The sequence below is a fragment of the Ramlibacter agri genome, assembly GCF_012927085.1.
Lineage (GTDB): Bacteria > Pseudomonadota > Gammaproteobacteria > Burkholderiales > Burkholderiaceae_C > Ramlibacter > Ramlibacter agri.
Map to the genome: position 1 here is coordinate 436,824 of NZ_JABBFX010000003.1, position 57,671 is coordinate 494,494.

At 69.4% G+C, this 57,671-nt stretch carries 24 protein-coding genes (2 of these 24 cut by a window edge); 9 read left to right on the forward strand and 15 right to left on the reverse strand.

Translation table 11 applies throughout. The annotated features are described in order from the left end of the window. Together HHL11_RS26725 and HHL11_RS26730 are read left to right on the forward strand one after the other, a co-directional pair. Positions 1-903: the 3' portion of an MBL fold metallo-hydrolase gene (locus HHL11_RS26725; RefSeq protein WP_169421654.1), read on the forward strand. Its footprint begins 87 nt before the window's first position; the window shows 903 of its 990 coding nt (coding positions 88-990); the start codon falls outside the window, past its left edge; the stop codon is at positions 901-903. Between the two features lie 86 nt (positions 904-989). Beyond that, positions 990-1,292, forward strand: a complete 303-nt coding sequence (locus tag HHL11_RS26730; protein WP_169421655.1) for a hypothetical protein — start codon at positions 990-992, stop codon at positions 1,290-1,292. A 29-nt stretch (positions 1,293-1,321) separates the two neighbouring features. On the opposite strand, the gene HHL11_RS26735 is transcribed toward HHL11_RS26730, so the two are convergent. Together HHL11_RS26735 and HHL11_RS26740 are read right to left on the reverse strand one after the other, a co-directional pair. Continuing rightward, on the reverse strand, positions 1,322-2,491 hold the full coding sequence (locus HHL11_RS26735) for an MFS transporter (RefSeq protein ID WP_169421656.1): 1,170 nt from the start codon (positions 2,489-2,491) through the stop codon (positions 1,322-1,324). Next, positions 2,488-3,327, reverse strand: coding sequence for a DUF6279 family lipoprotein (locus HHL11_RS26740; RefSeq protein WP_342593286.1), 840 nt, complete (start codon positions 3,325-3,327; stop codon positions 2,488-2,490). The genes HHL11_RS26735 and HHL11_RS26740 overlap by 4 nt, the downstream gene beginning before the upstream one ends. A gap of 60 nt (positions 3,328-3,387) precedes the next feature. Here HHL11_RS26740 and glmU point away from each other — a divergent pair, with 60 nt between their 5' ends. Beyond that, complete coding sequence (gene glmU / locus HHL11_RS26745) at positions 3,388-4,770, forward strand: bifunctional UDP-N-acetylglucosamine diphosphorylase/glucosamine-1-phosphate N-acetyltransferase GlmU (RefSeq protein WP_169422296.1); 1,383 nt, start codon at positions 3,388-3,390, stop codon at positions 4,768-4,770. 3 nt (positions 4,771-4,773) lie between these two features. On the opposite strand, the gene HHL11_RS26750 is transcribed toward glmU, so the two are convergent. Next, entirely contained in the window at positions 4,774-5,274 is a 501-nt protein-coding gene (locus tag HHL11_RS26750) for an Lrp/AsnC family transcriptional regulator (RefSeq protein ID WP_169421658.1), read from the reverse strand. A 126-nt stretch (positions 5,275-5,400) separates the two neighbouring features. Here HHL11_RS26750 and glmS point away from each other — a divergent pair, with 126 nt between their 5' ends. The 3 genes from glmS to HHL11_RS26765 are packed head-to-tail and all read left to right on the forward strand — an operon-like array spanning position 5,401 to position 8,690. Further along, positions 5,401-7,245, forward strand: coding sequence for a glutamine--fructose-6-phosphate transaminase (isomerizing) (gene glmS, locus HHL11_RS26755; RefSeq protein WP_169421659.1), 1,845 nt, complete (start codon positions 5,401-5,403; stop codon positions 7,243-7,245). Next, positions 7,242-7,850, forward strand: a complete 609-nt coding sequence (locus HHL11_RS26760; RefSeq protein ID WP_169421660.1) for a hypothetical protein — start codon at positions 7,242-7,244, stop codon at positions 7,848-7,850. Before glmS ends, HHL11_RS26760 begins: the two co-directional genes overlap by 4 nt. Before the next feature lie 9 nt (positions 7,851-7,859). Continuing rightward, positions 7,860-8,690, forward strand: coding sequence for a hypothetical protein (locus HHL11_RS26765; protein WP_169421661.1), 831 nt, complete (start codon positions 7,860-7,862; stop codon positions 8,688-8,690). A 3-nt stretch (positions 8,691-8,693) separates the two neighbouring features. Here the strand turns inward: HHL11_RS26765 and HHL11_RS26770 are convergent, their stop codons facing one another. Next, the gene (locus tag HHL11_RS26770; RefSeq protein ID WP_205964660.1) at positions 8,694-9,653 is read right to left on the reverse strand and encodes a Gfo/Idh/MocA family protein; all 960 of its coding nucleotides are present in this window, start codon (positions 9,651-9,653) and stop codon (positions 8,694-8,696) included. Between the two features lie 209 nt (positions 9,654-9,862). On the opposite strand from HHL11_RS26770, the gene HHL11_RS26775 reads away from it, so the two are divergent. After that, a complete protein-coding gene (locus tag HHL11_RS26775) occupies positions 9,863-10,366 on the forward strand; it encodes a hypothetical protein (RefSeq protein ID WP_169421662.1) in 504 nt (167 codons plus the stop codon). Here the strand turns inward: HHL11_RS26775 and HHL11_RS26780 are convergent, their stop codons facing one another. The 6 genes from HHL11_RS26780 to HHL11_RS26805 are packed head-to-tail and all read right to left on the reverse strand — an operon-like array spanning position 10,367 to position 50,480. Then, on the reverse strand, positions 10,367-11,185 hold the full coding sequence (locus HHL11_RS26780) for an efflux RND transporter periplasmic adaptor subunit (protein WP_169421663.1): 819 nt from the start codon (positions 11,183-11,185) through the stop codon (positions 10,367-10,369). Continuing rightward, positions 11,182-13,197 (reverse strand): preprotein translocase subunit SecA, encoded by a 2,016-nt coding sequence (locus HHL11_RS26785; protein WP_205964661.1) that lies wholly within the window; start codon positions 13,195-13,197, stop codon positions 11,182-11,184. Before HHL11_RS26785 ends, HHL11_RS26780 begins: the two co-directional genes overlap by 4 nt. Further along, positions 13,187-15,331 carry an efflux RND transporter periplasmic adaptor subunit gene (locus tag HHL11_RS26790; RefSeq protein ID WP_169421665.1) on the reverse strand — a complete coding sequence of 715 codons (2,145 nt, stop codon included), beginning with the start codon at positions 15,329-15,331 and terminating at the stop codon, positions 13,187-13,189. The genes HHL11_RS26785 and HHL11_RS26790 overlap by 11 nt, the downstream gene beginning before the upstream one ends. Before the next feature lie 10 nt (positions 15,332-15,341). Further along, entirely contained in the window at positions 15,342-17,204 is a 1,863-nt protein-coding gene (locus tag HHL11_RS26795) for a GAF domain-containing protein (protein ID WP_169421666.1), read from the reverse strand. 5 nt (positions 17,205-17,209) lie between these two features. After that, entirely contained in the window at positions 17,210-17,983 is a 774-nt protein-coding gene (locus HHL11_RS26800) for a SapC family protein (protein WP_169421667.1), read from the reverse strand. 46 nt (positions 17,984-18,029) lie between these two features. Then, positions 18,030-50,480 carry a PA14 domain-containing protein gene (locus HHL11_RS26805; RefSeq protein ID WP_169421668.1) on the reverse strand — a complete coding sequence of 10,817 codons (32,451 nt, stop codon included), beginning with the start codon at positions 50,478-50,480 and terminating at the stop codon, positions 18,030-18,032. A 717-nt stretch (positions 50,481-51,197) separates the two neighbouring features. Between HHL11_RS26805 and HHL11_RS34755 the strand changes: the two genes are divergently transcribed. Continuing rightward, positions 51,198-51,332: a hypothetical protein gene (locus HHL11_RS34755; protein WP_281068741.1), complete on the forward strand. Its 135-nt coding sequence runs from the start codon at positions 51,198-51,200 to the stop codon at positions 51,330-51,332. A 6-nt stretch (positions 51,333-51,338) separates the two neighbouring features. Here the strand turns inward: HHL11_RS34755 and HHL11_RS26810 are convergent, their stop codons facing one another. Beyond that, positions 51,339-52,445 (reverse strand): calcium:cation antiporter, encoded by a 1,107-nt coding sequence (locus HHL11_RS26810; protein ID WP_169421669.1) that lies wholly within the window; start codon positions 52,443-52,445, stop codon positions 51,339-51,341. An 86-nt stretch (positions 52,446-52,531) separates the two neighbouring features. Here HHL11_RS26810 and HHL11_RS34760 point away from each other — a divergent pair, with 86 nt between their 5' ends. Next, positions 52,532-54,172, forward strand: coding sequence for a methyl-accepting chemotaxis protein (locus tag HHL11_RS34760; RefSeq protein ID WP_169421670.1), 1,641 nt, complete (start codon positions 52,532-52,534; stop codon positions 54,170-54,172). Here HHL11_RS34760 and HHL11_RS26820 read toward each other — a convergent pair. The 4 genes in view from HHL11_RS26820 to HHL11_RS26835 are tightly spaced (at most 19 nt apart) and all read right to left on the reverse strand, a layout consistent with a single transcriptional unit that may run on beyond the window. Then, entirely contained in the window at positions 54,169-55,047 is an 879-nt protein-coding gene (locus tag HHL11_RS26820) for a phosphonopyruvate hydrolase (RefSeq protein WP_169421671.1), read from the reverse strand. The genes HHL11_RS34760 and HHL11_RS26820 overlap by 4 nt on opposite strands. Before the next feature lie 19 nt (positions 55,048-55,066). Then, entirely contained in the window at positions 55,067-56,416 is a 1,350-nt protein-coding gene (locus HHL11_RS26825) for an amidase (RefSeq protein ID WP_169421672.1), read from the reverse strand. Next, a complete protein-coding gene (locus tag HHL11_RS26830) occupies positions 56,413-57,396 on the reverse strand; it encodes a Bug family tripartite tricarboxylate transporter substrate binding protein (protein ID WP_169421673.1) in 984 nt (327 codons plus the stop codon). Before HHL11_RS26830 ends, HHL11_RS26825 begins: the two co-directional genes overlap by 4 nt. Then, positions 57,393-57,671, reverse strand: partial view of an alpha/beta fold hydrolase gene (locus tag HHL11_RS26835; protein WP_169421674.1) — the final stretch only. Its footprint extends 636 nt past the window's final position; only the last 279 of its 915 coding nucleotides appear in the window; its start codon lies off the right edge, out of view — the gene reads right to left on this strand; its stop codon occupies positions 57,393-57,395. Before HHL11_RS26835 ends, HHL11_RS26830 begins: the two co-directional genes overlap by 4 nt.

Below are 57,671 nucleotides of genomic sequence, written 5' to 3' on the forward strand. Positions count from 1 at the left end.
GCGGAAGGCGACCCCAATTCCGGCGTCATCATCGGCGACAAGTACGTGCTGGTGAGCGATGCCACCGCCACGCCTTCGCTGGCGCGCGACCTGATCAAGCGCATCCGCGCCGTCACCGACAAGCCGATCAAGTACGTGCTGCTGACCCACTACCACGCGGTGCGCGTGCTGGGCGCGAGCGCTTTCGTGGCCGAAGGCGCCACCGAAGTGATCGCCAGCCAGGGCACCTACGAGCTGATCGGCGAACGTGGCGCCGAGGACATGCAGTCCGAGATGGACCGCTTCCCGCGCCTGTTCCGCGGTTCCGAGGAGATTCCCGGCCTGACCTGGCCGACGCTCGTCATCGGCGGCGGCGTGCCCGGCAAGGGCGAAGTGCCCGGCCGCCTGGTGGTGGACCTGGGCGGCGTGCGCGTGCAGATCTGGTCGCCCGGCAACGGCCATACCCGCGGCGACACGGTGGCGTGGGTCGAGGAAGAAGGCGTGCTGTTCTCCGGCGACCTGGTCGAATACAACGCCGGCGTCTACACCGGCGACGCCCACCTGCAGGAATGGCCGGCGACGCTGGAAGCGCTGAAGGGCCTGAAGGCCAAGGCGCTGGTGCCGGGCCGCGGCGAGGCGCTGAAGGGCGAAGCCGAAGTGGCCGAAGGCATCGCCTACACCCAGCGCTGGGTGGAGACCCTGTTCGGCTGCGCCCGCGAAGCTGCGGCGCAGGACATGGACCTGAAGCAGGCCATGGCGCACACCCGCAAGTCCATGGACCCGATCTTCGGCCATGTGTTCATCTACGAGCACTGCCTGCCCTTCGACGTGAGCCGGGCCTACGACGAGGCCAAGGGTGTGAAAGTGCCGCGGGTGTGGACGGCGGAGCGCGACAAGGAGATGTGGGCGGCGCTGCAGGCGTAGGCGCCCACTGACACGACCGGCACCAGGCAACCGACAGCGTTGCCTGGCCCGTCTTCCTAAGCTGGGCCGGCATCCAAGGAGCCCCCATGCCCAACGAAGAGAAGCCGGTCCCGCGCATCCTGCAGCAGCAGCCGGCGCGCGAGAGCGACCCGCAGCAGCAGCAATCCGGCGCGACCGACTTCCAGTCGCATGCCCAGCAGGGCAGCGAAGTCGAGGGCGAAGGCAGCTACTCCGCCACGCGCAACTACCAGAAGAACGTCCAGGACTACCTGGACAAGGCGGACGTGCAGGCCGACGCCGAGAAGGCGAAGCCGCGCTCGGAGTCCGAAGCGCGCGAGTTGGATGAAGCCGAACGCGAAGGCCGCTCGCATTCGAAGGGGGAACGCTAGCGCCTCGAACGCTGGCTCGCGCTACGCGTCTACGTAGGGTGCGCAGCTCGCTGCGCACCGCGCACGGTGCCGGCCTTCCCCGCAGCCACCAGCGTCGCAACCGCCAACACCGTCAACACCCCTGCAAACGCCGGCAACCCACCCGCCTGCAACGCCACCCCGCTCACCAGCGGCCCCAAGGTGCCGCCCCACGTGTACCCGGTGATCACCGCGGCCGCGCCGCCCGCGGTGGCGCGCCCGGCATACGCGTGCGCCACCTGCACGATCGCCACCGTGTAAAGCGCCCCACCCGCGCCGCCAAAAACCAGGCCGCAAGCCCATAGCAGCCAATGCGCGCTGCCGGCAAAGCCGACGGCGACGCTCGCCAGCGCAAGCGCCACCGCCGCGCCCCCGAACACGCGCCGCACCGGCATGTGGTCCGCCGACCAGCCCGCTGGGTACTGCACCAGGAAACTGCCGACGCCGATCGCCCCTGCCACGGTGGCCGCGCTGCGCAGGTCGAGCCCCAGCGATGAGGCATGTGCCGCTTCGATGGCGCTCAGCCCTGCTTCGAACACGCCGCCGGCAAAGGCCAGCGCCGTCAGCCAGGGCACGGCGCGCAGCGCTTCCCAGGCGCTGGCGTGGGCCTGGGCCGCGGGTGGCGTCGACTTGCTGCGCACCAGCAGCGCGATCACCAGGCAGACGGCCACGGCGGCCGCGGCCAGCCACAGCGCCGCGCGCGCCTGCAGGCGCAGCAGCACCGGCAGGAAAGGACCGAGCGCCAGCGCCGCGCCCAGCGCGGTCTGGTACAGGCCCATGACGCGGCCGCGCATCTTCGGCGGCGCCTCCTGCGCGAGCAGCGCCTCGGTGGCGTTCCACAGCAAGGCGGCGCCGATCCCCACCAGCACTTCGGCGGCGCTCCAGGCCGCCAGGCTGTCACCGAGCGCATAGCCCACGACACCTACCAGCTCCAGCGCGGCGCCGGTGCGGTAGGTGCGCACCACGCCCAGCCGGCCGATCACGCGTGGTACCACCGGGATCAGCACGCCGATCAGCAGGAAGGCCAGCATGGAAAAGGCGCCGATGACGGTGGTGCCGTAGCCGCGCTGCTGCAACAGCACGGCGAGCACCGGGCTCACCATGGCGAAGGACATCACCGTGAGCGTCGTGGCGGTGCCCAGGCGCCAGACCAGGCCCAGGCCCGCGCGTTCCGGCGTCAAGAAGCCTGCCCCGCAAGCTCGCGCAGGTCGCGCTCGTAGCCGCGCAGCCGGCGCACCGCTTCCTGCCGCTGCGCAGTCGTCGTGCTCTCCTGCACCGCGCTGAAGGTGCGGCAGCCTTCCTGCAGCAGCTGGTCCTGCCAGGCGCGGTAGGCGAGGTCCGGCGAATGCTGGACGCGATCGAGGTAGCCGCGCAGCGCCGTGCGTGCGGCGTCCGGCGTCGTGCCCGGCTCCTGCATGCGGCGCAAGGTCTGCAGCAGGTCCTGCTGGCGCCGCTTGCGCTCGGCCAGCACCCGCTGCGGGTCGTAGATGGACTGCGCGATGCCCTGGCGCAGCACCGCGCGCTGCGGAGCGTCCAGCGAGCCGTAGATCATCTCCAGCTTGTCCAGCATCTGCTCATAGCGCTTCTCGCGCACCTCCTCGGGGCCGGGCTGGATCCACTCGCGGGTGAACTTCTCGTTGTTGCCGCGGTACTTGCGCTCGATGTGCCGCAGCTGCGCCGGGCCGAGCGATGCCGCGAGCTTGAGGATGGCCGGCTCCGCGTGCTCGGCGGCGAAGCCCAGGCGGGACTGCACCTCGGTCACGACGCCGCAGGCCTGCTGCGGGCTGATGCTGGCCGGCGCCAGCTGCTGCATGCGCACCAGCAGGTCGGCGAATTTCGGCACCTCTTCGCGCCGGTGCCAGGCGTGCAGGCTGGCGAGTTCCTGCTTGGCGGCCGGGGCCTGCTGCTCGTTGAAGTCGATGTAGCTGTCGAGCCACCAGTAGGAGACGTCGGTCAGCGTGTTGTAGCCGAGCTTGATCGCGCTGCAGGCGGCCAGCGCCAGACCGATGGCCAGCACAAGGATAATCCGGGGCAGACGCAAACCGATCAATCTCATGGGCAGGAAGGTACACGAATGATGGCAGTCGATGTGGTGGTGATGGCCGCGGGTAAGGGGACGCGGATGAAAAGCCGCATCCCGAAGGTGCTGCATCGCGTCGGCGGCCGCCCGATGATCGAGCACGTGATCGCCACGGCGCAGGCCCTGGGCGCGCGCCGCACCATCGTCATCACCGGCCATGGCGCCGAGGAGGTGGAAGGCTTCCTGCGCGCTTCGGCCCAGGGCGCCGCACCCGCCTTCGTGCGCCAGGAACCCCAGCTGGGCACCGGCCACGCCGTGCAGCAGGTGGTGCCGGTGCTGCCCGATGACGGCATCGCGCTGATCCTGAACGGCGACGTGCCCCTGATCCGCCCGCAGACCCTGCAGGCCCTGGTGGAAAAGTGCGGCGGCCAGCGCCTGGCGCTGCTGACGGTGGACATGGCCGACCCCACCGGCTACGGCCGCATCGTGCGCAGCGGCGACGCCGTGCAGGCGATCGTGGAGCACAAGGACGCCACCCACGCCCAGCGCGACATCCGCGAGGTCTACACCGGCTTCATGGCCGTGCCCGAGCGCAAGCTGAAGGACTGGCTGGCGCGGCTGAAGAACGACAACGCCCAAGGCGAGTACTACCTGACGGACATCGTGGCCTTCGCCGTCGCCGACGGCTGCGAAGTGGTGGCTGCCAAGGCCGGCGAACAGGTGGAGGTGGATGGCGTGAACAGCCCGCTGCAACTGGCCGACCTGGAACGCGCCTTCCAGCTGCGGCAGGCCCGTGCCTTGATGGAGCAGGGCGTGCGCCTGGCCGACCCGGCGCGCTTCGACCTGCGCGGCGAGCTGCAATGCGCCCAGGACGTGGAGATCGACGTCAACTGCGTGTTCGAAGGCAAGGTGTCGCTGGGCGACGGCGTGCGCATCGGCCCCAACTGCGTGATCGCCAATGCCAGCATCGCCGCCGGCGCCGTGATCCACGCCTTCACGCACATCGACGGCGAGAAGCTGGGCGTGCAGGTGGGCGAGGGCGCGCTGGTCGGCCCGTTCGCGCGGCTGCGCCCCGGCGCCAAGCTGGGCGCGGAAGTGCACATCGGCAACTTCGTCGAGGTGAAGAACTCCACGATGGCCAAGGGCGCCAAGGCCAACCACCTGGCTTACCTGGGCGATGCGCAGGTCGGCGAACGCGTGAACTACGGCGCGGGCAGCATCACGGCCAACTACGACGGCGCCAACAAGCACAAGACCATCATCGAGGCGGACGTGCACGTGGGCAGCAACTGCGTGCTCGTGGCCCCGGTGACCATTGCCGCGGGCGGCACGGTCGGCGCAGGCTCGGTGGTGAACAAGGACACGAAGACCGGCGCGCTGACGGTGGCGCGGGCGAAGCAGGCGAGCATCGAGGGGTGGAACCGGCCGAAGAAAAAATAGGCGTTACTTGCGGGGCAGGCCGACCCTCGGCCTGAACTTTGCCCGCTTCACGCTGAAGAACGCCTTCACGTTCCGCACGTTCGCGTCGCTGGTGAACAGCCTCTGCGCCAGCGCCAGGTAGTCCTGCATGTCCCGGGCGTGCACCACCAGCACGAAGTCCGGCCCAGGCGAGACGCGGTAGCACTGCTGCACCGCGTCGTCCTCGATCACGCGCCGCTCGAAGGCCTCCTGCTCCTCGTTGCCCTGCCGGTCCAGCGAGACCTCCACCACCGCCTCCAGCCCTTGCCCCAAGGTGCGGGCCAGCAGCTCGGGGCTGAGGATGGCGATCTCGCGCTCGATCAGCCCGGCGTCGCGCAGCCGCTTGACCCGCCGCAGGCAGGTGGGTGGCGACAGGTGCACCCGCGCCGCCAGTTCCTGGTTGGTCAGGGAGCTGTCCGCCTGCAGCTGGTCCAGCAGCGCCAGGTCGGTCGCATCCAGCTCCAATGATTTCAATTCTTCCGGCATTGAGAAATCTTATTTCGTCACTATATTGTTGAGCAATAATATTTCCAAATACAGGAAAAGTAGCAAGCAAATTGCAACAGGAGGGGCCTACAGTCCCGTCATCCCAAAGCAAAAGGTCTGAACAACATGTGCGGCATCGTCGGCGCGGTCTCCACCCGCAACATCGTCCCCATCCTGGTCCAGGGGCTGCAGCGCCTGGAATACCGTGGCTATGACTCCTGCGGCGTGGCCGTCTATGCCGACGGCCTGAAGCGCGCCCGCAGCGTGTCGCGCGTCGCCGAACTGATGGAGCAGGTGGACGCCGAGAAGATCGCCGGCGGCACCGGCATCGCCCACACGCGCTGGGCCACGCACGGCGCGCCCGCCGTGCACAACGCGCACCCGCACTTCAGCCATGGCCCCGGCGCCGACGCCGCCACCGGCGCGGGCCGCATCGCGCTGGTCCACAACGGCATCATCGAGAACCACGACGAACTGCGCGCGGCCTTGCAAGCCAAGGGCTACAAGTTCAACAGCCAGACCGACACCGAGGTCATCGCGCACCTGGTGGACAGCCTCTATGAAGGCGACCTGTTCGAGGCCGTGAAGGCCGCCATCGTGCAACTGCATGGCGCGTATGCGATCGCCGTGTTCTGCAAGGACGAACCGCACCGCGTCGTCGGCGCGCGCGCCGGTTCGCCGCTGGTGCTGGGCGTGGGCAAGGACGAGAACTTCCTGGCCAGCGACGCGATGGCGCTGGCCGGCGTCACCGACCAGATCGTCTACCTGGAAGAAGGCGACGTGGTGGACCTGCAATTGGGCCGCTATTGGATCGTCGACAGGAATCACAAGCCGGTGCAGCGCCCGGTGAAGACGGTGCAGGCGCACAGCGGCGCGGCCGAACTGGGCCCGTACCGCCACTACATGCAGAAGGAAATCTTCGAACAGCCGCGCGCCATCGCCGACACGCTGCAGGGCGTGGAAAGCGTGATGCCGGAACTGTTCGGCGACGGCGCCTACAAGGTCTTCAAGGAGATCGATTCCGTGCTGATCCTGGCCTGCGGCACCAGCTACTACGCGGGCTGCACCGCCAAGTACTGGCTGGAGTCCATCGCCAAGATTCCGACGCAGGTGGAGATCGCCAGCGAATACCGCTACCGCGACAGCGTGCCCAACCCGAAGTCGCTGGTGGTCACCATCAGCCAGAGCGGCGAGACGGCCGACACCATCGCGGCGCTGAAGCACGCGCGCGAGCAGGGCATGGAGCACACGCTGACGGTGTGCAACGTGAGCACGTCGGCGATGGTGCGCGAGTGCAAGCTCGCTTACCTCACGCACGCCGGCGTCGAGATCGGCGTCGCTTCCACCAAGGCTTTCACCACGCAACTGGCCGGCCTGTTCCTGCTGACGCTGGCGCTGGCGCAGGTGAAGGGCCGCCTCACCGAAAGCCAGGAAGCGCAGCACCTGAAGGCGATGCGCCACCTGCCCAACGCGCTGCAGGCGGTGCTGGCGCTGGAGCCGCAGGTCATCAGCTGGGCCGAGGACTTCGCGAACAAGGAGAACGCGCTGTTCCTGGGCCGCGGCCTGCACTACCCGATCGCGCTGGAAGGCGCGTTGAAGCTCAAGGAGATCACCTACATCCACGCCGAGGCCTATGCGGCCGGCGAACTGAAGCACGGCCCGCTGGCGCTGGTGACCAGCGAGATGCCGGTGGTGACGGTGGCGCCCAACGATGCGCTGCTGGAAAAGCTGAAGTCCAACATGCAGGAAGTGCGCGCCCGCGGCGGCGTGCTCTACGTGCTGGCCGACGCCGACTCGCACATCGAGAGCAGCGAAGGCATCCACGTCATCCGCATGCCGGAGCACTATGGACCGCTGAGCCCGCTGCTGCACGTGGTGCCGCTGCAGTTGCTGGCGTATCACACGGCGCTGGCCAGGGGGACCGACGTCGATAAACCCCGAAACCTGGCGAAGAGCGTAACAGTGGAGTGAACCTCCGCTCTCGCTTCTGGAAAAAGCAGCCGCCACCGGCGGTACCCGCCTACCGCCTGGACGACGTCCCGGAGGATCGCGACCCGGTCGACGAGCGCGACCTCGTCGCGCACACCAACCAGGTCGCCGACGAACTGGAGCAGCTCAAGTCCGCCTGCCACGCAAAGGGCAGGGCGGACCTGGCCGCCCGGTTGGAATGGGAGATCAACGGCTACGCGGCCAACGTGCCGACTCCCACCTATCGTTGCATCGAAGCGCAGCTGCGCGGGGACATCTGTGGCGGCCGGCACCATCGGCCCTTGCCGCGCCCGTTCGCGCACGACGACTCCGCCATCTCGACCCGGCTCGGGCTGCGCCAGATCCGGCAGATCCCGGGCCTCGCCGACGCCCTGCGTGAGGGCAAGACCTTCTTCACCCGTCCGCATGAAGGCATCGACTACAGCATGGCGCTGGAGTTCTGCAGGGCGTTCCCGGGGACGAACTACCTGGTCGTCAGCACCCACACGCGTGTGCCGGTCGCCAATGTGCACAAGATGGTCGACGAGGTCGCGAAGTACTGCCGCGCGATGGCTGCGGCCGCCGGCAACAAGCCGGCCTGGTGGTAGAACGCGGGCATGGCCCTCGCAGACATCCTTGCCCACGTCCGGCGCCTCTTGCGCGCCGACGCGCAGCTGCGGCCGCCGGCGCAGGCCCCGCGACTGGACGACGTTCCGCCCGATTGGCCGCAGGACGATCCGCTCGACCCGCGGGATCCCTTCGAATACGCGGCGCAGGTGGCCGCCGAACTGGAGCGGCTGAAGGCCCTGTGCCTGCAGGAAGGCAGGCCGGAGTTCGCCGAGCGCCTGGACTGCGAGATCCACGGCTACCCGGACTACTTCTCGCCGAGGTCGGCTGCAGTGTCGCGGCCGGAAACCCAGGAGGAGCTGGACGCGATCCTCGCAGCGTTCGACCAGGCCGACATGCGACGTGCCGGCTTGCCGGACGCTCCGCAGGACGAGCCGGCTGGCGAAAAGCTCACCGGGCTCGAAGCAACCGTCCCTCCTGCCAAGGAACGCCCGCCCGCGCAGATCGCGACCCCCAGCTACCGCACCGTCGACGGGCAACTGCGCGGAGAGATCAGCGATGAGGTAGAGACCCGGCCGCTGCCGGCGTCCTTCGCGGGCCCACACTACTGGCACACGCCGCTGGGCCTGCTGCGTTTGCGGGAGATCCCAGGCCTGGTCGAAGCCTTGCAGGAGGGCCAGGCCTACTTCGTCATCCCGCTGGACGACAACAACTACGTCCTGAACCGCGAGTTCGCGACGACGTTCCCGGATTCGGGATACGCCATCACCCAGACCTGGCTGCGCGTCCCGGTGGCCAGCGTGCACAAGTTCATCGACAAGGTGGCCGGGTACGCGCGGACCCTGGCCGCCTCCGCGGGCAACAAGCCGCCCTGGATGTAGCGCTCACCGCGCGCTGGCAAACGCCGCATCCATCATCACCTGCGTCCCGCGCGAGAACTCCAGCGGGCACGCATAGCCCCCGCCTTCCTGCACCGCGCGGTTGAAGGCAGCGGCCTGCAGTTCGTAGTGGTTCGCGGCAGGCCAGCGCTCGATGATGGTCTCGTTGCCGCGGTGCAGCTCCAGCCGCGCTTCGCCGAAGACGCGGGCGTTGAACGGCACGGGCAGCCGCAGCACGCCTTCTTCGCCATGGAAAGTCATCTCCTGGCGCGGATGCATGCGGATCGAAGTGAAGTTGACGTAGTCCGCCTCGCCGAAGCGCGCGGTGATGTCGGCGTAGACGTCGATGCCGTTGTCCCACTCGATGCGGGCCCGCACGTCCGTCGCCTCCAGGCCGGTGGCGAAGCGGGCGCTGCCCATGACGTAGCAGCCGATGTCGCGCAGGCCGCCGCCGCCCATGGCGGCCTGGTTGCGGATGTTGCCCGTGTCGCGGTTGTTGTACGTGAACGCGCCGTCGATGCGCCGCAGCCGACCCACGGCCCCATCGGCCAGCAGCTTGCGCACGCGCTGCCATTGCGGATGGTGCACGATCATGAAGGCTTCGGCCGCCAGCACGCCCGCGGCATCGCGCGCGGCGATCAGCTGGTCGAACTCACCGGCCTGCATGGTCATCGGCTTTTCGCACAGCACGTGCTTGCCGGCCTGCATCGCCTTCAGGCTCCATTCCACGTGCATCCGGTTCGGCAGCGGGATGAAGACCGCGTCGATGGCCGGATCGGCGAGCAGCGCTTCGTAGCTCTCATGCACGCGCAGGCCGGGGGCGAAGACGCGGAACGGAGCCGCCTTTGCCGCGTCCGACGTCGCCAGCGCGGCGACGTGGCCGCCAGGCGCCAGCGTCAGCGCCGGACCCATGAACTCCCGCGCGAACTTCGCGGCTCCGAGAATGCCCCATCGAACTTCCGCCATGATCCGTTTCCTCCGTGCGTGACGACTGGCGGCCAGCATACTCCCGGAGCGTGCGCTCACCCTTCACAACCGAATACAAGTGTGCGCGACGGCCGGTGCGCGGCGGCTGACGGGTGCTCGCGCCGCGCCGGCTGCCAGCTGCTCTACTTCCCGGCGAGGGGGACTGCCACATGGCTGCATGCGCGCGATCCTGCAAACTGCTCCTGGCCGTGAGCCTGGCCTGCGCCTGGTGCGGGCCGCGGGCGCAAGAAGCCGAGGCGCAAGCCCGCTTCGGCGCCGTCGCAGACGGCGTGGCCGGTTTCGTCGGCGTCGCCGCCGGCCTGCCGCTCAATCCGCTGCTGCCCGGCGTCGGCCTGGCTTTCAAGGCGGCGACCTTCCAGCATGCCGAGAGCCTGCCGGAGACCGAGCGCCCGCGCGCCTACGCGCTTGCGGCCGCCAGCTGGCAGGGCAGTGCGGCCGGCAATGCGTGCGCCGCGGCGTCCGTGCTTTCGGGCGGCTCCTTCGTGCCGACCTGCATCGCGGTCGGCGCGGCCTGGGGCTGGAAGACCTGGAGCGACAGCGAACGCGAGCGCCGCGATTCCGAACGCTGCGAGGTGTTGCGCGCCTTCGTCGGCAAGCCGAAGCTGCCTTGCGCCTTCATGCCGCGCGGAATCGAGCAGGCGGCCGCGCCGGCGCAGGCGGTGGTGGCCGCGCAGGACCTGGTCGCACCGTGATTACTTGTCCAGGGCCTTCAGTTGCGGAAACTCCACCTGGCAGCGCAGCCCGCCCGGCACGTTGCCCTGGCGGTTCGGCAGGTCCAGGCGCACGCGGAAGGTCGCACTGGCCGCATCGAAGACGCGGTCGATCACTTTCACCTCCGCCTGGTACTCGCCGCCCAGCGTCTCCGGCACCACGCGCCCCGTCATGCCGGGACGCAGCTTGCCGTAGTACATCAAGGGCAGCACCACTTCCACCCGCATCGGGTCGATGCGCGCCAGCTTCAGGATGGCCTTGCTGTCGGTGCCGTACTGGGTCAGCTCGCCGGGATTGAGCAGCCGGTCCATCACGACGCCGTCGAAGGGGCTGCGCAGGATGCGCTGGCTGACGAGATCCGCCGCGTGCCGGTAATCCAGCTTGGCCAGTTCCTGGTTCTCGCGCGCATCCTCGAGGTCGGCCTCGGCCACACGCGCTTCGGCCAGCGCGTCGTCGCGCGCCTGTGCAGCGACGAAGCTTTGCTTGACCAGCTGCTGGGCGCGATCGAGCTTGTTGGAAGCGTTCTCGGACCGCTGCGCGGCGGCCTTCAGCCGGCCCGCCATCCTCATGCGGTATTCCGACATCGCCATCGCCGAGCGCTCGACGCTGGATTCGAGTTCGACCAGCACGTCGCCCTTCCTCACGCTGTCGCCGCGCTGCACGGTGATCTTCTCGATCAGGCCGATGACGGGACTGCGCAGCTCGATCACTTCGGCCGGCTGGATCAGGCACTCGAAGGGCTTGGACCAGGCCGCGAGCGGCAAGGCCACAATCCCGAACGCAACTGCTGCACGAATCATTCGCCTCTCCCGGAAAAAGCCAAAAGCTGCTCGAGTTGCCGGTCGGTCTTCAGGTTCTGCAAGCGGATGGTGGCGCTGCGCCGCTCCGCCGCGCGCTGCGCCAGCTTGCGCAAGCCGCCGTATGCGGCGCCGGGCAGGCTGGAGCCGCCATCGCGCAGGCGCCGCAGCAGCCCGGCCGGGCCCGGCGCATAGACCGAAAAGATCTCGTCCTCCAGCGACACGATGGCCTCGCAGGTGCCCGGGTCGCCCTGGCGGCCGCAGCGGCCGAACAGCTGGCGGTCGATGCGCCGCGACTCGTGGTATTCGGTCAGGATCACGTGCAGGCCGCCTTTTTCCGCTACGCCTTCGGCCAGCCGGATGTCGGTGCCGCGCCCGGCCATGTTGGTGGCCACCGTCACTCGCCCCGGCTCGCCGGCGCGCGCGATCACCTCGGCCTCCTCCTTGTCCTGCTTGGCATTGAGCAGGGCGTGGGCGATGCCGCGGGCGGTGAGCACGGCGCTCAGTTCCTCCGAGGCCCGCACCGAGCGGGTTCCGATCAGCACCGGCCGCTGCGCGACCAGCGCGCGCTGCTCCACGCTGTCGGCGACCGCATCCCATTTCGCCGCCAGCGTGTCGTGCACGCGCACGCCCAGGTCGGCGCGGCGCGAGGGCTTGTGCAGCGGCACGCGCACAACCGCCAGCCCGTACACCGAATCGATTTCCCGCACCGCCTCGCTGGCGGTGCCGGTCATGCCGGCCAGGCGGATGTAGCGGCGGAACAGCCGCTGGTACGTGAGCCTGGCCAAGGTCTTGCGCTGCGCGGTCAGCTCGCAGCCTTCCTTGGCTTCGATCAGCTGGTGCAGGCCGTGCTCCCAGGAGCGGTCCGGCATCACGCGGCCGGTCGACTCGTCGACGATCTGCACCTTGCCTTCGCTCACCACGTAATGCTGGTCGCGGTGGAACAGCATCAGCGCCGTCAGCGCCTGTGCCACCAGTTCTTCGCGGGCCCGCACCGAGGCCCAGACGCCACCCAGGCCCTCGGCCTGTTCCGCCAGCAAGTCCTTGCCGTCGGCGGTGAGCGTGATGCTGCGCTCGGCCAGGTCCACGCTGAAGTCATCGTCCGCCGCCAGCGCCGCGGCGATGCGCAGCGCCGTGTCGTACTTCTCCTGTTCGCCGCCCGCGCCGCCGGACGAGGACAGGATCAGCGGCGTGCGCGCCTCGTCGATGAACACGCTGTCGGCCTCGTCGACGATGCAGAAGTACAGGCCGCGCAGCACCAGGCCGCCGTCGCGCGCGGGTCCGCCGCGCAGCCGGTCCAGCGCCAGGTGCAACTCGCTGCTGCGGCGCGCCAGCGCCGAGCGGTCGCGCAGGTAGTCGAAGGCGAGTTCCTTGTTGCTGCAGTAGGTGACGGACTGCGCGTAGGCGGCGCGGCGGTCCGGCTGCGCCATGCCCTGGATCACCACGCCCACGCCCAGGTCCAGGAAGCGGAACAGCGGCCCCATTTCTTCGGCGTCGCGGCTGGCCAGGTAGTCGTTGACGGTGACGACGTGCACCGGGTAGCCCGCAAGCGCCACGGTGCAGGCGGGCAGGGTGGCGGCGAAGGTTTTGCCTTCGCCCGTTTCCATTTCGACCAGGCGACCTTGCAGCAGCGCCCAGCCGCCCATCAACTGCGAAGCGTAGTGCCGCTTTCCCAGCACGCGTTGCGCCGCTTCGCGCACAAGGGCGAAACATTCGCCCACGAGTGCCGGCTCGAAGCCGTCGCGCCGCAGGCGCACGCGCATCCGGCGCGCGACCACCGCGAGTTCCTCGTCGCTGGACTCGCGCATCTCGCGTCCGTGCCGGTCCGTCAGTTCGACGATGCGCTGCAGGCGCCGCGCCGGGTCGACCAGCCGGTCGCGCAGCGGCCGCGCCGCGGACAGCAGGAAGCCCGCGGCCTGGTCGTGCAGCCCGGGTTGTGTCTCGGCGCGCTCGATGTAAGGCCGCCCGGTGGCGAGCTCGTCGTGTTCGGCCAGCAGGACGGTACTAGACGCCAAAGCGGGACAGGAACAAGAGGCGGATACCGCGATACCACTGGTAAGCCAGCGGCTCCATGTCGTGGTCGAAGCGCACATAGACCCGCTCCCCATAGACCGCGGGCCGCGGGATGCCTGACAACACGACGTCGAACTGGAACATGCGCTGCAAGGTCTTGGGGCCCTTGGAATCGCGCGGGTCGGTGGCAATGGCGCCACCGCCTTCCAGGGCCAGCGCGCGGCTGGGCAGGTATTCCTCGCCCGCCGGGACCTGGCGCACGACCTGGCCCTTGGCCACCCAGTCGGGATGGTTCACCAGCCGCACGCCCACGTCCACCGTCGCCTGGCGCACGAGGTCCGCTGCTTCCTGCGGCACGACGACGCGCGCCAGGGGCTCCACGTCGCCGATGACGTAGCCGAGCAAGGCACCTTTGCGGTAGTAGCGGCCGACCAGGTCGGGGCCTTCGGGCACGACGAACACGCCGTCGCTCGGCGCCTTGACGAGGAGTTCTGCCGCCTTCTGGCTCACCACGGCCAGCGCGCTGCGCTCGGCCTCGAGGCCTTGCCGCACCAGTTCGGCCTTTGCCTGGTCCGCCGCGAAAGCGGCGGCGTATTGGGCCTCCTGCTCCGCCACCTTGGCCTGGTGCAGGCGAACCTGGGCGACCAGTGCGGGGTCGCGGACGCGGATCAACAGGTCGCCGCGGGCGACGCGCTGGCCCGGCGTCGCCAGCAACTCGCCGACGAAGCCATCGGCGCCGGGACGCACCATCGCCTGCTCGGGCAACCACACCACGCCCTCGACCTGCGAGTGCTGCGGCATCGGCACGGCGAACAGCAGCACGGCCAGCACGCCGATGCTCCCCAGGGCCACCGCCAGCGCGCGTCCGCGCCGCTGGCGCAGGCGCGGGCCGGTCAGGTGGCGGACGCCGCGCACCAGCGGCACCACTGCCATGGTGAACATCGCCCAGCCGGCGAGCAGCACGCCGACGATGAAGAAACGGCTGGCGATGAACAGCGCGATGGCCACCGTCACGAGCACGCGGTACATGGACGACGCAGCGCCGTAGAACACGAACCAGGCCTTCTCCGACCGGGACGCTTCCGGCTGCTGCGCATCACGCACGCCGAAGGCATAGCGCTCGACCAGGTAGCCCCAGTAGCGCAGCGAGCGGGCCGACAGGTTCGGGATCTCGATCAGGTCCAGCAGGATGTAATAGGCGTCGTAGCGCAGCAGCGGGTTGCCGTTGAACAGCAGCGTGGAGACGCTGGCGATCACCATCACGTTGAACAGAATGGCGCGCACGATGCCCGGTTCGACCAGCAGCCACAGGTAGAAGGCCAGGGCGGCGAGGAACAGTTCCGCCGCCATGCCGGCCGCGCCGACGGTGGCGCGCTCGTACTTGGAGCGGAAGGCTGTGGACGCCGAAGCCTCCACATAGGGCACGGGCAGCAACACCAGCAGGATGAGCCCGACGTCGTGCACTTCGCCGCCGCCGGCCTTGGTGGCAGTGGCATGCCCCATTTCATGCAGCGCCTTGATGACCGGGAACACCAGGTACAGCACGAGCAGGTTGTTCAGCGCGAGGATGCGGTCCGAGAAGTTGTTGGTCAGCGCCGACCAGTGCGGCGGCACCAGGAACAAGGCGGGCAGCACCACGGCCAGCCAGATGAGGCCTCCCCAGCGGCTCCAGATGAAGCGGATCGGCCGCTGCCAGCGATCGAGGAAGGCATCCGGGTCCCACAGCGGGATGCGCAGCGCCATCGGGTTGGCGAAGGAGCGCCGCATGCGCGCGCGCTGCTCGCGCTCGCCGCGGGTGAACAGCTCCGCGGCGTCGGGCGTGACGTCGCTTTGCAGCAGGTCGGCCGCATGCAGCTGCCCGAGCAGCCGGATCATCTCGTCCTGCGTCGGCGCCTCTTCGCCGAGGCGCTCGTTGGCGATCGTCCAGAGCTCGTCGACGGTGCGCTGGCCGTCCATGGCTGCGATCAGCACCCGCGCCGCCGGCGTGAAGCGATGCACGCGGCCCGAAGCCGGGTCCTGCAGCAGGTACCAGACCGCGCCGCGATAGATGTGGCGGTGCAGCCTGGCGTGCGAGCGCAGCCGAGGCCGCAGGGCGGCGACCCGGTACCAGGCGTTGCTGAGAAGCGGTGCGCTCATGGTGGCACCGTCAGGGGATCCACTTCCACGCCCACAGGCGTGCCCAGTCCACCAGCCCGTGGGTCCAGATCCAGATGATCTTGCGGTCGCCCACCGTGATCTTGCCGACGCCTTCCATGCCCGGGCGCAATTGCGCAGAGGGGCTGTCCAGGCGTGCTTCGACGCGGAAGAAGTTGTGGCCTTCCTGCGGCGTCGAAACCGGCGTCACCTGCTTGACGGAAATGGGCAGGGGCCGGCCCGGGTTGCCGGAGAGCGCAAGCTCCCCGTGCTGGCCACTCGACACTTCGTCGATGTCGGCCTCGTCCACTTCCAGGATGACCCGGTAGGCATCCAGCGGCGCGACCTGGAACAGCATCTTGCCCTGTTCCACGGGCGTGCCGAGCAGCTGGCTCAGGTCGCCGGACACCACCACGCCGTCGAAAGGCGCGACCAGCGTCGCCCGCGAGAGCTTGTCCTCGACCAAGGCCAGCTGCGCTTCGGACTGGTCGACCTGGGCCGCGGTCACGGCCATCGCTGCGCGGTCCTCGGAAGCCATCGCCTGGCGGCGCTTGCCCTGCATCTGCTCGCGTTCGGAGCTGAGGCGCGTGCGTTCCAGCTTCAGGTCCTTGTCGTCCAGGCGGGCCAGGACGTCGCCCTGCTTCACCGCGTCGCCGGCCCGCACCATGCTTTGCGCGAGGAAGCCGTCGAACGGGGCTACCGCCGCGCGTTGCACCGAGCCCTCGATCACGGTCTTGGCGGAAACGCGGTAGGTGGCGGTCGCGAAGCTGCAGAAGGCGACGAATGCGACGACCAGCACGGCGACCAGCTTGATCCCCGGATGGCGCGGCCCGAACAGTGCCGCCGCCCACCAGCCCGTCGTATCGCGTAGGCGGGCCACCGCACCGCGTTCCGCCTTGCGCTTGAGCGCGAGGATCGGCCCGAGCAGCATGCCGGCGGTCCGGCACACTTCGACCGCCGTGGCGTCGAAGGGCTCGCCCCTGCTGCGCTCCAGCGTGATCACGCCGAAGGTGTGGCCGTCCTGCCGCAGCGGCACCGAGCAGATCGCCGCATCCTTGAATTCGCGCGCCAGTTCGGCGTGGGCAATGCCGCCCAGCTCGTTGGCGTCGCGCGGCGGGTGGACGACGGCGCCATCGAGGTCGATCACTTCGTCCATGGCCTCGCCGATCAGGCGCACCAGGCTGGTCTTGCGGTCGAAGCTGGCCGTGTGGGAGATCGCCTCCACGCGCACGCTGTGCTGGTCGGCGATGCCGACGCTGACGCGGTCGCATTGCAGCTGGCTCGCCAGTTCGTTGGCGACGGCCAGCGCCGATTGCGTGAAGCGGTCCTCTTGCAGTGCCGTGGCCGCCAGGTCGTTGGCGAGGCCCAGGCGCGCCACGGTGGCGTCGCGCCGGCGCAATGCCTCGTCGCGGAAATGCGCGACCAGCCAGGCGCTGGCCCAGTGCAGCAGCCGCAGCGCGCGTTGCAGGGCCACCTCGGGCCCGGGCGCGAGGTCCAGGACGACCGCGCCATGCAGTTCGCCCGAGACTTCGATGGGATAGCCGACATAGGCCGGCCTGTCGGGCGCGGGCGGCGCGCTGTCCGGCCCCACCACGATGCCGCGCCGCTCGGTCAAGGCGAGCTTGCCGGCCGCGGCCAGGTGCTGCACGTCACGCGTGGGGTCGGGCCACACGGCCGCGGCGGTGAAGGCGCCTTTCTCGTTGGGTCCGAGCAGCAGCAGCGCGCCGGTGACGCGGTCCACCTGCGTGCAAAGGATGGCGAGCCAGCTCGCGCAGAAGTCCGCGGTGTTCTGCGCGGACGAGAACGCGGCCCAGGCCGCGGCCTCGGCCCGGCCGCGGTCCTCAGCCTGCAGCGAATAGAGCGCTGCGCCAGCCATCCGAGTCAATCATGGACGGCCGCGGGCGCATCGGCCCGTGCCTCGGTTTCAGTTTCCTGCTTCCCGGCCATCCGGGTCCGCAGCCCGTCGAAATTGCGCATGGACTGCAGGTGCAGGTACAGGAGTTCGAGTTCGTCGGTCTTCGCCAGCTCGGCGAGCTTGTCGCCCGGCAGCGCCTTGAGCCGGCCGCGGTTCACCGCCCAGAAGCCACCCAGCGACAGGCGTTCGCCGGCTTCGGTGGAGATCTGCGCCTGCATCGGTTCCAGCAGCCCCAGTTCGCGCAGCTTGCGGCAGAACGCCTGGGTGCGCTGGAACTGCGCCTGGTAGTCCTGCAGGAACTTCAGCACGTTGCCCACGTACGCGGTGGGCTCGCCGTCCGCCCCGAACAGCGGCTGGCCGCGCCCTTCGCGGTTGAAGCCCGGGAAGGATTCGTCCACGCACAGCGTGAAGGTCTTGCCGTCGTTGCTGCTGGAGAACACGAAGGGATAGCGCCGCACGAAGGCCGGGATGTAGCGGGCCTGCCAGGAGCCGTCCGGCGCGAGGAACAGGTTCTCGTTGCCGCGCACGCCCAGGATGACGGCTGGCATGGTTGCCTCTTCCTGGCCCGCGAACACGATGGCGTATTCCGCCGCCGCCGCCGGGAACTCCACCGCCATGAGCTGGACCGAGTTGACGCTGCGCGCGAACGCGTAGTCGGCACCGGCCTGCACCGAGCTGCCACCGTGGCGGTCCCTGGAAACCGGGACCGCCGACTCGTAGAACAGAAGCTGGGTTGTCATCGGTGTTGACGCTCCTTTGTTTGAAATCAGGCTATCACTTCGGGCCTTACCTGGAAACGCCGTCCAGCTGGATACAGATGCCGGCGTTGGGGTTGAAGCAGTCGTCGTTGCGGCCCAGGTTGTTGAGGAAGTCGTCCAGCCACGGGCAGGCGTTGCCGCCGGTGCTCTTGCCGGTCGGCGCGCCGAAGTAGCTGCCGACGGCGGCCGTGAGGTCGATGCTCGGGGTGAGCGCCGCGACGCGGTCGCGCAGCTGGCTGGAGTTGTTGCCCGGGTCGAAGACCTTGTTCTTGCCGGTGCCGCCATCGAGCACGTCCTTGCGGCCGTCGTTGCCTCCCAGCAGCCAGTCGTCGCCGGCGTCGCCGTGCACCGTGTCGAGCCCGTCCTGCCCGAACAGCACGTCGTTGCCGTCGCCACCGTAGATGGTGTCGGCGCTGTTGCTGTCGCGGTCGCAGTCCTGCTTGCCGTATTCGATCCACAGGTCGGTGCCGCCCGAGACGCCCATCAGCCGGGTCAGCGCCTCGCCGACCTCGTGGCTGGCGTGGGCGAAGTCGGAGCGGCTGACGTTGGCGCCGCGGATGATCGTGCTGCTGATCATCGCGGTGCTGTCGCCGTAGACGAGGTCGTCGCCGGCGCCGCCGTAGATGACGTCGGAGTCGACGTGCACCACGTCCAGCCGCTCGCTGTTGTCGTGCCAGCCACCCTTGATCCACCAGTTCGCGCGGTCGCCGCGGCTCCACCAGCCTTCGTCGTCGCGCCAGTCGTGCTCGTTGAAGAAGCAGCCGGCCGCCGGATCGTTGGCGGTGACCGTCACCACCGGCGCGCGCACCGAGAACTGGTCGCCGACGATGAAGTCGTTGCCGTCGCCGCCCATCAGCGTGTCGTTGCCCACCAGCAGCTGGTCGACGTGGTGCACGGTCTGGGTGTAGGTGTGGCGGCCGATGGTGACCTGCACGGTGGTGTCGCGCAGGCCGTTCTCCAACTGCACCAGGTCCTGCACGGTGTCGACGATCTGGTCGCCGGCGTCGGCGGCGCCATCCTGCAGGTACTCGAACGCATCCGACAGGTTGGCGGGCAGGTTGATGGTCGGCGCGACCATCGTGCTGTCGTCGCCGATCAGCACGTCGTTGCCGGCGCCGCCGTCCAGGACGTCGTTGCCGATGGAGTAGACGTGGTCGATGACGACGCCGCCATCCAGGTTGTAGTCGCAGCCGAGCAGCGCGTACTGCCGGTGCACCAGGTCGGAGAAGTCGTCGGAGACAGCGAGCAGCCCACGGGTCAGCGTCTCGGCCCGGGTCATGCTCGCGGCGTCGAAGGTGACGTTCGGGTTGATCACCACCATGTCGTCGCCGACCAGGGTGTCGTCGCCGGCGCCGCCCGCCAGGTTGTCGTTGCCGCGCAGCAGGCCGACGTGGTGGCCGTAGTCGGTGATCACCGAGGCGAAGGCGAACAGGTTGGTGCCGTCCGCCGCATGCAGCGTGTTGTTGGCCGGGATCGCCTTGTCGTAGCCGAACACCTGCGGCAGCAGGAAGGAGGCGGCGTCGACGCCGCGCAGCGGCTCGACCTGCACCGCGGGAACGATCACCGTGCCGTTGACCAGGAGGCCGTGCGTGACGTTGGCGATGGCGGTGGAAACGCCGTCGATGAAGGCATCGTCGCCGACCAGGGTGTCGGTGCCGTCGCCGCCGTTCAGCGAGTCGTTGCCGGCGCCGCCGGACAGGAAGTCGTTGCCGGCATCCCCGTTCAGCGTGTCGTTGCCCGTCTGGCCGTACATGGCGTCGTTGCCGTCGCCGCCGCTCATGACGTCGTTGCCATCGGGCGTGACCGCCAGCAGCAGGGCGCGCTCGTCCCACGAGTGGTCGGCGTTCAGGTGCTTGCTGCCATCGGCGTTGTAGGCGCCGGTGAGCAGCACCACGTCGGCGTTGATCAGCGCATTGGCCGTCGCCAGGTTGGCGCCCGGCGAGGCAGGGCCTTCCAGGGCGATCGAGCCGGTGATGCTGGCCTGTTCGAGCAGCAGCACGTCGGTGCGTACCAGCGCGCCGGCCGAGTTGTAGGTGCGTTGCACGCTGCCCAGGCCGCCCAGCATGATGTCGTTGCCTTCTTCGCCCCACATCCGGTCGCTGCCCAGGCCGCCGACCAGCACGTCGCCGGCGCCGCCGCTGGAACTGCGGGTGGCGAACACGGGTTGCTCGTTGAGGCCGCCGTCGGTCTGCCGGCCCGGAACATACAGCGGGCTGGCCGGGTCGCTGCTGGCCTCGGCCACGCCGATGCCCAGGCGCGTCACCAGCTTGCCGTTGGCGTCGTAGTAGCTGACCGAGCCGCGGTCGCCGAAGATGACGTCGTCACCGAAGCCACCGACGATGGCGTCGGACCCGTCGCCGCCGAAGGCGACGATGCCAAGGGTCGAGGTCGAGGCATCCAGGAAGTCGTCGCCGGCCTCCAGGTTGACGGCCAGCGGCCCGTCGACGGCTGCGCTCAGTTCCACCGTGACGCGGTCATTGCCGCCGCCGGTGTTGAGCATGGTGATGTCGCGGAAGCCGCTCTGGCGCATCGTGCCCCGGACGTCGAAGCTGTCGTTGCCCGAGCCCAGCGAGATCTGCAGCGCTTCCAGGCCGGCGTAGGTGATGCCGCCGCCGCTCATGCCCAGGCCGGTCAGCTTCGTCGCCGTCAGCACGCCGCTGGTGCCCGCGGTGTCGCCGGTGTCGTCGACGACCATCATGTCGTTGCCGCCACCGCTGTCCACGTTCAGCGCCGCCGCGATGCCGTTGGTCACGCCGCCCGCCGCCGGGGCCAGGCTGCCGACGTTGATCGTGTCGTTGCCGGCGCCGGTGTTGACGTTGAGGACGCCGCCGATCGCACGCACGTTCACCGTGTCGTCACCCGCGCCGGTGTTGATCGTGGTCACCGTGCCCGGGTTGGTGCCGGTGATGGTGATCGTGTCGTTGCCCGAACCCAGGGTCAGGTTGAACGCCTCCACCGTGCCGTAGGTGATGCCGCTCGCCATGCCCAGGCCGGTCAGGGTGGTCGGGCTCAAGGTGGCGCTGGACGGGCCGGGATCGCCCGAGTCGTCCACGTTGATCGTGTCGAAGCCGGTGCCGCCATTGATGGCCAGGGGCGCGGCGATGCCGCTCACCACGCCACCCGTTGCCGGAGCCAGGCTGCCGACGTTGATCGTGTCGTTGCCGCCGCCCGTGTTGACGTTGGTGGTGCCGCCGACGGCGCGCACGTTCACGGTGTCGTTGCCGTCGCCGGTATTGACCGTCGTCACCGTGCCCGGGTTGGTGCCGGTGATGGTGAAGGTGTCGCCACCCGAGCCCAGGTTGACGTTGAAGGCTTCCACCGTGCCGTAGGTGATGCCGCTGGCCATGCCCAGGCCGGTCAGCGTGGTCGCGGTCAGCGTGCCGGTGCTCGGGTTGGGATCCCCCGAGTCGTCCACGTTGATCGTGTCGTAGCCGTCGCCGCCGTTGATGGCCAGAGCCGCGGCGATGCCGCTGGTCACGCCGCCCGCCGCCGGGACGTTGCTGCCGACGTTGATGGTGTCGTCGCCAGTGCCGCCGTTGACCGTGGTCGCGCCGGCGATGGTCTGCACGTTGACGATGTCGTTGCCGCCGTTCGCGTTCAGCACTGTCGAACCCGTGTGGGTGCTGGCGATCGTGAAGGTGTCGCCGCCCGAGCCCAGGCCGATGTTCAGCGCTTCCAGCGTGCCGTAGGTGATGCCGGAGGCCATGCCCAGGCCGCTCAGCGTCGTCGCGGTCAGCGTGCCGGCGTTCGCCGCCGTGTCGCCGGTGTCGTCGACGTTCAGCGTGTCGTTGCCGCCGTTGCCGTTGATCGCCAGCGCGGCGCTGACGCCGTTGACGTTGCCGCCGGTGGCGGGCGCGAGGCTGCCGACGTTGATGGTGTCGTCGTCGGCGCCGGTGTTCACCGTGGTGGCGCCTGCGATCGACTGCACGTTGACCGCGTCGGCGCCCGCGTTGGTGTTGAGGGTCGTCGTGCCGGTATGCGTGCTGGCGATGGTGAAGGTGTCGCCACCCGAGCCCAGGCCGATGTTCAGCGCTTCCAGCGTGCCGTAGGTGATGCCGCTGGCCATGCCCAGGCCGGTCAGCGTGGTCGCGGTCAGGGTGCCAACGCTCGCGGCCGCGTCCCCGGTGTCGTCGACGTTCATCGTGTCGTTGCCGCCGTCGCCACTGACCGCCAGGGCGGCGGCGATGCCGCTGGCCAGGCCGCCGGTAGCGGGGGCGAGGCTGCCGACGTTGATGGTGTCGTTGCCGGCGCCCAGGCTCACGTTCGCCGCGTCGCCGATGGACTGCACGTTGATCGTGTCGTCGCCGCCGTTGGTGGCGAGGTTCGTGGTCGTGCCCGGTTCGGTGCTGGCGATCGTGAAGGTGTCGCCGCCGGAGCCGAGGGCGATGTTCAGGCCTTCGACGGCCTGGTAGCCGATGCCGGCGGCCATGCCCAGCCCCGTCAGGCTCGTCGACGTCAGGTTGCCCGTGTTGGCCGCCGCGTCGCCGCTGTCGTCCACGTTCAGCGTGTCGGTGCCGGCGCCGCCAGCGACGGAAAGCGCCGCGCCGATGCTGTTGACGTTGCCGCCGGTGGCGGGCGCGAGGCTGCCGACGTTGATGGTGTCGTTGCCGTCGCCGGTGTCGGCCGTGGTGATGCCCGCGATGGAGAGCACGTTGACCGTGTCGTCGCCCGCGTTCGTGTCCAGAGTCGTCAGGCCCGCATGCGTGCCCGCGATCGTGAACGTGTCGCCGCCGGAGCCGAGGCCGATGTTCAGCGCTTCCAGCGTCCCGTAGGTGATGCCCGAGGCCATGCCCAGGCCGGTGAGCGTCGTCGCGGTCAGCGTGCCCGCGTTCGGCGCCGCGTCGCCCGTGTCGTCGACGTTCAGCGTGTCGTTGCCCGAGCCGCCGTTCACCGTCAGCGCCGCGGCGATGCCGTCGACCAGGCCACCCGTGCCGGGCGCAGTGCTGCCGACGTTGACCGTGTCGTTGCCCGCGCCGAGGTTGAGCGTGGTCGCGCCGCTGATGGACTGCACGTTGACCGTGTCGTCGCCATCGTTGGTGGACAGCGTCGTCGCCGTCGACGCGTTCGTGCTGGCGATCAGGAAGGTGTCGCCACCCGAGCCCAGCGAGATGTTCAGGCTCTCGACGCCCGCGTAGGCGATGCCGCCAGTCGTGCCCAGGCCCGTGATGCTCGTGGACGTCAGCGTGCCGGTGTCGCCGTAGGGCGAGTCCGTGTTCACGTTCAGCGCGTCGCTGCCGCCGCCGCCGCCGTCGACGGTGAGAAGCGCATGGAACTGGTTGATGGTGATGAACGCGAAGGTCTGCGTCAGCTGCGCGTTGACCGTGTCGGAGCCAGCGCCCGTGTCCACGGTGGTGGCGCCGTTGACGCCGAGCACGTTGACGACGTCGTCTCCGGCGCCCGTGTGCAGCGCGGTCGTGCCGGTCTGGGTCTTGGCGATCGTGAAGAGGTCGTTGCCGCTGCCCAGCGTGATGTCCAGCGCCTCGACGCCGGCGTAGCCGATGCCCGAGGCCGTGCCCAGGCCGCCGATCAGCGTGTCGGACAAGGTGCCGGACAGGCCCGTCACCGAGCCGGCAGTGCTGACGTTCAGCGCATCGTTGCCGCCGCCGCCCGCGATGGTCAGGGAAGCCGCGATGCCGCCCAGCGTGCCCAGGTTCGCCGGCGCGTCGGAAGAGACGTTGGCCGTGTCGTCGCCGTCGCCGAGGTCGACGGTCGTCGTGCCGCCTATGGCCTGCACGTTGACGGTGTCGGCATCGTCGCCGGTTTGGACGTCGAGCGTGCCGCTCGTGTGCGCGATGAGCACGCTGTCCGCGCCGGCGCCCGTGGTCACGGTCGTGGTTCCGGCGATGGTGTCCGCGATCGTCACCGTATCCGCACCCGCGCCCGTGTCGAGCGTGACCGCGGCGAAGTTGCTGTAGTTGACCGTGACCGCACCGGCGACGGTGACGGTGCTGCCGTCCAGCGTCACCGTGTCGTCGGCGCCGGTGAGGGCGACGTTCAGGGTGTTGGTGCCTGCGCCGCCGTCGACGACGAGGCTCGCGGTCGTGAGCGGGTAGGTGACCGTGATCGTGTCGTCCCCCGCATCGCCGAGGAGCAGCACGCTTTCAGCGGCCGTGTCGCCGGTGTCGGAAATCGTGTCGTTGCCGTCGCTGCCGTCGACGACCAGGTGCTCGATGCCGGCCGCGGTGATGTTCGTCAGGTCGAAGCTGATCAGCGATCCGGCGACCGCGATCGTGTCGTCGCTCGAGGTGCCCATCACGACCAGCGTGTCGCTGGCCGTGGGCAGCCCGCCGTCCACCGCGATCAGGCTCGTCGTCCCGGCCATCAGGTCGACCATGATCACGTCGTCGCCATCGCCGCTGTTGACGTTCACGCGCGTCGGGAAGCCGCTCGCGGTCTCGCTGACGGTGATGGTGTCGGCGCCGCCCAGGGTGTTGACGGTGAGCGTGTCGATGTTGGCGTAGTTGGTCGAGGCGCCGTTGATGGTGACCGCCGGCGCGCTGACCAGGACATTGTCGTCCGCGTTGCTCGTGTTGAAGACGAGCGTGTCGAGTCCGCCGCCGCCGTCGACCAGGCCGGCGATCGCGCCGCCGTCGTTGACGGTGAAGGTGTCGTTGCCCAGGCCGCCCGTCACGTTCTCGATCGAGGAGAAGCTCAGGCCGGCGACGTTGCCGCTGTTCGGCCCGCTGATCGTCCAGGTGTCGCCGCCGTCGGTGCCGGTCAACGTGTCCTGCGCTGCGCTGCCGACCAGCGTGTCGATGTTGGTGAAGGTCCCGCCTATGCCCGTGGCGGTGGCCGCGCCGAGGTCGACCGCGATCGCGTTCGTGCGTGCGGAGTAGTCCAGCTTGTCGCTGCCGCCGCCGCCGTCCACGTCGCCGCTCAGCGACGCGGCGTTGTTGGCGAACACGAAGTTGTCGGTACCGGTGCCGCCGACCAGGGTCCCGATCTGCGTGAAATCGAACTTGGCGGCGCCGGTGGTGTTGCCGGCATCCGGACCGGTGATGTGCCAGGTCATGGTGCCCGACGGCCCGAACACGCTGTCGCTGTCGCCACCGCCGATCAGGTGCAAACCGGTCAGCGTCGACGGCACGCCCGTGATGTCGAAGGTGTCGTTGCCGGCCAGGCCGTTGATCGTGAGGTCGATGACGCCTGTGAGGTCGACGACGATGCTGTTGATGGTGAGCGTCGTCGAGGTCAGCGTGATGGTGTCGTCGCCATTGGTGGCCGACAGCGACAGGATAGGCGTCACCGTGGTGAAGCCCAGCTGCTCGATCGTCGAATCGAAGAACACGGTCTTGCTGCCGACGTTGGCCTGCGTGGCCGAGACGGTCGCCGTCGAAGGCAGGTTCAGCTTGTCGATGTTGTTGCCGCTGCCAGGCAGCGGGCCGGTGTCATGGATGTACACGCTGGCGGTCGACGCGCCGGTAAACACTTCGTAGGTATCCGAGCCGTCGCCGCCATCCAGGACGACCTTGCTGGCGGACGCGTCGGCGACATCGAACTTGTCGTTGCCCGCCAGGCCGGCAATGCTGACCACCTCGACGCTCGAGTAGTCCATGGTCTGCGTGCCGAGCCAGACCTGGGTGCCGCTCACGAGGAAGTTGTCGTTGCCCGTGGTGCCGAGAACGGTCAGCTTGTCGAGATCGGACGCGGGGCCGGAATCGGCCAGCGTCACGTGCCCGAGCGCTTGCGGATGGATGATGTAGTCGTCGTCGCCGCCGGCGCCATCGAGCGTCACGTCGCCCGCCCAGTTGATCACCTCCAGCCGGTTGTGGCCGGCGCCGCCGGTGATCGTGATCGAGTGGACGCCGGTGACGTCCATCTGGTCGCCGTTGCCCGCGGTGAGCGTGTTCGTGTCCAGCGTCCAGTCGGTGTCGGACTGCACGACCATCGAGTTCGTGCCCGAGCCGCCGTCGAAGGTGAACTTGCCTTGCAGCTGGGTGTAGCTCGTGCCCGGAGGCAGCGGGTCGCCGGGGTTCGTGCCGCTGAAGTCACCGGTGGGAATGAAGGTGCCCGAAAGCGGGGTCTTCAGCGGGTCGGAGAGCTCGGTCAGCGTGTCGTCGCCGCCGTCCGTGTTGACCGTGAAATTCAGCAGGCCGAAGGCGGTCAGGCCGGCCTCGTTGACCGTGACGTGGTCGTCGCCGGCGCCGGTCTGCAGCGTGACGTTGGTGATGTCGAAGAACTTGAGGTCGGAAGTCTGCACGCCGCCGACCGTGCCGGTGATCGTGTTCGCCTTGGCGCCCGCGATCAGCAGGCTCTGTTCTTCCAGCTGGGTCACCGTCGTCGGCGGCGACACCTGGCGGATGTAGACATAGCCCGCGCCATTGGTGTCGATCGCATTCGGGTCGATGGCCGACCGGGACGTGAACTGCGGCGCGCCGATGATGGCGAGGTCGTTGTTCAGCGCCACGGAGTAGCCGACGTTGTCGCCGCCCAGGCCGTCCGCCGCGGACAGCGGGTCGACGTTGGTCTCGAGCTGCCAGGTGTTGTCCGGCTTCAGCTTGTAGGCCAGTGCTTCGCCTTCGAAGGCGCCGTGGGTCAACGCCTTGCCCGGCACGCCGACGATCAGTTCCTTGCCGTCGACTGCGACCGAGTAGCCGAAGAGGTCGAAGGCGGTGCCGCTGAATTCGGTCAGGACCTGTTCGCCGGTGAAGAGGCCGCTGCCGTCACGCTGGTAGGTGTAGACGTTGCCCGCGAGCCCGTTCGCCGTCGGCGCGCCAACGGCCAGGATGTCGCCGCTGAGGTCGAGGGCGAAGCCGAAGTTGTCGCCGCTGACGCCGGCGGTGGCCGTGATCGTCTGGTTGGCGATCCACTTCGCGCCGCTCTGGACGTAGATTTCCACGCCGCCCTTGTTCAACTCGCCGGTGGGCGCGCCGACCGCCGCCGTGGTCTGGTCCATCGTGACCGCGTAGCCGAACTGGCCTGCCATGCCCGAGGGCGCGCCGACGATCGTGCTGATCGACCAGTTGACGCCGCTGAAGTCGTAGAAGAAGGCCTTGTTGGCGCCCGGTGCGCCCGCGACCGCCGCGTCGCCGTAGACGGCGACCGACTGGCCGAGGTCGGCGCCCGCGCTGCCGATGAATTCCGACTTCTGCACCCAGCTGTTCCCCAGGCGCTGGAACATGTAGACCGCGCCTTCGCCGTTCAGCTTGTCCGGGGCGCCGACGATGATCGAGTCGCCGCTGATCGCCACGCTGGTGCCGAAGCCGTCGTCGTGCGTGATGTCGGTCGCCTGGATCGTGGCCTGCAGCTGCCAGTTGTCGGTGCCGGCCACCTGCGTGAAGACGAACACCGCGCCGCGGTTGTCGTAGTCGCTCGCGCCCACCACTGCCGTCGTGCCGTCGATGGCCACGCTGGAGCCCGCCTTTTCCGTGCGCAGTTGCTCGGGAACGAGCAGGTCGTTGGTGACCGGCGTCCAGGCCGAGCCGCGCTGGCGGTAGTTGTAGATCAGGTTGGCATCGAAGTTCTGGTTGGTCGTGCCGACCAGGTCGAAGCCCTCGCTGATCAACTGGCCGCCGGAACCGAAGTGCAGGCTCGTATCGATGTCCGCCTGCATCACGTGCGTCAGCGTGTTGTACTGGTACGGCTGGTAGGTTCGCAGCAGCGACGTGCCGCTGGAATCGTAGATGTACGCCCGCCCGTTCGAGGACGTCGCGCCGACCAGGATGCGGTTGCCCGCGGTGTCGATGGTCTCGTTGCCGCCGAACCCGCCGTTGCCCGGCGTGGAGATCGTCGTGCCGCCGTACCAGGTGCCGCCGGAGTTGAAGTACTGCTGGACCTGGTTGCTGCCCGGCGCGCCGACCCAGACGTTGCCCGTGCCCGTGGCGGAAAGCTCCGCGCCGGACAGGGAGTTGCCGACGATGTACTGCGTGCTGCGCAGCGGCGTGTCGGTGATGCCGCCGACCGTCGCGGTCCAGTGCGAGTAGTCGCCGTTCGTGAGGTTGTAGACGGCAGTGCGGTTGTCGCCCTGCGCGCCGACGTAGACCGTGTTGCCGACGATGTCCACCGACGAGCCCCATTGCGCGCCGGACAGGCTGGCGAAGTAGCGGTCGAGGATCTGCGTCGCCTGGTGCGCGATCGTGCTCATGACGATCACGGAGTCGGTGTCGTCGTCGCGGTCCCCCGCGCCCACGTTGTCGTAGTTGAAGCCGCCCGGGCCGACCTGCGCGACGAAGCCCCAGTCGCCGCCCGTGTAGTCGACGCCGGTGATTTCCGTGCCGGAGTCGGCGTGGATCGCGTAGTCGCCTTCGCCGACGTTGTCGGTCGCGCCCCAGGGGTAGTAGTGCCAGCTGCCGTTCTGGAACAGGCCCGCGTTGCCTTGCGGCGGCAGGTCCGAGCCGACCATCAGGAAGTCGATGTCGTCGTTGGTGATCCAGCCCGGCAGGTCGGCCTGGATCGTGTTGTCGGAGTAGTTGACCGCGAACGCATAGCCGGCATCGCCGCCGGTGTAGTCCACCACCACGGCCATCGAGTGCGGGCCCAGCAGCAGGCCGCTGCCGTGGTCGACGCCGTCCTGCCAGGCACCGATGCCGTGCCAGTGCCAGGTGCCGCCCCAGAAGATGGCCGCGGAGTCCCACTCGTTCGGGATGTACTGGTTCGTGTACGAGGTGTCGTACCAGAGCGCGCTGTCGTCCGCCATGAGCAGGCGGTCTTCGTTCCAGCTCGCGCCGTTGTAGCTGTAGACCACCGCGCCGCCGGGCGCGCCGAGGTCCAGGTTGTAGTAGGTGTCCGGCTGGCCGTAGGAGGCGTAGGTGGCATTGGCCAGGGGCATGCCGATCACGAGCTTGCTGCCGCTGATCGACACCGACCGGCCGAAGCCGCCCGCGCCATCGAGCTCCTGGTACTTGGCCCAGAGTTCCGTGCCGAGGCGCTGGTAGACATAGGCCTTGGCGTCCGGGGCGCCGATCACCATCCAGTTGCCGTCGACCTTGATGTCCTTGCCGATCGGGCCGGTGAGCGTGCCGCTGCCGCCATTGGCCGCCGAGTAGCTCAGCGTGACGCCGGCGCCGCCGCCGTTCTCGAAGTAGCGCACGTCGATGAAGTGGTTGCCCTGCGAGAGGTGCACCGTGGCCTGCCGCGTCGTGAACCCTTGCAGCTGGTTGCCGTCGATGTACTTGGTGCCGTCGATATACAGCTGCGAGCCGTCATCGCTGCCCAGGTAGAACGTGACGTCCTGCGTCGACGTCGAAACGATGTTGCCGGTCCAGCGCACGGCGAACTGGTCGGCCTGCACGCCGGGCGCGAAGCTGCCGTTGGTGATGCCGGTGTTGATGGCCCACTCCGTGCGCGTCAGCGCCGGCGAGCCGCTGAACGAAGGCAGCACGCTCAAGGGGTTGGCGAAGTTGTAGTACTGCGCCGTCAGGCCGGCCGCGCTGATGTAAACCGTGTCGGGCGAGACGATGTTCTGCACCTTGCGCCAGTACAGGCCTTCGTTCACGTACACGTACACCGTGTTCTGCGAGGGATCGGACACGAACAGCTCGCGCGAGGCCGCGTCGTAGTAGGTGACCGCGCCGAACTGCGAGGCGCTGTTCGGCGTCTGGTTCGGCTGGTCGGTCGGGTCCTCGATCGTTTCCGCCCACTTGGACGTGGCGCTGGTCGGCAGGATGCCGTTGGTCGAATAGGTGCGCATCGCGCCGACGTCGGCGCGCGTCGTGAAGCCCTGGCCGTCGACCTGGTTGTAGCCGGGCATGCCGATCACGAGCCGGCCGCCGCCGAGCGCGATGCTGGTGCCGAAGCGATCGGCCGTGCGGTACTGGTCGATGGCCGGGATGCCGCTCAGCGGATCCGAGCCCGCCGGAGCCGCTGCGTTCAAGCGGCCGGAGCCGCTGTCGCCGCTGGCGCGCACCCAGCTCGCGCCCAGGCCGGAGCCGAGGTCGGGCAGGCGGTAGAACACATAGGCGGCGCCTTCGTTCTGCGCCGTGCCGTCGTAGCCGGGCGCGCCGACCGCGACGTAGCTGCCGTTGATGGCGAGCGAGGCGCCGAAATGGTCACCGGGGTTGCCTTCCAGCAGCGACTCGGCCAACGGCAGGCCGCCGTCGGCGGTCAGGCGCGCGGCCCGGATCCAGCTGCTGCCGCTGCCCTCGAAGACGAAGGCGCGGCCGACGTCGTTGTCGACCGTGCCGTCGCTCTTGGTTTCGTCCCACAGCGGCGAGCCGACCACGATGCGGCCGGAGATCATTGCCACCGCGGCGCCGAAGTGCTCGCCGGCCTGCTGGTCGTTGGTGAACAGGCCGTTGTCCGGCGCGATCACCGCCTGCTGGGTCCAGGTGGAGCCGCTGCGCGTGTAGACGTAGGCATCGCCGGCGTCGATGAGGGAGCCGAACAGCAGCGAAACGTCGGTGAGCGGCGCGCCGACCACGAGCGTGTTGCCCGCGATGGCAACCGCCGTGCCGAAGTCCGCGGTGTGGTCACCGAGCTGGAGCTTGGCTTGCTGGGTCCAGGTGGTGCCGCTGCGCGTGAAGACGTAGGCCGCGTCGGTGCTGCCGCCGGCGGCGCCGATGACGACGGTGTTGCCGCTGATCGAAACGCTCTGGCCGAAGGTGGAGCCCGCCGAGCCGTCCAGCGCCTTGATCTTCGCCTGCTGCGTCCAGGCGCCGCCCGAGCGCGTGAAGATGTAGGCCGCGCCGGAATTGGTGCCGAAGGTGTTGTCGTGGTCCGCGCCGACGACCAGCGTGTCGCCGTCGATCGCCACCGTGTCGCCGAAGCCCTGGCCGGAGGTCGCATGGTCGCTGGCGTAAAGCTTGGCCTGTTCGGACCAGGCGTTTGCGGTGTAGTCCCAGGTGTAGACATAGACCACGCCGCTGGACGCGCCATCGAGCTCCGCGCCCACAACCAGCGTGTCGCCGCTGATCGCGGTGGCGTTGCCGGTGTGCTTGGTCTCGAGGGCATCGGGCGTGACCAGCTTCGCCTGCTGCGTCCAAGTCACCACGCCGTCGACGGTGACTGTGTGCAGGACGAGGTTGGTGAGGTTCAGGTCGGCGACGTTGATGCTGTCCACCGCCAGGTCGGCCGGGTCGTCCGGCGTGACCATGTGGAAGTCGGACAGGCCGTGGATGACCAGCGGCTCGACGCCGGTGAAGTCGAAGATGTTGCCGCCGACGTTGACCTCGCCGGCGCGCGCCTCGGTGCTGCTCGGCGTGTAGGTGCCGGTGGCAATGCCGTCGCCCGCGATGCGCAGCGTGTCGCCGCTGACCTGCGGTCCGCCATTGAAGGTGAGGAAGGCCGTCGCGTCGGGCACGCCAGGCTCGAACTGCGCGTAGACGATGTCGTCGCCTTCCTCGCCGTTCAGGGTCGCCATGTGGCCGCGGTTGTCGAAGCCGTGTTCGACGTTGAAGGTGTCGTTGCCTGCGCCGGCGTACACCGTGATGTCGTAGCCGTAGGTGCCGCTGGTGAGCTGCGTGACGTCGTTGCCGCTGCCCAGCGAGACCTTGATGTTCTCGCTGCCGCGCGCGTTGATGTTGAGCGGTTCGGCGGTGCCCGATTCCTGCAGGACCACGGTCGCGTAGTTCACGGTGGTCGGGTCGTCGCCGAAGATCTGCGTGAAGGTGCTCACCCAGGTCGGATCCGCGGTGGCGGGGACGGTCGGCGGGGTCGCCGGGAAGATGTCCGCGAAGGTCTTGTTGACGAACGCGAGGTTCATGTTCGCGGTCGCCGCCGTATCCAGGTACTGCACCACGTCGTAGCCGTCGCCGCCATTGACGAACACGGGGATGCCGCGGGTGCTGTCCGCGGTCGGCAGGCCGGTGTCGATGGCGAAGTTGTCCAGCGAGAAGCCGCCCGCGACCGGGTCGCCGATGTTGACGGTGTCGTCGCCGCCGCCCGCGTTGACCGTGAAGGTGGAGTTCTTGCCGCCGTTCGGGTCCTGCTCGCGCTGGGTGCCCTGGATGTTGATCGTGTCGGCGCCCTGGCCGGCGTTCAGGACCACCGTCTCGAAGCGCCGATAGTGCAGGGAAGCCGCGCCGCTGCGGTCGACGGTGGTGGTGTCGAAGCGCCACGGTGTGCCGTCGCCCAGCGTCACCAGGGCTTCGAGCTCGTTGCTGACCGTGTAGGTTTCGCCGCTCGTGTCGCTCTGGTCGTTGATGAACAGGGTGTCCCGCGCCTCGGGCGAGTCGCCGTCCAGGTAGAAGTCGCCCTGGATGTTGGCCAGCGTGCCGGTCGTCTCGTTGCCCTGCGTCGTGCCGACGTAGACGGTGTCGAAGCCGCCGCCGGTGTTCAGCTTGGTGATGAGCCCCGCGTTGGTGGCCGGGACGTAGAAGGTGTCCGCCTGGGCGCCGAGCTGGATGGTGATGTTGTCCGGCGCGTCGAACACGATCGAGCCCGCCATGTCGAGGCCGGTGACCGTGTTGCCCGTGTAGGTGCCGACGTTGGCGTTGTCGTCGCCGGAGTCGTCCACGACGAGGGTGTCGTTGCCGGCGTCGCCGTTCAGGTGCAGGGTGCCGGCCACGAAGTCGACGCGGCGCAGCGATTCCGGATGCAGGCCGGAAGGCGTGGCGCCGACCGTGATGGTGTCGTCGCCGCCGCCGCCGTGGACGTAGGTCGTGCCGTAGGAATAGGCGCTGTCGACGTTGAAGGTGTCGTTGTTGTCACCCAGCCACATGTTCACCGTCTCGACGTCGCTCGTGACGGTCTCGACGGTGTCCAGGATCTTGCGGTAGGCGTAGTAGATCGCCGCCGGGTAGGACGGCGCGCCGATGTTGTAGCCGGCGCCGAAGCTGTCGTTGTGCACGGCGCCGAGGTGGTTCGTGCCCATGCCCATGCCGGTGATGCCGATCGCATCCAGCTGGCCGGGCGTCACCGAGGCGTCGCCGTAGACGTCCAGCGTGTCGCTGCCGTCCTGGCCGAAGAAGGCGACGATGCCCGAGATGCTGGTGAGCTGGTTGGTGTCGTCGCCGACGTGCAGCGTGTCGTTGCCCGGGCCGCCGAAGATGTAGGCGTCGACGTCCGTCGCTTCGCTCTTCACCTGGAAGGTGTCGTCGAAGGCCGAGAGCTCGACGAAGACCGCCGTTCCATGCGGTCCCGGCGTATAGGTGATGTTGCCCGTCATGCCCAGCCCGCTGACACTGGTCGACTCCATGACGCCGGTGACGGGGCCGCTGGCCGCGTCGTCGCTGATGTAGATCGCGTCGCGCGTGCCCTGGTTGCCGCCGTCGCCGGTGTCGATGAGCAATCCGCCCATGTGCTCCAGCGTGCCGGTCAGGTGGTCGAAGGGCGCGCCGATGTCGTCGTCGTAGACGCCGCCCGTGGTGAACAGCGCCTTGTTCGCGTTGCTCGACACGTAGAAGCGGTCCGCGCCCGTGTCGCCTTCCAGCGTCGTCGTGCCGCCGGCCGCGACCGCACGCACGAAGAAGCGGTCGTCCGAGCCGTTGCCGCGGACGACGGTGGTGCCGCCCGCATTGATGCCGTTCGGGTTGTCGAGCTCGAGGTAGTCGAGGTCGTCGCCGCCGGCGATGACGACGCTGGGCGCCTGCACGTCGCCCTGGATGTCGATGGTCGTGCCATGGTCCGGGTCCGGGTCGGAACCCATCTCGAAATCACCCTGGATCAGCACCGACGCGCCGCTCGTGATCAGCGTGCCGTCCGGGACGTTGACGTTGTCGCCGACGTACAGGTTCACCGCGCCCGGTGCATGGATCAGGCCTTGCGAGATGGCGACGCCCAGCTGCGTCTGACCGCTCACGATCATGTTGAGGTCTTCGTTCAGGAAGGCCGAGTCGTTGACCGACAGCGTCACGGTGCCGGTGGTCGCGGTCACCTTCAGCACGTTCAGTGCCGCATTCACTTCGTTGATGTTGACGCTCTGCGCCGAGTCGACGAACAGGCGGCCGACGATCGGAACCGCGGCATCGGCCTGCTGCGTGTTCTGGATCTGGCCCACGCCCGCGCCATCGATGTCCACCGCATGCGTGGCGTTGCCGACGCCGCCGCCGGTCGTGATCAGGTCGATGGAGCCGCCCTGGATGTCGGCGTAGATGTCGCCGACCGCGTCGAGGATGGAACCGCTCAGCGTGATGAGGACGACGTTGTCGAAGCGGGACACCACCGCGCCCAGGTTCATGTCGCCCTGGGTTTCGCGCAGGAACACGCCGTTGTGGGCCAGCGCGTCCAGCTGGCCGGTGGCCTGGTGCGAGGAATCGATTTCGAGGAAGTCGTTCAGGAAGCCGATCGCGCCCTGTTCGGCCGTCAGGCTGACGCTGTTGCCGATGACCCAGGGCGTGGAGCCGTTGTCGGCCGGGCCGTTGGTGATGTCGTAGATCGAGCCGTTGAGGGACGTCAGGGAGACGTCGCCGGCGTTCGACTGGATCAGGTCGATGCGGAAGTCGCCGTTCGTTTCCGTCAGCGTGATGTCGCCGTTGGTCAGCGTGTCGATGTGGCCCGTGCCCAGGATGTCCGTGTTCGCGATCACGTTGACCGTCGGGTCGGCGATCGCCGGATGCGCGGCGTGGATGTTGATGTTGCCGCCGGAGGTCAGCTGGCCGAAGTCGTAGGTTCCGGCTATGGGCGCGGCCAGGCTGGTGTCGGCGTAGATCGCCTTGTCCAGCGGCGTCGCCGGGCCGGCATCGGGATGGAAGTGGTTGACGTAATTGCCGTTCAGCACCGCGTTCTGCGGCACCGTGAAGGTGATGCCGGCCACCACGCCGACCGGCTTGGTCTCTTGCACGACCGATTCGAGCAGCAGGTCGATGTCGCCCGTCGCCTGCAGGGTGCTGGTGCCGAAGGTCGCCTGGCTCGCGTCGGTGACGCGCAGGCGGCCGGTCAGGTCCATGAAGATGCCGCCCGCCGTGGCCGTGGCCGCCATGTCGGTGGTGCGGCCGGCGCTGCGAACCAGTTCGACGTTGAGGCGGTTGCCCAGCGAGCCGATCGCGTTCGCGTTCATCGTCAGCGAGTTCGAGCGGACGATGCCGCCCGCGGTGTCGCGGATCGTTCCGCCGGCGTCCTGGATGACGGTGCTTCCGGTCGGGTTGTTGATCAGGCCCTTGATCACCACGTCCGAAGCCTGGGCGCCGCCCTGGTTGGTGATGGTGATGTCGGTCGGCCCCGCGTTGTCCGCGACGTCGAACTGCGCGGTGACGGCCTGAGCGTTCAGCGTGACCTGGCCGGTGGCGTGCGGGTTGGTCGGGTCGATGCCGGCGATGTCGAGCTCCTCGCCCGACAGGTTGGTGATCGTGATCGCGTCGTAGGTCGTCTTGACCCGCGCCGTGCCCTGGTTGCCGCTGATCGTGGAATTCGGCGCGTTCTTGCCGTCCTTGGACGTCACCGTGTTCGCCTGGATCGTGGCCGTGCCGGCGACGTTCAGGTTGCCGATCGGGTCGATCGTCACCGGGTGGCTGCCCGGGCCGCTGGAACCGTTGACGTCGAAGCCGACGCCATGGCCGCCGTCGACGGTGATGCCCACCGCCGTGATCACGCGGCCGTCCTGGTCGATGAAGAGGACCGGGTTCGGGCGGATCAGGAGCACGATGTCGCCGTTGAACGTGATGTCGCGCCCGGCGTTGTAGTCCCCGTTCTCGTTCTCGTCGTCGCCGCCGAGGGCGCCGCTGCCCGCATCGGCACTGCGGTCGTAGCGGTTGACGTTCTGGTTCGCCTGCACCGTGATCGTGTGCCCGGCGACGGTCGCGCCCTGGTCCACGTCGATCGCGGAGTCGCTCTGGTAATCGGTGGTGGCCGTGCCGCTGCCGTCGCCGTACAGGCCGCTCGCGTCGCCGTGGGCGCGCGTGGACACGTCGATGTTCGAGTGGTTCGAGGTGATTTCGACCGTGTCGCCTTCGACCCAGGCACCCGCTGCCAGGGCCACGTCCGTCTTCTCGGCGTGCAGCGCCACGGTCGCCGTCCCGCTCGCGCCGGAGACCAGGGCTGCCGCGTCGGCGCTCGCGGTGGAGCGCGCGAACATGCCGGAAACGGTGGAACTCAGGTTCACGTCGGCGCCGGTGATCAGCGCGTTGCCGACGGAAGTGCGTGCCGTGGCGGAAGTGCCGCCGATCTCGATGTCGGCGGACGCGTGCGCGTCGGCGCCGAGGCCGGCAGCGTCGGCGCTCGCATCCGCGGTCGCGCCGAGCGCGGCGGTGGAGAGCGCCGAGACATTGTGTTCCGCGGCGATGGTCACGCCGTCTTCGATCTGGACTTCGGAGTCGTAGTCGAGCGCCGCGCTCGCGTTCGCCGAGCCGAAGCCCGCCAGGCCGCCGCTGTCGGTCTCGGACAGCACGCTGGCGTGCTGGTCGGTGCTGGAGAGCAGCGACACGTCGTGCGTCGCGGTAATCGTCACGTGGGCGCCGATGTCGACGATCGCGGTGGTGTCCAGCGTCAGGCTGGAATTGGCGCTGCCCACGGCCACGAGGCCGCCGCCGCCATTGGCCGACGAGGACGAGACGTTGCCGATCGCGGTCGCCGCGATGTTGACGTCGGTGGCGGACAGCGTCGCATGCGGGCTGACGGTGACGTTGACCGCCGGCGTGGAGGTCGCCGAGGTGGTGGACGAGCCCACCTGCACGATGCCGCCGCCCGAACCGCTGGCCGCGGAGGTCACGATGCCGTCACCCGAGGGCGCCGTCGCCAGCGCGCGGGCGCCGCCCACACCTTCCAGCAGCTGCGTGCCGCTGGAGGTGCCGGTGATGTCGATCGCCAGCTGCTGCTCGCCGCTGCCCGGGCTGGTGAGGTCCACGCCCTCGGTGCCGATGTGGCTGGTGCCCGTGAGCGTCGCGTGCGTGACGGAATCGGTCGGGTCCAGCGTGATGGCGCTGCCGCCCGGCGTCGCCGAGAGCTGGAAGGTGTTGGTCGTGTGGTTGATGACGTAGTAGGTGACGCCGTCCACCAGGCCGCCGATGGCCTGGTCGCTGACCTTGGTCAGGTAGTGCGTCACCGTGTTGTCGGTGCCGAGGCGGGCGATCGGGATCGCCGTCGTCGGCGTGCCGACTTGCGCCAGCAGGATCTCGTCCGGCTTGCCGGCGTCGAAGATCACGGCATAGCGGTTGCCGCTGTTCAGCCCGTTGATCGGGTGGCCCGGGTCGCTCGCCGTGTAGATGACGATGTCGCCGTTCGCCAGGCCGCCGTGGCCGGCGCCCAGGTAGATGTTGTTGTTGTCCGCATCGGCGAGGGCTGCCGAAGGCGCCCCGGTTCCGCCGACGACGTCGACCGCGCTGGTCGGGAAGCTCGCGGGCGTCGGCGCGCGATACGTCACCGCCTGGCCGTTGGTGAAGCCGTTGTTGTTGACGGTGATGGTGTTGCTGGCGACGGCGGTGCCGGCAAACGACTGGGCAGCTGCCGGCACGTTGCCCGGATCGATCAGCTTGATCGTCTGCGCGTCGATCATGTGCACGGTGTACGCGTGCCCCTCGACCAGGCCGCCGACGGTGAAGGCGCCGGCCGCGTGGTAGATCACGTGGTCGCCTTCCACGAGGCCGGGGGCGCTGGCGAAGTGGATCGTGTCGCGCGCGACGTCGATCGCGGTGGAGCTCCCGCCCGTGGTGAAGGCGGCGCCCAGCTGCAGGCTGTTGGCCGTGACGAAGATGACGCCATAACGGCGGCCATCGACGAGACCGCCGAGCGCCGGGTTGCCTTGCGCGCTGTAGGTGACGGTGTCGCCGTCCTGCAGGCCGTGCGCAGCGCCGAGGTTGATGGTGTTGGTCGAGGCGTTGACGGCGGTGGCCGCGTTGAAGGTGCCGTCCGCGGTGGGCGCCGGCTCCGAGCCCTGCGTCGCGCTGATGGTCAGGGTGCCGCCTGCGGCCAGCACGGCGTTCGCGCCCACGCCGGCCGAGACGTTGGGCGTCGAGGACGCGCTGGCGTTCAGGGTCTGGACGTTCACGGCGCCGCCCGACGCGCTCTTCGACGAGGTGTCCGCGTCGGTGTTCGCGAGCGACTGGATCGTGATGTCGCCGCCGGCGCGGATCTGGCCGCCGCCGGCCTGGGCGGTGACGAAGGGGTTCGAATGTGCCGTCACGTGCGAACTGGTCGCCGAGACCAGGCCGCCGCCGCTGGAGCTCGCGCCCGAGGCCGCGATGTCCGAGGACTGGGCGGTGACGAACACGTTGTTCGCGCCCGCATCGGCGTTGTGGCGCACGTTGCCCAGCAGCTGCGCCTCGGTCGTGCCTTGCGCCTCGGCGTCGGGGCTGCTCACGGACACGTTGACCAGGGCGCCGCCATCGTTCTTGATGTGCGCGTCGGCGAAGTTGCTGGAGCGCGCGTCGACCCGCACGTCGCCGTTGGCGGCGTCGATCGTCGCATTCGGCCCGACATTGGCCTGCACATTGGCGTGCGCCGAGGCGGTGATGCTGCTGGCCCCGACCGCGACGCCGAGCGCCGCCGTCAGCATCTGCGTCGACACGAAGGCGCCCGTCCCGCTGATGAAGGTCGCGCCGCCCGGATCGTAGTTGTTGCCCGCCAGCAGGGTGACGCCGCCGTTGTGGCTGGTGACGGTGGCGTTGTCGTGGATCGCCGTTTCCTCGTGCGCGTCGATCGTCGCATTGGCCGGCGTGTCGCCGACCGAGGCGCCCGCGGACAGCGTGAGCGAGGCGGCCAGCGCTTCGGCTTCGGTGCGCAGCAGCGTCGTCAGCGCAATGTTGCCGTCCGCGGTGACGTTCGCGTTGTTGTCGATGTAGGTGCGGACTTCCTGGGTGATGTTCGCGTTGACGTTGGTGCCGTTGCCGGCGGCCAGCAGGGCTCCGCCGATCGCATCGCCCGTGGCCACGGCATGGGTGTCGACCTGGCCGGTGAGGGTGAGGGTGCTTGCGCTGGTCAGCGTGCCGCCGAAGTGGGTGAGGATCGAGCCGCCGATGGTCGCGGTCGGGAGCGTCGTGCCCACCGCCACACCGGCGCTCACGCCGACGCCGGTCGCGTCCGCGTCGGCTTCCTCGTTGGCCCGGGAGGTGACGGACACGGAGCCGCCGGCGGTCAGCGAGCCGGCCGTGTAGGTCGTCACGATCGGCGAGACGGTGGCGTGCGCCTCGCCGCCCGTGGCGGACAGGAGCAGGCTGCCGGACGCGGTCGTCGCGGTGGCGCGCGCGCCCATGGGCACCTGGACCTGCGAACTGCCGTTCATGACCGGGTTGCCGATCTCGTCGAACAAAGGCGTGGTGACGACGCTGCCGTCCGCGTTGCGGTCGAACAGGGAGACGACCGAGATGTCGCTGCCGGCGCTGACGGTCGAACTGCCGATGTGCGTGTCGATGTGCGGGGAGTTGGTCGCGTTCGCGATGTCGGCGCCGATCGAGAAGCCGCCGGCGGAGATGCCGAAGGCGTCGGCCTGGGCGTCACTCACCACGTTCGAAAGCGCATGGATGTGACCGCCGGCCGTGATCGTGCCGCCGTCGCCGCCGATGGAGGCTTCCACGTTGGGCGAGACGTTGGCCGTGGCGACGTTGGCGCCGGCGGAGACGATGCCGCCCGCCACCGCCTGCGCGTAGGCGGTCGCCATGTCGGTCTCGGAGGCATGGACGTCGATGTTGCCGGTCGCGTTGGCGCTGCCGCCCAGCTTGGCCCGGGTTTCGCCACCCGCGTCCGCCACGGCGACGCTGATGCCCACGCCTACGCCCAGGCTGATGCCGGTGCCTGCGGCGTGCGCGTCCACGGTGCGGACCGATGCCGCATCGACGGTCAGGCTGCCGCCCGAGGTGAGCTGGGCGCCCGCGCCGACCGTTGCATCGACGTTCGCATCGGCGTGCGCTTCCGCGTCGGTGCCGGTCAGCGATGCGCCGACTCCCACGGAAGGCGCATCGGCGCTCGCCCGCACCTTGCGGCCGGTCGGCGTCGTGCCGTTGGTGTTCAGCCGCGTCTCGATGGCGATGCTGCCGCCGGCGTGCACGATGGCGAGCGCGCCGATGGTCGCCGCGATGGTCGACGTCAGGTCGGAATGGGCGATGCTCGCGCCGGTGGCGCCCAGGCCACCGGTGGCCGTGAGCACCTGGGAATTCAGGTCCATCTCGCCGTCGGCGATGACGTTGACCGCGCCGGACGAGGTGATGTCGGTGTTCGTGCCGACGCTGGCCGTCACGTTGCTGCCGACTTCGACGAAGGAGAAGTTCGCGCTGACCGCGACCGCGCCGGCGCCGATGGCGACGACGTGGCCGTCCGCGGTCACCGTCTCGGTCGCATCGACGTTGACCGCGCCGACGTGGTCGCCCACGCCCTGGCCGATCTGCGCGTTGTTGCCGATCGAGGCGATCGTGTCGCCATTGATGTTGATGCGGGCGAAGGACGCGCCGGTCGAGAACGCGCTGACGCTCGCCTGGCCGGTCGTGATGGAGATGTCGCGGTCTGCCGTGGCGGAAACCGTCAGGCTGGCGGCATTGTGGATGACCGTGCCGTCCTGCAGCGAGGCCTGCGTCGCGCTGCTGTCGTTCAGCACCACCACGGCCGCGCCCAGGCCGACGAAGCCCACTGCGCCGTCGAGCGCGAGGACGTGGACGTGCTCGTCGAGAACGGCGACGACGGAGATGTCGCCGCCCGCCGTCAGCGTGCCGCCCGCGGAGGCGGTGACGTTGTCCGCCACCGACAACACCGTGACCGACGCGCCTGCGCCGACGACACCGCCGGCGAACTGGCCGACCGTGTCGTCGACCGTGATCTTGCTGTGTGCGGTGACGGCGATGTCGTCGCCCGCGCTGACGTGCGTGCCGGAATGGATGATCGCCGAGGTTCCGGGAGGCGCCGGCGGCGTGGCCGTCTCGGCCGCGCTGATGCTCGCCTGGTTGGGGGCGCTGCTCGAGACCCGCGAGTTCACGCTGCTGGTCTCGGCCGCGATGCGGTTGCCGCTGCTCTTGGAGCTGCCGCCGCTGTTGGTGAAGGTGCCGCCCAGGCCGTGGTCGTTGCCGGTCACCAGCGAAGTGCCGTTCTGCGCCGAGCTGCCGGCGCTGTCGTCGGCGGCGCCCTTGCCGTTGCCGCTGTCCACGCTGTTGGCGTCGCCGCCATTGTTGTCCTGGTAGTGCTTGGTGACCGGCGTGCCCACCGACCAGACGTTGACCGCGCCGCCGACGCCGACGAAGCCGCCGGCGCCGCTGATGTCGAAGCCCTCGAGGTCCTTCAGGCTGACGGCGTTGACCTTCACGTCGCCCAGCGCCGACACATTGCTGCCCGGCCCGCCGAGTTCCGCGCTGACGTTGTTGTTCAGGGAGCCGACGTCCACCGCCCCGGCGACGCCGACGAAGCCGCCGGCGATGCCGATGATGAAAGTCTGCACGGTCACATCGTTGGACGCGCCCACGAACACGCCCTGGTTGCCGTTGGCGAGGCCCTGGTGCAGCTGGTTGACGTCCGCGCCGCCCTCGATCGCCGCATGGGTGGCGGACGTGATGAGGCTGACGCCGACCGCGCCGGCGACGCCGACGAAGCCGCCGCTGCCGGTGGCGACGATGTGCAGCACGTCCTCGCTGGATTGCGCCTGCACGATCACGCCGTGTTCGGTGGCCGTGCCGAAATGGTCGCCGCCGGGCAGGGTGCCATCGAGGACGCCCGCGATGCCGGAGCCGTTGCCGAGCGCATCGATGCTCGAGTTGCCGATGGTCGCTTCGGTGTCCTTGTCGACGATCAGGACGCCCACGGAAGCGCCGACGCCGACGAAGCCGCCGGAGATCGCGCCCGAGAGCTCGAGCACGTGGGTGTCGTCCTCGGCGAACACGTAGACGTCGCCGCCGGCGTAGACGCTGGAGCTGTCGCCGATGGAAGCCGTGGTGTGGTTGCTGATGCTCAGGACGTCGACGACGCCGCCGACGCCGACGAAGCCGCCCGACACGCCGATGCCGATCATCACGACGTTTTCTTGCGAGGTGGCTTCGACGACGACGTCGTTCAGCGCGTTGACCGTCGCCGAGTTGCCGATGGCCGCGCTGGTGTCGTTGGTGATGACGTTGACGCCGACCGCCGGCGCCACGGCCACCACGCCGCCGGCCAGGGTCGCGGCGATCGCCAGGTGGTAGAAGTCGTCGCCCGCGCCGACCAGCACCGACTGGTTGCCGCTCGCGCCCAGGGTCGAGCCGTTGACGACGGCGGAGTCGCCGATGTACGCATGCGTGTCCGCGCTGACGACGTCGATGCCGGCGGAGACCGAGACCGCCACCTCGCCGCCGGCGAGGCTCATGGTGAAGGTGCGCACTTCGTCCCGGTTGGTCGCACTGACCGCGACGCCGGTGAAGCCGGTCTTCTGGCCCAGCGTGGCGGAGCGCTCGCCGGACAGCGACGGATCCTGCACGCTCTCGCTGCTGCCGGTGTTGTGCAGGTCCATGCCGTTGACCTGCGGCGTCTTCACGTGGCCTTGCGAGCGGAAGCTGGAGCGGTCGCCGCTGGTGGCGCCGCTGTAGGTGTTGGCGTCGCTCGTCTCGATGCCCTGGCCGCTGGGGTTGTCGCTGCTGAAGGTTGGCGCGTTCGGGTCGTAGGACGTGTTGATGGCGCCGGTGTTGACCGTGACGCCGGCGCCGAAACCGTCCGCCGTGACGTGCGCGCCGATGCCGATGAAGGCGTCGGTGTCGACGCTCATGACGTTGACGCCAGCCGCCGCGGCGGCGCCGACGGCGCCCGCGGCTAGCACGCCGACGATTTCGCTGATGTTGGTGACGTCGTTGGCCGTGACGACCGCGCTGCCGTGTGCGTGGACGTTGCCGGCGCCCGCCGAGGGCGTGCCATCGGTCGGGTCGTCCCCGATGAAGGCGCGGGTCTGCAGGTCGAAGTCGTGCACGCCGGCGTTCACCGCCACGCCGACTTCGCCGGCGCCCAGGCCGGCCGAGACCGAGATCACGTCCTCGCTGGACTCCGCGTCGACCACGATGTTGCCGGCGACGCTGGAGGTGACGCCGGAGTCGATGTACGCGTTGGTAGCCTTGGTGACGACGCCGACATCGGCGCCGACGCCCGCACCGACGGTGCCGCCGCCTGCGAGCGAGCCGGCGACCGAGATGATGGAGGTGGTATCCGTCGCGCCCACGTCCAGGTCGCCGGCGGTGGTGCTGGCCGTCGCGCCGCGGCCGATGTACGCGGTCGTGGTCTCGTCCAGCACGTTCACCGCAGCCGAGCCCGCGACACCGACCGTGCCGCCCACCGCGATGCCGGCGGCAATCGAGAGGATGTCTTCGCTCGACGTGGCGGTGACCGACATGGTGCCACCCGCGGTGGCGCTCGCGCCGGCGCCGACGTAGGCCTGCACGGTGTCCGTGTGCACCAGGGTGGAGCTGGCGACGCCGATGCCCGCGGTGCCGGCGCCGCCGACCGAGCCGGCGATCATCGTGGTCTTGAAGGTGCCGGTGGCGGCAACCGTGACCGCGCCGCCCGCAGCCAAGGTGGCGTTCGCGCCGAGATAGGCGTCGGTCTCGCTGTGCAGGTCCGCGATCGCGATCGAAGCGGCGATGCCTGCCTCGTCGGCGACGCCGACGGTCGCGGCGATCGACAGCATGTTCTCCGACGAGTTCGCGGCGACGCTGACGGCGCCGCCCGCGGACACGTCCGCGCCGCCGCCGATGTAGGCGAGGGTGGTCTTGTTCAGGATCTCGACGTCGAGGCCGACGCCCACGCCGGCATCGCCGGTCGCCACGCCCAGGGCGCCGGCGATGGTGGTCATCTGCGTCTCGTTGACGGCGCTCACGCTGACCGTCTGGCTGGCGCTGGCTGTGTACAGGGCGGCCTGGTTGACCTGGCTGTTGGCGGCGATGTGCGCGTCCGCATCCAGTTCGAAGACATTGACGATGAAGGAGCCGGCAATGGCCGCGTCACCCTTGGCCGCGGCGCCCGCGACGGCCACCGAGGTGGCGGAAGGCTTCACGGAATCCGGCACGAAGGGCAGTTCGAGCTTGGTGGGCAGCAGGTGGTTCTCGGCGTCGACCGAGATCGCGCCGGCGGCGTCGGCATTGCCGCCGATGTATGCCGTGGTCGAGGCGTTCAGCACCGTCACGTTGATGGCGGCGCCGATCGAGGTGCCCTGGGAGAAGGCGCCGGCGGCGGCCAGCGTCTGCGGATCGAGCGCGGCGGTGGCCTTCACCGTCATGGCGCCGCCGGACTCGAGGTGCGAGTCGCTGGCGGCCGAGGCCTCGGTGTTGAAGGCGTCGATGATGTTGATGGCCACGGAGCCGGCCACGCTGACGCTGCCCTTGCCGCCCGCGGCGGCCGCGCCCCAGGCCACGAAATCGTCGGTCTTCGAAGCCGGCGTGATGGCCTGCAAGGTGACCCCGTTGCCCTGGATCACCGAGCCGCCGCCCAGGACGAGCGCCTTGTTGTTGGCGTGGATGTAGTTCACCGAGACGCCGGCGCCGATGTTGTCGTCGTTGTCCATCGCGATCGCCGCGCCGACCGCCTTCGCGCTGGAGTCGTCCTCGGCCTGCGCCGAGATCGTGACCGCGTTGTGCGCGCTGATGTCCGCGCCGTGGCTCACCTTGACGATGTTGTCCGCGTTCAGCACGTTCACCGAAACGGAGGCGGCGACGCCGACGCCGCTCTGGTTCTGGCCGCCTTCGCTGGACGCGGAGCTGTTGCCGCCGCTGGCGCTGTCGCTGCCGGAAGGCAGGTTGGCGCTGGAGCCGCCGCTGCCGGTGTTGCTGTTGCCCTTGACCTGCTTGTCGGCCTGGCCGTCCGCGCCGGACTTGCCGTTGCTGTTCTGCTGCGAGTCGTTCTTGTCCTCGCCCTTGACCGTCGCGGTCGCCGCGGCGCTGTTGGCGATCGTCGAGGTCGACGAGATCGTCACCGCGCCGCCCGTGGTGCTGACGCCGCGCGCGAGTTCGACATTGACGTGCTCGGTCACGACCGCGACCGACACCGAGGCGCCGACGCCGACGCTGCTGCCCGCCGCTTCCGAGCTGGTGGAGGTTTCGAACAGGCCGTTGTGCGTGGCGGTGATGGAAACGTCGCCGCTGGCCGAGACGGCGCTGCCCGTGCCGACGTAGGTGAGGACGGTGTCGGAGATCACGGCCACCGCGACGCCGATGCCGATGGCGTCGGCGCCGGAAGCGCCGTTCTCACCGTGGGTGTAGGCCGCGTCGATCGAGGCGGCGGACACGGTGAACTTGCCGGCCGAGCCGTTCCATGACGTGCCGTCGGTGATCTCGGTGTCGACGGTGTTCGTGACGACGTTGACGGCGACGGAGGCGCCGACGCCGACGCTCGTGCCCTTGCCGCCGCCGTCCGAGGGCAGGCCGCGCGAGACGTTCGTCATCGTCGCGGCGGAGCCGAGGGACACGTCGTGGCCGCCGGTGATCGTCACCTGCGCCGTGCTCGGTCCCGCATTGCCTGGCGTGCGCCCGACCACCGCTTCGGTGTCGTTGCTGACGACGTTGACGGCAACGGAGCCGGCCACGCCGATCTTGCCGCCACCGCCGCCCGAAGTCGCGTCGGCGATGAACGAATCGGTCACGTCGGCCAGCTTCTGGTTGGTGTTGCCGTCGCTGGTCAGCGCGATCGCCTTGCCGGCGCGCGCATCGCTCGCGGTGGCCGCGAGCTCGAACTTGCCGCCGGTGAGGTCGATGACGTAGTAGGTCGTGCCGTCGGTCAGGCCGCCAATGGCGGCGCCGCCATGCGCGTCGTAGCGAAGGGCGTCTCCCGTGTGCAGGTCGGTGCCCTCGCCCAGGTCCAGTTCGCGGACGTTGCCCGTCGGGTTGAACTTGATCGGCGACAGCAGGTTCGGGATATCGGTGCCCGACACCGAGATGTAGGTGACGAAGTGCTGCTCGGTCCCGGTGGCGCCCGAGGTGAGGTCCACCAGGCCGGCGCTCTTGCCGTCCGTCGCGTGCGCCTTGGTGTCGTACAGCTTGATCGTGCCGTCCTTCGCGACGTTCGCGTAGTAGTCGTTGCCGTCGGTCAGGCCGCCGATCGCGGTGTTGCCGTTCCGGTCGTACTTCAGCTTGTCGCCGGTCTTCACGCCGGCATCGAGGCCGAGATAGATCGTGTCCTTGGTGGTGTCGACCACCGGAACCGACTTCACGCTCATGTCGATGTCGCGCTGGGCCATCGTCGCGGAGACGGTCAGGCCGCCCGCGCTGATCGTGGTGGCGTTGCCGATGTAGGCCTGGTTCGTGACGTTGGCCACGTTCACCGAAACCGCCACGCCGACACCAGTGCCGCCGTCGCTGGTGGACGCCGAGCCGTCCGCGATGGCATGCGCATCGACGTTGGCGGCGGAGGTCACGCTCAGCATGCCACCTGCGGTGACATGCCGGCTGTCCGGGATGAAGGCCTTGGACGAGCCGTTCTCGATCGCGACCGCCACGCCGCCGGCGACGCTCACGGTGCCGCTGGAGGTCGAGCCCTTGTTGTTCTCGCTGGTCGAGCCGCCGGTGCCCTTGGCGGCGGCGTTGCCTTCCTTGGCCTTGTCGTCGCCGAGCTTGCCCTGCTTGTTGCTGGCGTTGTCGACGGTCTGGCTGTTCTTGTCGCTGTCGCTGTGGCTGCCGGAGCTGTCGTCTTCCTGGCCGCCCTTGGTGCTGGCCTTCGCGCTCGTCTCGCTGCGAGAGGTGGTGCTGGAGCCGAAGGTCACGGTGCCCGTGGCCGAGAGGTCGCGCGCGGTGGTCGCGAGCGAGCTGTCGTTGACCACGGAGACAGCGATGGAGATGCCGACGCCGGTGTCGTCCGACTCGGTGTCGCCCTCGGCGCTGGTGTCGACCTGGTCGGTGAGGGACGCCTTGTCCTCGAGGTTGCCGCTGAGGGTCAGGAGGCCGCCGGTGCCGATGGTGGCGTGCGTGTCGTTGGCAGCGATCGAAACCGCGACCACCGGCGTGACCGCCGTCGATCCCTTGGCGCCGTTCTTGGCCTCGGTGTCGATTTCCTGGCCGAGCGTGGCGTCCAGCGTCACGTTGCGCGCGCCGGTGAGGACCGCGGCATTGCCGATTTCCGCGTACGTGCTGTTCTCGCCGTAGTTCACGGCCACCGACAGGCCCACGCCGACGTTGCTGCCGTCCCCGCCGCCGTCGGATGGCAGGGCCTTGGCGGCGTTGCTGACGTCCGCCTCGGCCTTCACGGTGACATCGCCGTTGCCGGTGATGGTGACGGTGGGCGCATGGCCCGTGGAGCCGATAGAGGCTTCGCTGTCGGTGAAGGTGACGTTGACCGCCACCGAGCCGGCCACGCCGGTCTTGCCGCCACCCGCGCCCGAAGTCGACCAGGCGCCGAAGGCATCCGTGGATTCCACCAGCGTGTGGGCCGTGCCACTGCCCGTGGACGTGAGGTCCACCTTGCCGTCGGTGCCGCCCGCGATGGCGTGCTCCTGGGTGTCGTACAGCTTCAACTTGCCGTCGTCCTGGACGTTGGCGTAATAGGTCTTGCCGTCGGTGAGCCCGCCGACGCTGGTGCCGCCGCCGTTGTGGTACACGACGGCGTCGCCGGTGCGCAGGCCGGCCTGGCCGGCATCGATGGTGTCGTCGGCGGTGCTGACCTTGCTGGTGGGGTCGAACTTCAGCGTGCGATCGGCCTGCACCGCTTCGACATCGAGGCCGCCGGCGCTGATGGTCGCGGCGCCGAGGTAAGCCAGGTTGGTGTCCTCGGCATAGTTGACGGTGATGGCCACACCCACGCCGGTGCCGCCGGAGCCGCCGCCGCGCAGGCCCTGGGTGCCGCTGCCGGCGGACGTGAGGTCCACCTTGCCGTCGGAGCCGCCGGCATTGGCGTGGTCCTTGGTGTCGTACAGCGTGAACTTGCCGCTGCCTTCGTCGTGGACGTAGTAGTCGCTGTCGTCGGTCAAACCGCCGACGGCGGTGCCGCCCTTCGCGAAGTAGGTGACCTTGTCGCCGTTGTGCAGGTTGCTCGAGGTGCCCAGGTCGACCGTGTCGGCGCTGGTGTCCACCTTGCTGGCGGCGTCGAAGGTGACCTGGCCGATCACGGCGCTGCCGTCCGCCAGGGCCGAACCGTCCACGTTGGACGAGGACTTGACGGTCAGCGTGCCGGTGGACGTGATGCTGCGCCCGTCGCCGACGTAGGCCTTGGAGCTCGCGCGCTCGATGTTCACCGAGACGGCGCCGGCCACGCTGACCGGCCCGTCGGAGGTGTCCGAGGACGGCGCGCTGGCGCCATCGGTGCCCTTGGCGCTGGCGTTCTTGCCCTTGGCGGTGCTGTCGGCGAAGCTCTTGGAGTCGCCGGTCTTGTCGTCGACCTTCTTGCCGCCGTTGTCGCCGTCCTGCTCGCCGCCGGAGACGCTGGCCTTGGCGCTGGACTGGCTGCCGGACACGGTGCTGGAGACGAAGGACACCGCGCCGCTGGTGGTCAGCACGTCGCGCGCCGTGGTGGACAGTGAATCGTCGTTGACGACGGACAGCGCGATGGAAATGCCGACGCCGGTCTTGCCGGACTTGGTATCGCCGGTGGCCGTGGTCGCCACGTTGTTCGCCAGCGAGGAACTGGCGTTGAAGTCGCCGCCGATGGTAAGCACGCTGCCGGTGCCGAGCGTCGTGTGGGCGTCGTTGTCCGCCACCGAGATCGCCACGACCGGCGTGATGGCGGTGCCGCCCTTGCCGCCGCCCGTGGCGGTGGTCTGCATCGCGTGCTGCGAATCGGCGGTCAGCGTCAGGTTGTGCGCGCCTGCGAAGCTCACGCCATCGCCGAAATAGGCCGCGGTCTCGTCCTCGCCGTCGGTCAGGGCCACCGATGCGCCGATGCCGACCTTGCTGCCGTTGCCGCCGCCATCCGCGGGCAAGGCCTTGGTGACGTCGGAGATGTTCGAGTGCGCTTCGACGGTGACGTTCGGGTTGCCGTGCAGCGTCACGCCCGCGTTGTTGGCGATGTAGGCGTCGTGGTGCGTGATCACGATGTTGAGGGCCAGCGATCCGGCCACGCCCACGTTCGACGCATTGCCCACGCCGGACGTGGCCGAGGCGGTGAAGGTGCTTTGCGAGGGCGCCAGCACCTGCACGGCGAGCGAGCCGGCGGTGATGTCGGTGGTGCCGCCGACGTAGGCCTGGTCGCTGCGGTCCGCGACGTTGATGGCCACCGCCACGCCGACGCCGGTGGCGGTGCTGCCGGTGAACTCGCCATCGGCGGTGGTCGAAACCACGTCCGCGGACGAAGCCGCGACCGTTACGGCGCCGCTGCCGGCATTCACGGTCGCGTCCTGGAAGAAGGCCGTGGTGTCGCCGGTGTCGGTGGTCACTGCCACGCCGCCGGCCACGGTGATGTTGCCGTCGCTGGTGGACGCGTTCTGGTTGGCCAGCGTGGTTTCGCTGGCGTTGGTGCCGCCGCCGCTGGAAGACGAGCCGCCCGGCGAGGACCGGGCCAGCGTGGTGATGGTGCGGTCCGAGCTGGCGCCCAGGTTGACCGAGCTGCCGTTGACCGTGGCGCCCGACACCGAAGCGGTGGTGTCGCCGGTGACCACCGCCACGGCGACCGCGGCGCCCGCGGTGCCGGTGACGTTGGCGTCGGCCGTGGTGGTGGCGGCCAGCTTGCTGGTCGCCGACAGGCTGGCGGCGCCGGTGGCCGTCAGGTTCGCGCCGCCGGCCGCACTGAAGGTGGCGCCGCTGGCGTAAGTGGTGTTGACGACCGCGGCGTCCACCGTGGAGTCGCTGCTGCCGGCCTGCGGCGAGGTCGACGCGTTGATCGTGACATCCGACTTGGCCAGCGCGGTCAGGTTGTGGCTGGCGTTCAGCGTCGAGGAGCCGTCGACGGTGATTTCCGGGTCGGCCGAGCCGAGCACCGCCACCAGCTTGACCGAAGCCGCCGCTGCCGTTGCGGTCAGCGTGCCGTCGACGGTGGCGGCCAGGTTGAGGTCGTTCGCGTGCAGCGCCGACGAGCTGCCGATGCCGATGGTCGCGCTGGAGAAGCTGTCGATCAGCGCGCCGCTGATGGCCGACATGCCGGTGCCGTCGGTGCTGACGCTGACGTTGGAGTGCGCGGTGAGGTTGAGCGCGCCGCTCGCCGTGAGGTTCGCGCCGGCCAGCGTGATCGCCGTGCTGAGGTTGTCGAACAGGCCGGACACGATGTCCGAAGGCAATAGCGAGGGCGCGCTCAACTCGGACTTCAGCGTCAGGTCGCCGGTGACGTTGGCCGTCGCGCCGCTCGAGATGTGCGAGTTGCTGGCGATCGACAGGCTGAAGGGGACGGTGCCCGTTGCCCCGTCCACGTGCATCGCGTCCTGGGTCACGTACTGGTCGCCGCCGTCGAACTTGATGTTGAGGGCGCCGCCGTTGCTGTTGACGAAGCTGCCCAGCAGGGACAGCGTGTCCAGGTCGATGTGGATGGTGTCGCCGTTCACCGAGCCGGCCGACAGGCCGCGCTGGATGGTGACGTCGATGTCACCGGCAGCCGAGAGCGTGACCGACCCTTCCGAGTTGCTCGTCCCGGTGTCGTACAGGTGCAGCACGTTGCCGCTCTCGGCTTTCAGCGTGAAGTCGTGCGCCGACGCGACCGCCGAATAGGAGATGTCGGCTGACAGCAGCAGCCGTGGCTCCAGGGCCTCCAGCGCAAAGCTGCGGTGGCGCACCGGGGCTTTGCTGCCCAGGTCGCGCACGGGGGCACGTGCCGCGAAGCGGCCGAAGGCCTCGCGCAGCATTTGCCGGATGGGGGAGAGCTTGAAGGCCTGGCGATTCGAGCTTGTTGTTGGCATCGACGGCTCCACGAAGAAACGTCAGTCCACCGGGGACTGGGCATGCGCAATAGCTGGCGCAGCGCCACTGCGGGCGCCTCGCCAACGTGATCAACAACTTGGTATCCACCCGGGACAGCTCAACGCAGGAGGTGGTCCTGCGCGACCGCGCGACTACTGATTCCCCTTGCCTGGGATGGTCACGCGGCTAGTGGGGGCAGACGCTAACAGCCGGCATTGCAACGACAACGACGAAGGCAATGTCAACGACATGGCTTTCACGATGCTTCCGTCCCTGCATCCATGGCTGGGCAGGAAGGAGCATTCGTTACATGCGGCCGAGTTGCTTTGAAGACACGCTGCCCGGGGATTCCCGGAACAACGTCATGCGCGGCCGGTGCGGCCGACCATCGGCGGGCTAGCAGAGCAGCGGCCTACTGGTTACGGATTTCGGTGCGCCGGCACTGTAGTTACATGCTTGAAACGCCTGCCGAGCCCTTTTGTTCCGGATGAGCAGGCACAACGTAAATTGTTTCTTGCGGAGCGTTACAGCTACCTCCTCCTTAGGGAGGAGGCTTAGGCCCCCTAAGGCAGCGTTCCCGCACACGTGAAGCTGGCCGCCACGTTCGGATCGCCGCTGCCCTTGTCTTGCGCGAAGGCGGGATAGCGGCACAGCGGGCGGGTGAGCGTCGCGTTGGCCGGGTCGCCGCCGAAGCCCTGGATGTTGCGCTGGACGCGATGATGCGGACCATCGGCAGCTTCGCCGCCACCGGCCAGCCGCAGGATCCGGCCTTGGGTGCCACGTGGCCGAACTGGCCGGCGAAGATGGTGTTCGACGCTTCGAAGACCGAAGCCCGCATCCACGTCGAATGAGCGGCCTCAGGGGGCGATGACCAGGAACAGCCAGGTAGCCATCAGGATCAGGTGGACGACCCCCGACAACAGGCTGGCGCGGCCGGTGCCGTAGGTGATGATGGCCATCATGAAGGACAGCGTCAGCAGCACCGCGTCGCGTGCCGACACGCCCAGCTCCAGCCGGGTGCCGGTGTACCACGCGATCGCGGCCACCGTCGGCACGGTGAGGCCGATGCTGGCCACGGCGGAACCGAGGGCGATGTTGATCGAGGTCTGCAACCGGTCTTGGCGCGCGGCGCGCAGCGCCGTGATGGCTTCAGGCATCAGCACGATCGCCGCGACGATCACGCCGACCAGCGCGGTCGGCGCGCCCAGGCGCTCGACGCCCGTCTGCAGCAGCGGTGACACGCCCTTGGCGGACAGCACCACGGCCACCAGCGCCACGGCCAGCATCGCCAGCGCCACGGCGGCTTCGCGCGCGCTCGGCGGCGGACCGTGCGGCTCGTCGTTCGCGGCGTCCTCCGTGCCGCCGACCGGCAGGAAGTGCTCGCGGTGGCGCACCGTCTGGATGAAGGTGAAGGCCAGCCACAGCAGCAGGCAGGTGATGCTGACGAAGGCCAGCTGCGTCGCCGTGTAGTAAGGGCCCGGCGCGCTGGTGGTGAAGTTCGGCAGCACCAGCGTGATGGCCACCATGGGCAACAGGACGATCAGGTAAGCGAGCGCGCCTTCGGTCCGGAACTGCCCTTCGATGTGCCGGACCGCGGCGACCACGATGCACAGGCCGGCCAGGCCGTGCAGCACCAGGATCACGACGGCGTGGATGGTGTCGCGCACCAGGGTCGGCTCCGGATGCGGGCCCAGCAGGATCGAGACGATCAGCCCCAGCTCGATGACGGTCACCGCCAGCGCCAGCACCACCGCGCCGAACGGGTCGCCGACCCGCGCCGCCACGACCTCCGCGTGGTGGACCGCCGCCAGCACCGCAGCGAGCAGCGCGATGGCCACGCCCGCGGCTGCCAGCAGGGAGTCGTTGCCCTTGAGCGCCAGCGCGATGCCCAGCGCGACGACGGGCGCGATGAAAGTCCAGTCGATGCGCAGCCCCCGGCGCGCAGCGGTCGAAGAGTCGGCCATGTGTAAAGGTCCAGGAAAACCGACGGAAGGGTAGCAGCCCCGGCCTGGGGTAACATATCCTTACAAGATATAACGAGGAGCCGTCGATGGAGTTGGGGACTGGCGGAGCTGTGCGCGGGCGCTACAGCATCCGGCAAAGACTGGGCCTGGCTTTCGGGCTGTTCACGCTGCTGCTGGCCGCCATGGCCGGCGTCGGGGCGTGGCGGCTGGCGCAACTGAGCGCCGTCACGAAGGAGATGGCTGCCGTCAACCTGCGCATGGAGCGCCTGGTGGGCGAGTGGCTGGCGGAGACGAAGACCAACACCGTGCGCGCCGTGGTGCTGACACGCGGCAACGACCCCGAACTGAAGCGGCTGCTGACGCCGGCCTTCGACGGCACGGCCAAGCGCATCAACGCCCTCAGCGAGCAGGTGGAAAAGCTGCTCGATGACGACCAGCCGAAGGCGCTGTTCGCGCGGATCAACGAAGCGCGCCAGGCCTATCTCGAGACCCGCAAGTCCATCCTCGACAAGCAGAAGGCCGGCGACGATGCCGCCGTCGCGCAGCTGATGGAGACCGCTTTCACCCAGAAGGCCGACGCCTACCTGGGCGCGATCAAGGCGCTGGGCGACCACTACACGGCGGAAGTCGAGGCCGACGCGCAGCGCGCCGCGCAGAGCGCGGAATCGGGCGGCACGCTGCTGGCCACCTTCTGCGGCGTGGGCATGGCCTTCGCGGTGCTGGGCGCCTGGCTGATCACGCGCTCGATCACGCGGCCGCTCTACGACGCCATGGCCACCGTCCGGCGCGTCGCCGACGGCGACCTCACCGTGCAGATCGCGCCCAGCGGGACCCGCGAGACGGCGCAGCTGCTGCACGACCTGGCGACCATGACGGATCGCCTGCGCGCGCTGGTGGGCGAAGTCGCCCAGGGCGCGGGCACCGTCGCCGAGACCAGCGCGCAGATCGCCCAGGGCAACCTGGACCTGTCGCAGCGCACCGAGGAACAGGCGAGCACGCTGGAAGAGACGGCGAGCTCGATGGAGGAGCTCACCACCACCGTGGGCCAGAACGCCGAACATGCGCGCCAGGCCAGCCAGCTGGCCGATGGCGCCTCGCGCGTGGCGCGCGAAGGCGGCGCGGTCGTGGGCCAGGTGGTGCGCACGATGACGGGCATCTCCGATTCGTCGAAGAAGATCGCCGAGATCATCGGCGTCATCGACGGCATCGCCTTCCAGACCAACATCCTGGCCTTGAACGCCGCGGTCGAAGCCGCGCGCGCGGGCGAGCAGGGCCGCGGTTTCGCGGTGGTGGCCACCGAGGTGCGCAACCTGGCGCAGCGCAGCGCTTCGGCCGCCAAGGAGATCAAGGGCCTGATCACCGAGTCGGCGCAGCAGGTGGAGGCCGGCACCCGCCAGGCCGATGCGGCCGGCCTCAAGATGCAGGAAGTGGTGCAGTCCGCGCTGCGCGTGAGCGAGCTGATCACCGAGATCGCCAGCGCCAGCCAGGAGCAGAGCAACGGCATCGAGCAGATCAACGCGGCGGTGATTGCGATGGACCAGGGCGTGCAGCAGAACGCCTCGCTGGTGGAGGAAGCCACGGCGGCGACCGAGTCGATGCGGGGCCAGGCTTCGGCCCTGTTGCACGCCGTGTCGCGCTTCCGGCTGGGCGAATCGGCATCCGTGTCCTGGCAGGCCACGCCTGCACACGAGCAGCCGATGGCGCTGCCGGCGCTTGCGGCGGCCTAACGCAGGTACTTCTTTTCCAGCCGCTTGAAATCTTCCATGCCTTGCAGGCGGAAGATTTCCTCGACCGGCGCGATGCCGGCCTGCACGCCGAGCGCGCCGCCGTCGGCGCGGATGCGGCGGAAGGTGTCCGCCATCGCGGCGGTCGCGGCGCGGATGGCGTGGTTGCCGTAGATCACCATCCGCACCTTTCCGCCCAGCGCGGCGATGCGCTGCGCGTCGAGTTCCGGATAGGACGTGGGCACGATCACCAGCGGCAGCTTGCCGTTCCACGCCCGCACGAAAGCCTCGATCTCGTCCGGCGTGCGGCTCTTCGAGTGGATCAGCAGCAGGTCCGCGCCGGCGCGCTCGTAGGCCTGGCAGCGGGCCAGGGCTTCCTGCTGCCCCAGCCCTGCGATCAGCGCTTCGCAGCGCGCGATGACGAGGAAATCCGCGGACCGGCGCGCCGCCAGCGCCGCTTCGATCTTGCCCTGGAACTCCTCGATGCGCACCAGGTCCTGGCGGCCGCCGGCGACCAGGCTCGTGACTTTCGGGAAGGACTTGTCCTCGATCACCACCGCGGCCGCGCCGGCGCGCTCGTACTCGCGGATCGCGTGGAAGACGTTGTTGGCGTTGCCGAAGCCGGTGTCGATGTCCGCGACGATCGGCAGCCGCACCTGCGCCGCGATCGCGCGCGTCATGTCGAGGTGCTGGGTCATCGAGACGAAGCTCGCGTCCGGCACGCCGTAGAGCGCCGACAGCTCGAAGCCCGAGGCCCACAAGGCATCGAAGCCGGCCTCTTCGGCCAGCCGCGCCGACAGCGGCGAGTGGGTGGCCATGACGTGCAGCAGTTCGCTGCCGGAAAGCTTGTGCCGCAGGGTGGGGATGTCGCCCGTCATCTGATTCGCTCCGCGCTGCCTAGGAAGCTGGATTCTCCAGCGTCTCCAGCACCCGCGCGAGCCGGACCAGTTGCCGCTCGGCCCCGGTCCGTCCCACCAGCTGGATGGCGACCGGTGCGCCGTCGCGGTTGGTCCCCGCCGGGACGGCCAGGGCCGGATGTCCCGACAGGTTGAAGGGCGCCGTGAACACCATCGCGGGCAGGACGAGCGAGGGATCGGAGCCGCGCGCGCGCAGGGCCTGTACCTGCATCGGCCCGTGGCGGAGCACCGGCAGCAGCAGGACATCCGTGTGCGCGAAGACGGCGTCGATCCGCGCCTGCCACCTGGCCCGCGCGGCGGATGCCGCCTCCTGCCGTGCCTGGCTGGTTTCGCGGCCCGCGTCGAGCAGCGCCTGCAGCGCGGGGCCCGCCCGCAGGTCGTCCAGCCGGGGCCGGAACGCCTCCCAGGCGGCCGGCGCGCACAGGGGCAGCCAGGCCGCGGTGGCGGCCTCGAGCTCGGCGAGCGAAAGCTCGTCGATCACCTGCACCGGAACACCAGAGGACTGGAAAGCGGCGATGGCCCGCGCCAGCGCAGTCCGGGCCGAGGCGGACAAGTCCCATGCATCCAGCATGCCGGCCGGCGCGGCCACGCGCAGCGGCTCGGGCCGCGCGGCTGGCGCCCCGAGTGCGGACAGGAGAAGATCCAGGTCGCCCGCGCTGCGCGCCAGCAGTCCGACGTGGTCCAGTGATTGCGCCATCGGCGCGACGCCATCCAGCGGAAAGCTCCCCCACGTCGGCTTGAGGCCATAGACGCCGCAGGCGGCCGCGGGCTGCCGCACCGAGCCGCCGGTGTCGGTGCCCAGGGCCGCGTGGCACAGCCCCGCCGCCACCGCCACCGCAGGGCCACTGGACGAGCCGCTCGTGGCATACGCCGGGTTCCAGGGATTGGACGGCGCCGCCTCGCCGGCGTGATGCTGGGCCCAGCCGCCTTCGCTCATCGCCAGGGTCCCCAGCAGCACGGCACCGGCCGCGCGCAGGCGCTGCGTGACTGCTGCGTCCTCCCTGCACGGCGAGCGCCGCCAGGCCGGAATGCCGACGCCGAGCGGCAGGCCACGGACCGCGATGTTCTCCTTCACCGCCAATGGAACGCCATGCAAGGGCCCGAGCCTCTCGCCCCGGGCACGCCGCGCATCGGCCGCCTCGGCCTGCAGCAGCGCGCCCTCGGCATCCAGCTGCGCGAAGCAATGCAGTTGCGGATCCAGCCGCGCGGCGCGTTCCAGTTGCCATTGCGTCGCTGCCACGCTGGATGCGGCGCCGTCGCGGATCATCCCGGCCAGGGCCGCCAGGCTGCAGGCATGCAGATCCACGGGCGCGATGCGCCCGGCCGTCATGCCGGCTGCAGGCCCAGTGCCACGATCAGGTCGGTCCAGCGCTTGCCGTCGGCCGCGACGAACTTCATGAACTCGGACGGGGATTCCGTGATGGGCGTCGAGCCCGCGGCGTGCAGGCGATCCACGAAGTCGGGCTTGCGCACGGCCCGTGCCAGTGCGCCCTGCAGCTTCGCCAGCACGTCCTGCGGCACGCCGGCGGGCGCGAGGATGCCGTAGAAGCCCTGCGCATCGACCCCGGGCAGCACGCCTTCGGCGAGCGTGGGCACGTTCGGCAGCTGGCTCACGCGCGCCTTGCTGGTCACGGCGATGGCGCGCAGCTTGCCGCCTTCCACGTAGGGCAGCGAGGTCTGCAGCAGGTCCATGACGAAAGCCACCTGGCCGGCCATCAGGTCCACCAATGCCGGTGCGCTGCCCCGGTAAGGCACGTCGACCCATTGGGTCTTGTGCTGGCGCGCGATCAGTTCCGGCAGCAGGTGCGGCAAGGTGCCGGTGCCGCCGTGCCCGTAGTGCAGGCCGCCATTGCGCTGGCCGGCCGCGATGAGGTCGGCCATCGTGCGGTAGGGCGAGGAAGGCTGCACGAGCACGACCATCGGGTTCTGCGCGATGCCGCCGACCACGCTGAAGTCTGCCACCGGGTCGTAGTGGATGCCCTTGATCAGCAGCTTGTTGTGGCCGTGGCCGTTGCTGATGACGCCCAGCGTATAGCCGTCCTTGGGTGCCGCGGCGAGCAGCGCCGTGGCGATGCTGCCCGAGGCGCCGGCGCGGTTGTCGATCACCACCGGCTGCTTCAGTTCGTCCGACAGCAGCGGCGCCACCATGCGCGCCAAGGCGTCGGTGATGCCGCCGGGCGCGAAGCCGACCAGCAGCGTGATCGGGCGCGCCGGGAAAGCCTGCGCCTGCGCCGCGCCCGACAGGCCCGAGAGGACGGCGCCCGAGAGCAGGGCGAACTGGCGGCGCGACAGCGGGGTTCCATGGGTCATGCAAGACTCCTTCGAGGTTGAGCGTGAGACAGCAGGAAGGGCAGCACGGCGTCCAGGAAGGGACCGGGCGCTTCTTCCATCATCAGGTGGCCGCAGGGCAGCGCCGCGGCTTCGACGCGGTCCGCCCAGGGCTGCCAGGCTTCGACCGGCGTGGCCGGCGCGGCGCCGAACAGGGCTTCGTCCCACAGCACCAGCAGGGGCGCGCGCACGCGCTGGCCCGCCGCCTGGGAGGCGCGGTCGTGCACGCGGTCGATGCCCGCCGCGGCGCGGTAGTC

Excerpts from the sequence above, each read along its gene's own strand:
- HHL11_RS26730 (WP_169421655.1), top strand. The coding sequence starts at position 990 with ATGCCCAACGAAGAGAAGCCGGTCCCGCGCATCCTGCAGCAGCAGCCG.
- glmU (WP_169422296.1), top strand. The coding sequence starts at position 3,388 with ATGGCAGTCGATGTGGTGGTGATGGCCGCGGGTAAGGGGACGCGGATG.
- HHL11_RS26750 (WP_169421658.1), bottom strand. The coding sequence starts at position 5,274 with ATGCCGGAAGAATTGAAATCATTGGAGCTGGATGCGACCGACCTGGCG.
- glmS (WP_169421659.1), top strand. The coding sequence starts at position 5,401 with ATGTGCGGCATCGTCGGCGCGGTCTCCACCCGCAACATCGTCCCCATC.
- HHL11_RS26765 (WP_169421661.1), top strand. The coding sequence starts at position 7,860 with ATGGCCCTCGCAGACATCCTTGCCCACGTCCGGCGCCTCTTGCGCGCC.
- HHL11_RS26770 (WP_205964660.1), bottom strand. The coding sequence starts at position 9,653 with ATGGCGGAAGTTCGATGGGGCATTCTCGGAGCCGCGAAGTTCGCGCGG.
- HHL11_RS26780 (WP_169421663.1), bottom strand. The coding sequence starts at position 11,185 with ATGATTCGTGCAGCAGTTGCGTTCGGGATTGTGGCCTTGCCGCTCGCG.
- HHL11_RS26790 (WP_169421665.1), bottom strand. The coding sequence starts at position 15,331 with ATGAGCGCACCGCTTCTCAGCAACGCCTGGTACCGGGTCGCCGCCCTG.
- HHL11_RS26795 (WP_169421666.1), bottom strand. The coding sequence starts at position 17,204 with ATGGCTGGCGCAGCGCTCTATTCGCTGCAGGCTGAGGACCGCGGCCGG.
- HHL11_RS26800 (WP_169421667.1), bottom strand. The coding sequence starts at position 17,983 with ATGACAACCCAGCTTCTGTTCTACGAGTCGGCGGTCCCGGTTTCCAGG.
- HHL11_RS26805 (WP_169421668.1), bottom strand. The coding sequence starts at position 50,480 with ATGCCAACAACAAGCTCGAATCGCCAGGCCTTCAAGCTCTCCCCCATC.
- HHL11_RS34755 (WP_281068741.1), top strand. The coding sequence starts at position 51,198 with ATGATGCGGACCATCGGCAGCTTCGCCGCCACCGGCCAGCCGCAGGAT.
- HHL11_RS26810 (WP_169421669.1), bottom strand. The coding sequence starts at position 52,445 with ATGGCCGACTCTTCGACCGCTGCGCGCCGGGGGCTGCGCATCGACTGG.
- HHL11_RS34760 (WP_169421670.1), top strand. The coding sequence starts at position 52,532 with ATGGAGTTGGGGACTGGCGGAGCTGTGCGCGGGCGCTACAGCATCCGG.
- HHL11_RS26820 (WP_169421671.1), bottom strand. The coding sequence starts at position 55,047 with ATGACGGGCGACATCCCCACCCTGCGGCACAAGCTTTCCGGCAGCGAA.
- HHL11_RS26825 (WP_169421672.1), bottom strand. The coding sequence starts at position 56,416 with ATGACGGCCGGGCGCATCGCGCCCGTGGATCTGCATGCCTGCAGCCTG.
- HHL11_RS26830 (WP_169421673.1), bottom strand. The coding sequence starts at position 57,396 with ATGACCCATGGAACCCCGCTGTCGCGCCGCCAGTTCGCCCTGCTCTCG.